General features: G+C 66.5%; 29 protein-coding genes and 1 pseudogene (1 of these 30 only partly in view). 20 read left to right on the plus strand and 10 right to left on the minus strand.

Annotated features, from left to right (window positions below; all coding sequences use genetic code 11):
- The 6 genes from CR917_RS20840 to CR917_RS20865 form a co-directional block, all read left to right on the plus strand.
- Window positions 1-2,802: condensation domain-containing protein (locus tag CR917_RS20840; RefSeq protein WP_173925064.1), on the plus strand; the 2,802-nt coding region annotated here is incomplete at its 5' end.
- Window positions 2,799-5,954: a non-ribosomal peptide synthetase gene (locus CR917_RS20845; RefSeq protein WP_104572895.1), complete on the plus strand. Its 3,156-nt coding sequence runs from the start codon at window positions 2,799-2,801 to the stop codon at window positions 5,952-5,954. The genes CR917_RS20840 and CR917_RS20845, both read left to right, overlap by 4 nt.
- A gap of 306 nt (window positions 5,955-6,260) precedes the next feature.
- Window positions 6,261-8,792, plus strand: coding sequence for a TonB-dependent receptor (locus tag CR917_RS20850; RefSeq protein WP_104572896.1), 2,532 nt, complete (start codon window positions 6,261-6,263; stop codon window positions 8,790-8,792).
- Window positions 8,793-8,977: 185 nt separating this feature from the next.
- On the plus strand, window positions 8,978-9,487 hold the full coding sequence (locus CR917_RS20855) for an RNA polymerase sigma factor (protein WP_104572897.1): 510 nt from the start codon (window positions 8,978-8,980) through the stop codon (window positions 9,485-9,487).
- Window positions 9,488-10,441, plus strand: coding sequence for a FecR family protein (locus CR917_RS20860; RefSeq protein WP_104572898.1), 954 nt, complete (start codon window positions 9,488-9,490; stop codon window positions 10,439-10,441).
- A gap of 106 nt (window positions 10,442-10,547) precedes the next feature.
- On the plus strand, window positions 10,548-13,061 hold the full coding sequence (locus tag CR917_RS20865; protein ID WP_104572899.1) for a TonB-dependent siderophore receptor: 2,514 nt from the start codon (window positions 10,548-10,550) through the stop codon (window positions 13,059-13,061).
- A 63-nt stretch (window positions 13,062-13,124) separates the two neighbouring features.
- Here the strand turns inward: CR917_RS20865 and CR917_RS20870 are convergent, their stop codons facing one another.
- From CR917_RS20870 to CR917_RS20880, 3 genes and pseudogenes are all read right to left on the minus strand, one after another.
- Complete coding sequence (locus CR917_RS20870; RefSeq protein WP_104572900.1) at window positions 13,125-14,081, minus strand: alpha/beta hydrolase; 957 nt, start codon at window positions 14,079-14,081, stop codon at window positions 13,125-13,127.
- Window positions 14,082-14,142: 61 nt separating this feature from the next.
- Window positions 14,143-19,923 (minus strand): annotated as a pseudogene (locus tag CR917_RS20875) (amino acid adenylation domain-containing protein); the annotation flags it as partial.
- Complete coding sequence (locus tag CR917_RS20880) at window positions 19,892-24,844, minus strand: non-ribosomal peptide synthetase (protein ID WP_104572902.1); 4,953 nt, start codon at window positions 24,842-24,844, stop codon at window positions 19,892-19,894. The gene CR917_RS20880 and the pseudogene CR917_RS20875, both read right to left, overlap by 32 nt.
- Before the next feature lie 172 nt (window positions 24,845-25,016).
- Here CR917_RS20880 and CR917_RS20885 point away from each other — a divergent pair, with 172 nt between their 5' ends.
- The 9 genes from CR917_RS20885 (at window position 25,017) to CR917_RS20925 (ending at window position 32,350) form a co-directional block, all read left to right on the plus strand.
- Window positions 25,017-25,979: a siderophore-interacting protein gene (locus tag CR917_RS20885; protein ID WP_104572903.1), complete on the plus strand. Its 963-nt coding sequence runs from the start codon at window positions 25,017-25,019 to the stop codon at window positions 25,977-25,979.
- Window positions 25,980-26,177: 198 nt separating this feature from the next.
- Complete coding sequence (locus tag CR917_RS20890) at window positions 26,178-27,377, plus strand: PepSY domain-containing protein (RefSeq protein WP_058542014.1); 1,200 nt, start codon at window positions 26,178-26,180, stop codon at window positions 27,375-27,377.
- Window positions 27,374-27,913 (plus strand): thiamine pyrophosphate-binding protein, encoded by a 540-nt coding sequence (locus tag CR917_RS20895; protein WP_078480229.1) that lies wholly within the window; start codon window positions 27,374-27,376, stop codon window positions 27,911-27,913. Before CR917_RS20890 ends, CR917_RS20895 begins: the two co-directional genes overlap by 4 nt.
- Entirely contained in the window at window positions 27,913-28,251 is a 339-nt protein-coding gene (locus CR917_RS20900; RefSeq protein ID WP_043862411.1) for a hypothetical protein, read from the plus strand. Before CR917_RS20895 ends, CR917_RS20900 begins: the two co-directional genes overlap by 1 nt.
- The gene (locus tag CR917_RS20905; protein ID WP_104572905.1) at window positions 28,248-28,826 is read left to right on the plus strand and encodes a DUF6162 family protein; all 579 of its coding nucleotides are present in this window, start codon (window positions 28,248-28,250) and stop codon (window positions 28,824-28,826) included. The genes CR917_RS20900 and CR917_RS20905 overlap by 4 nt, the downstream gene beginning before the upstream one ends.
- A gap of 35 nt (window positions 28,827-28,861) precedes the next feature.
- Entirely contained in the window at window positions 28,862-29,788 is a 927-nt protein-coding gene (locus tag CR917_RS20910; protein ID WP_043862409.1) for a metal ABC transporter substrate-binding protein, read from the plus strand.
- Window positions 29,785-30,546 carry a metal ABC transporter ATP-binding protein gene (locus tag CR917_RS20915; protein WP_104572906.1) on the plus strand — a complete coding sequence of 254 codons (762 nt, stop codon included), beginning with the start codon at window positions 29,785-29,787 and terminating at the stop codon, window positions 30,544-30,546. Before CR917_RS20910 ends, CR917_RS20915 begins: the two co-directional genes overlap by 4 nt.
- A complete protein-coding gene (locus CR917_RS20920; protein WP_043862407.1) occupies window positions 30,546-31,445 on the plus strand; it encodes a metal ABC transporter permease in 900 nt (299 codons plus the stop codon). Before CR917_RS20915 ends, CR917_RS20920 begins: the two co-directional genes overlap by 1 nt.
- Window positions 31,442-32,350 carry a metal ABC transporter solute-binding protein, Zn/Mn family gene (locus CR917_RS20925; protein WP_043862406.1) on the plus strand — a complete coding sequence of 303 codons (909 nt, stop codon included), beginning with the start codon at window positions 31,442-31,444 and terminating at the stop codon, window positions 32,348-32,350. Before CR917_RS20920 ends, CR917_RS20925 begins: the two co-directional genes overlap by 4 nt.
- 74 nt (window positions 32,351-32,424) lie before the next feature.
- On the opposite strand, the gene CR917_RS20930 is transcribed toward CR917_RS20925, so the two are convergent.
- A complete protein-coding gene (locus CR917_RS20930) occupies window positions 32,425-33,951 on the minus strand; it encodes an MFS transporter (protein WP_054915568.1) in 1,527 nt (508 codons plus the stop codon).
- A gap of 214 nt (window positions 33,952-34,165) precedes the next feature.
- Here CR917_RS20930 and CR917_RS20935 point away from each other — a divergent pair, with 214 nt between their 5' ends.
- Complete coding sequence (locus CR917_RS20935; RefSeq protein ID WP_104572907.1) at window positions 34,166-35,038, plus strand: LysR family transcriptional regulator; 873 nt, start codon at window positions 34,166-34,168, stop codon at window positions 35,036-35,038.
- A 15-nt stretch (window positions 35,039-35,053) separates the two neighbouring features.
- Here CR917_RS20935 and CR917_RS20940 read toward each other — a convergent pair whose 3' ends face one another.
- From CR917_RS20940 to CR917_RS20955, 4 genes are all read right to left on the minus strand, one after another.
- A complete protein-coding gene (locus tag CR917_RS20940) occupies window positions 35,054-36,466 on the minus strand; it encodes an aspartate aminotransferase family protein (protein WP_054915569.1) in 1,413 nt (470 codons plus the stop codon).
- Between the two features lie 125 nt (window positions 36,467-36,591).
- Complete coding sequence (locus tag CR917_RS20945; RefSeq protein WP_043862402.1) at window positions 36,592-37,065, minus strand: GNAT family N-acetyltransferase; 474 nt, start codon at window positions 37,063-37,065, stop codon at window positions 36,592-36,594.
- Window positions 37,066-37,133: 68 nt separating this feature from the next.
- Window positions 37,134-38,465: an ATP-binding protein gene (locus CR917_RS20950; RefSeq protein ID WP_104572908.1), complete on the minus strand. Its 1,332-nt coding sequence runs from the start codon at window positions 38,463-38,465 to the stop codon at window positions 37,134-37,136.
- The gene (locus CR917_RS20955) at window positions 38,462-39,145 is read right to left on the minus strand and encodes a response regulator (protein WP_043862400.1); all 684 of its coding nucleotides are present in this window, start codon (window positions 39,143-39,145) and stop codon (window positions 38,462-38,464) included. Before CR917_RS20955 ends, CR917_RS20950 begins: the two co-directional genes overlap by 4 nt.
- A 175-nt stretch (window positions 39,146-39,320) precedes the next feature.
- Here CR917_RS20955 and dsbD point away from each other — a divergent pair, with 175 nt between their 5' ends.
- Genes dsbD through dsbG form a run of 3 tightly spaced genes read left to right on the plus strand, consistent with a single transcriptional unit; the run spans window position 39,321 to window position 42,636 of the window.
- Window positions 39,321-41,039 (plus strand): protein-disulfide reductase DsbD, encoded by a 1,719-nt coding sequence (dsbD, locus tag CR917_RS20960; RefSeq protein ID WP_104572909.1) that lies wholly within the window; start codon window positions 39,321-39,323, stop codon window positions 41,037-41,039.
- On the plus strand, window positions 41,039-41,884 hold the full coding sequence (locus tag CR917_RS20965) for a TlpA disulfide reductase family protein (protein WP_043862398.1): 846 nt from the start codon (window positions 41,039-41,041) through the stop codon (window positions 41,882-41,884). The genes dsbD and CR917_RS20965 overlap by 1 nt, the downstream gene beginning before the upstream one ends.
- On the plus strand, window positions 41,881-42,636 hold the full coding sequence (dsbG, locus tag CR917_RS20970) for a thiol:disulfide interchange protein DsbG (RefSeq protein ID WP_043862397.1): 756 nt from the start codon (window positions 41,881-41,883) through the stop codon (window positions 42,634-42,636). The genes CR917_RS20965 and dsbG overlap by 4 nt, the downstream gene beginning before the upstream one ends.
- A gap of 153 nt (window positions 42,637-42,789) precedes the next feature.
- On the opposite strand, the gene CR917_RS20975 is transcribed toward dsbG, so the two are convergent.
- A complete protein-coding gene (locus CR917_RS20975) occupies window positions 42,790-44,163 on the minus strand; it encodes a sodium:proton antiporter (RefSeq protein WP_256589738.1) in 1,374 nt (457 codons plus the stop codon).
- Between the two features lie 160 nt (window positions 44,164-44,323).
- Complete coding sequence (locus tag CR917_RS20980; RefSeq protein WP_104572910.1) at window positions 44,324-57,274, minus strand: non-ribosomal peptide synthetase; 12,951 nt, start codon at window positions 57,272-57,274, stop codon at window positions 44,324-44,326.
- A 328-nt stretch (window positions 57,275-57,602) separates the two neighbouring features.
- Here CR917_RS20980 and CR917_RS20985 point away from each other — a divergent pair, with 328 nt between their 5' ends.
- Window positions 57,603-57,671: the beginning of an RNA polymerase factor sigma-70 gene (locus CR917_RS20985; RefSeq protein ID WP_043862395.1), read on the plus strand. It continues 471 nt past the right edge of the window; the window shows 69 of its 540 coding nt (coding positions 1-69); the start codon lies at window positions 57,603-57,605; its stop codon lies beyond the right edge, outside the window.

Raw genomic sequence — 57,671 nt, forward strand, 5'->3', positions numbered from 1 at the left:
CTGACGGCCAACGGCAAGCTCGACCGCCGCGCCCTGCCGGCCCCGGATGCGAGCCTGTTGCAGGCCGAGTACGTGGCGCCGCAAGGTGATCTGGAGCAGAGGATTGCCCAGGTCTGGCAGCAGGTGCTGGAGCTGTCGCGGATTGGTCGCGACGACAACTTCTTCGAGCTGGGTGGCCATTCGTTGCTGGCTACCCAGGTGGTGGCGCGGCTGCGTCAGGTACTGAGTGTCGATGTGGGTTTGCGTGACCTGTTCGGCACGCCGACCCTCGGTGCCTTCGCCGCCTTGCTGGCTCAGCGCGATGGCCGGTCGCGCGCGGCGCTGCCGAGCCTGCAGGCCTACGGCGAGCGTGCCACGGCGCCGCTGTCGCTGGCCCAGCGTCGGCTGTGGGTAGTCGAGCAGTTCGCAGCGCCCAGCGGCGCTTATGGCATGCCCCTGACGCTGCGCCTGGAAGGCGAACTGTCGGTGCCGCTGCTCGACGCCAGCCTGGCGCAGTTGATCAGGCGCCATGAAGTACTGCGTACCGCGTATGTGGCCGATGACGACGGTGATCCACTGGCGGTGGTCAGCACAGATGTGCCGCTGCCTCTGCCGCTGCTGGATCTGTCGATGCTGCCAGCAGGGGAGCAGGAGGCGAGGGTGGCCGAGGCGATCGAGCACAATGCCCGCCAGCCCATCAGCCTGGTGCAGGCACCGCTGTTGCGTGGCCAGGTGATACGCCTGGGTCAGGAGCGCCACGTGCTGCTGTTCTGCATGCACCACATCATCTCCGATGGCTGGTCGCTGGCGCTGCTGAGCAACGAAGTGGTCGAGGTCTACGCCCGCCTCAAGGCCGGGATCCAGACGCCGTTGCCGCCCTTGCCCTTGCAGTATTCCGATTATGCCCAGTGGCAGCAGGCCCTGGAGCAGGCGGGAGTGATGCGCGAACAGGCTGCCTTCTGGCAGCGCACCCTGGCCGGTCACGACGGGCTGCTGGTGTTGCCGGCCGACCACCCGCGCAAGCCCCAGGCCAGCCATGCCGGTCGCGACCTGCACTTCAGCCTGCCGACGGCCCTGTACGAGCAGCTCAAGGGCCTGTCACGTACCGCCGGGGTCACCCTTTACAGCACCTTGCTGGCGGCATTCCAGGTGATGTTGCACCGGCTCAGTGGCAGCCACGACGTGCTGGTCGGGGCGGACGTGGCGGGGCGTTCGCAGCCTGAACTGGAAGGCCTGATCGGCTTCTTCATCAACGTGCTGCCGCTGCGTTCACGCTGGCAGGAGCAGCTGTCGGTGCGCGAGTACCTGGCCCAGGTCCAGGACACCGCACTGAGTGCGTTCGAACACCAGGAGTTGCCATTCGACCAGATCGTCGAGGCTGCCGCGACGCCTCGGCACAAGGGCGCCAACCCGCTGGTGCAGGTGCTGTTCGTGATGAACAACCTGCCGGTGCGCCAGGCGGCGATGGACGCGGTGCGGGTCGAGGCACTGCCGATGGGCGGTGGCTACTCCAAGTTCGACATGGCCCTGTTCATCGACCAGGAGGCCGACCAGTTGCATGGCACCTGGCAGTATGCCAGCGACTTATTCCAACAAGAACGTATCGAGCTCTGCGTGAAAGGCTGGATGACCATTCTCGAGCAGATGGTGCGTGATCCAGATAAACGTCTAGGGGAAATCAACATGCCTACCCATACCGCGGCCCCTGTGGCTGCGCCTGCAACACCCGCTGCACCGAGCAAGGCCGACAAACTGGGCAAGTTTCTGAAGAAGGCCCAGGGGCCGGCAGCGCGCCCTGCGGTAGCCGCCATGCGCGAGAGCCTGATGGTGCCGGGCCAGGCGTTCCCGCTGCTGTGGGAACCGACCGACCCGGGGCTGGACCTGATCCAGTGGATCGAGCACAACCGCCCACTGGTGGAGCACAAGCTTGCCCAGCATGCCGGCATCCTGTTCCGTGGTTTCGCCCTGCGCGATATCCACGCCTTCGAAGCCTTTGCCGAAGCCGTGCAGCCTGGCCTGTATGGCCAGTACGGTGACCTGCCGAAGAAGGAAGGCGGCAAGAACACCTACCGTTCGACGCCGTATCCGGAGAAGAAGATGATTCTTTTCCACAACGAAAGCGCGCATCAGGATCGCTGGCCGCGCAAGCAGCTGTTCTTCTGTGAGCAGCCTTCACCCGTGGGGGGCGCCACCCCGGTGGTGGACTGCCGTCTGATGTACCAGAAGCTGCCGACCGAGCTGCGTGAGCGCTTCGAGAGCAAGGGCCTGCTGTACGTGCGCACCTTTGCCGACAAGCTCGATGTGTCGTGGCAGCACTTCTTCAAGACCGAGGTGCGTGCCGAGGTCGAGGCGCGCTGCAGTGCGGCGGGCATCCAGTGGACCTGGCTGGACAACGACGAACTGCAGATCCGCACGCCGTGCCCGGCGATCATCAGCCACCCGGTCACGGGCGAGAAGAGCTTCTTCAACCAGGTGCAGTTGCACCACATCTACTGCCTGGACCCGGATGTGCGCGAAGACCTGCTGGCACTGTTCGGCGAGCAGCGCATGCCCCGCCACGTTTACTACGGCGACGGTTCGCCGATCGAGGACGAGGTCATGCAGCAGATCGGCGACCTGTACGAAGAATGCGCGGTGCGTTTCGAGTGGCGCAAGGGTGATGTGATTCTGCTCGACAACATGCTTGCCGCCCATGCTCGCGACCCCTTCGAGGGGCCGCGCAAGATTGTCGTGGCGATGGGCGAGATGATCGAACGCAGTGCCCTGGAGGCGCTGCCTGACACACAACAGCGGACGATGGCAAAGGACGAGGCGGGCGCATGAGCACGGCACAGCTGGAAACACTGGACACAGGCCTGGCCCTGCTTCCCGAGCAGGAAACCTGGGTCGCGGCATTGAATGCCGGTGCACGGCGCGAGGCCATCGCGCATTGCCTGCGCGTCGATATCCACGGCGAGCCGGATGTGCCGCGCCTGCAGCAGGCACTGGACAGCCTGCTGGCGCGACACGCCGCCCTGGCCATGCGCCTGGGCAGCGTGGCCGGCTATCACGGCCAGCGCCAGTTCATGCCCGAGGCATCGGCGCAGGCGTTCGACCTGCAGGTGCAGCCAGATGTGGCGCCCGAGGCGTGGCTCGCCGAACCCTGGCCTGCGGCAGGCCCGCACGTGCAGGCCTTGCTGTCGCGTGTGACGCAGGGGCGGTGGGTGCTGGTGCTGGCGCTGGCCCGCTTTGTCGGTGATGCCGGCAGCCTCAAGGTAATGTTCGACGCGCTGGTACAGGCCTACCTGCACGCTGCTGCGGTCGACGACGAGGAACCGGGGCAGTTTGCGCAGTACCTGGAGTGGCGCAGCGAAGTGCTGTTCGACGAAGATGCCGACACCGCCAAGGCGTACTGGCAGGCGCACCTGCCGGCCAGCGAAGCGTGCGTTGCGCCCTGTTTGCCATACCGCCGTGCCACGGCCCAGCCCGCAGCCGCGCTCAAGCTTGAGGCTACGCTGGAGGCGCCGTTGCAGGCGCAGCTGGCTGGCCTGGCGCAACGCCTGGGGGTAACGCTGGACACCGTGCTGCAGGCAGCCTGGTGGACGCTGCTGGCACGCATCAGCGGGCGCCATCGGTTTGTCGGCGGCTGGCGCCACGACGGGCGCAAGGATTACGCGTTCTTCGAGAACAGCATCGGGGTGTTCGAGAAAACCCTGCCGCTGGTAGTGCATGTGGATCAGGAGCAACCCTTCGAAGCGTGGGTTACCGACCTGGCGGCGCAGCTCGAGCAGCATGCGACCTGGCAGGAATATGCCGCAGGCAACCTGCCGGTGGCGTATGAAAACCCACTTTACGGCTTTGCCGCGCGCGCTGCCTTGCTGGAGCAGGTTGTCGGCACTGCGCAGTGGCAGGCGACCCGCCTGGCCGAAGCACAGCCCCGGTTCGAGTTGCTGCTGAGCGTCAGCGACACGGCCTTGCGTCTTGACGCCGAAGCGGGGCGCTACAGCCAGGTCGGTCTTGAAGTGCTGCTCGGACAGTACCAGGCGCTGCTGCACAGCATCGCCGCGCACAGTCGACAGGCCCTGGGCCGGCTCAACCTCTCGGGGGCTGCGGACAACGCCGCGCTGCTTGCCCTCAACCCCGCAGTGCGTGCGCTGGAAGACCGGGTGCTGTTACCCGAACGCATCGCCCAGTGGGCCGCCATCACCCCGGACGCTCCGGCGCTGGTCAGTGCCGGCGTGACCCTGAGCTACGCCGAACTTGAACAGCGCGTGGCACGCCTGGCGTTCGACCTGGTGACACTCGGCGTGGGCCAGGGTGGGCGGGTGGGGCTGGCCTTGCCACGTTCGACGCAATGGGTGGTGGCCATGCTGGCCTGTTGGCGGGTGGGCGCCGCGTACTTGCCGCTGGACCCGCAATGGCCGGTTGCACGGCAGTTGCAGATGCTGGAACAGGCACAGCCAGGCCTGGTGCTGACCGAGCAGGCGCAACTGGCCCAACTGGCCGGGCAGGGTGTGGTCGTGCAGGACATCGCGCTGCTGGGCCACGTCGACGGCGATGTGGCCAGCCCTGCGCTCAGTGCGACCGATGTCGCCTATGTGCTGTTCACCTCCGGCTCCAGCGGCACGCCCAAAGGCGTGGTGGTGGAGCATCAGCAGTTGCTCAACTACGTCGCCGGGGTGTGCCAGCAACTGCAACTCGATGCATGCCGTCACTTCGCCCTGAGTTCCACGGTGGCTGCCGACCTTGGCAACACCGCGCTGCTGGGCGCGCTGTACCTGGGTGCAGCGCTGCATGTAGCCGACGACGACAGCATCCAGTCGCCCGAGGCGTTCGCGCACTTCATGCGTGAGCAGGCCATCGACTGCCTGAAGATCGTGCCCTCGCACCTGGCCGCGTTGCTCGAAGCCCAGGCGCCGCACCTGCCGGCGACCCTGGTGCTGGGCGGTGAAGCGATCGGCGTCTCGCTGTTGCAGCGCATTGCCGAGATTCGTCCGGACTGTCGCGTGTTCAACCACTATGGGCCTACCGAAACCACCGTGGGTGTGTTGGTGCATCGGGTGACAGCGGCGGATATGGACGCAGGGAGTGTGCCCTTGACCGAGGTGCTGCCCAACAATCAGGTGCTGGTGCTGGATGAGCACCTTCAGGCGGTGGCCATTGGCGAACTGGGCGAGCTGTACATCGGTGGACGACAACTGGCGCGTGGCTACCTGAATGCGCCCGAGCAGACGGCACAGGTGTTCATCGAGCATCCGCTGCAGCCGGGTGAGCGGCTGTACCGCAGCGGCGACCTGGCACGCTACCGTCCCGAGGGCGGTGTACAGCTGTATGGCCGGCGCGACCAGCAGGTCAAGGTGCGAGGGTTTCGTATCGAACTGGCGGAAATCGAAGTGCAGCTGGCCAGCCTGGCGCAGGTCAGCGAGGCGGTTGCGGTGCTGGTCGACGCCGAGCCGGTGGCCTTCTTGGTGCTGCGTGAGGGCGCAGGTCAGGAGGCGGCTTCCGCAGTGACGGCGCAACTGGCCCTGAGGCTGCCGGCGCCGATGCTGCCACGCCATGTACAGGTGCTGGCGCAGATGCCGCGCCTTGCCAATGGCAAGGTCGATCGACAAACATTGCAGCAGCGTCCGTTGGCCACTGCCGAGGTGGCCTGTGTGGCGCCGCGCGATGCCGTCGAGGAACTGCTGGCCAGCCGCATGGCGCAACTGCTGGGGCTGGAGCGCCTGAGCGTGGAGCAGGACTTCTTCGCTGCCGGTGGGCACTCGTTGCTGGTGATCAAGCTGGTGGCGGGCATTCGCAAGTTGCTGCAGTGCGATGTGCACCCCGGCGTGGTGTTCGACAACCCCAGCGTGGCAGCGTTGGCGCAGGCGTTGCGCTCGCAGGAGGCCGCCCCCGGGCAACTGGAAAAACTGGCGGCGGCACGGTTACGTCTGGACAGCATGACCCCCGAGCAGCGTGCACAGTTGCTGGCCAAGGCGCAGAACGCCAGCGCCTGAGGCGCGTCCGTGTTGCCGGAGCCCATCGACGTCGATGGGTTCCGTTCGCTGTGACGTTTCAGCTGCCGTGCAAGACGGTGCGCTATCTTTTTTCAGTATGTCTGTACTGAAAATGTGAACGATTCCTAAATTTTTCATTTTTAATTCGTCTTCCATTGGGTTCCACGAAGAATCCGATGGAAGTCCGGCCTGCGTGCCCCTTAGGCATTGGCGCGGAAGTGGCAGCAAGGAATGCCCATTGACTGATCAGTGGCCCTGAAGAGGCGACGATCTTCCGACGAATGATATCTGGGGTGATCCAACACTATGAAGGTTGAGCAAAAAAGGCGTGCACCACGTGTGCTGAAAAATTCACTGGCCACCTGGCGTACTTCGGCTTCCATCATCGTGTTGGGGTTGGCACTGGGTGCCAGCGGCGGTGTGTATGCACAGAGTGTGGCGGTCAATATCCCCGCCCAATCCCTGGAGAAGGCCCTGATCGATCTGGGCAACCAGACCGGTTTGCAGATTCTCTACGGGCCTGACCTGGTCACTGGCAAGAAGGCCCCGGCCGTGGTGGGCACCATGGAGCCGCAGCAGGCGCTGGAGCAACTGCTGCGCAATGCCGGGCTGAGGTATCGCATCGAAGACAACACGGTGTTGCTGACCAATGAAGCCGCTTCAAACTCTGCGCTGGAACTGGATACCACCACCATCCAGGGTCAGGGCATGGGGCAGATGACCGAGAATACCGGTTCCTATACGCCCAGCCTGACCAGTGTCGGCTCCAAGACCCCGACCAGCCTGCGCCAGACCCCGCAGTCGGTTTCGGTCATTACCCATCAGGTGATTCAGGACAAGGGCATGGTCGATCTGACCGATGCCATGAAGATGACGCCGGGTATCACTGTGCGCAACTCGAACGAGCGCATCAACGACTTCTACTCCCGCGGCTTTGCCATCGAGAACATCCAGATCGATGGTGCAGCCCCCATGGCGCTGGGCACTACAGCGGGCAGCTTCTATTCAAGCAAGGTCTACAACCTGGCCGAGTTCGATCACGTTGAAGTACTGCGTGGTGCTTCAGGCCTTTTTGGTGGTACGGGCGACCCCGGTGGCATCATCAACCTGGTGCGCAAGCGCCCATTGGACACCTATCAATTGAAGTTCGAGGCGTCTGCGGGTTCATGGGACAACTACCGTAGCCAGGTCGACATCACGGGGCCGATGGGCTTCGACGGCAAGCTGAGGGGGCGACTAGTAGCGGCCTATACCGACAGGCAGTACTTCATGGATGAGCGCAGTTCGCAGAGCCCTACGCTTTACGGCATTCTGGAGGCGGACGTGTTGCCCAGCACACGCCTGACCATCGGTGGACGTTCCGAGCGTATCAATGAGAACGGTGCCAGCGCCGGCCTGCCTCGCTACAGCGACGGCAAGGATCTTGGTTTGCCGCGCCATACCAACCTGAGCGAGAGCTGGGCGTTCCAGGACGGTCGGTCGGATGAGGTGTTTGCCAAGGTCGACCACGAGCTGTCGGATGACTGGAAGCTCAACGTCAGTTACACCCAGACTCAGGACTCCGGGTTGCAGAAGCGCGCGTTCAACGTGGGCAGTGTCAACCCGGTGACGGGCACCGGGGCAACGCGCTTCGGCAGTGTGGCGCGCTACCGCAGCGATCAGCAATTGGCGGACGTTAACCTGGCGGGTAAATTCAACCTGTTCGATCGCCAGCATGAGTTTTTGATGGGGGCAGATCATCAGCGAATCACCAGTCAATGGAGGGGCACCGGGCAACTGGCAGGCGCCTTCGAGCCAATCAACGTGTTCGATCCCGGTTCCACTCCGTGGCCAAACCCACCCACCACCAAGGATTGGCTGGCTGATTACAACCCCAATACCCAGATCCAGTACGGTCTCTACTCGACCCTGCGGCTGCAACTGGCCGAACCTCTGCACCTGATCGTTGGTGCTCGTGCGCAACGGTACAAGTTCTATCAGACGTATCAGGAAAGGGGCGTTGCACCGGCTTATCTTTCTACCCGAGAGCCCACCAAGGTGGTTCCATATGGTGGCGTGGTATATGACCTGAATGATGAGTGGTCGGCGTATGCCAGCTATTCGGAAATCTTCAAGCCACAGCAGAACAAACTTGAAGGCCCAACGCCTGCACCGGGTACCGAATCCAGCAATTCGATCGAACCCATGACCGGCAAGACCTACGAAACCGGTATCAAGGGGGAGCTGTGGGGCGGTGCCGTCAACACCTCTTTCGCTCTGTATTACACCAAGCGTGAGCACGAGGCTGTTCTGGACCCTGCTTATCCGGTAACGACCGTTCCGTTTGGTGGCAGCTGCTGTTATGTGACGCAGGGCGAAGTGGTCAGCAAGGGTGTGGACATGGAGGTCAGCGGTGAGCTGCTTCCCGACTGGAGCCTGATGGCGGGTTACACCTATAACCACAACCAGAATCGTAACGACGACACGGTGTTCAGCAGCCTGACCCCCAAACACCTGTTCAAGCTATGGTCCACATATCGTCTGCCAGGCGAATTCAATGACTTGAAAATCGGCGGCGGGGTGAACCTGCAGAGTGCCAACTATGTCAGTGGAACCGCAGCGGTGCTGGACAACACAGGTGCGGTCATTCGCAACGAAAGCTATGAATATCGCCAGGCAGGCTACGCCGTGTGGAACGCCATGGCCGAGTATCGTCTCGATGATCATTGGAGCCTCACCTACAACCTCAACAACGTGTTCGACAAGACCTATTATTCGACAGTAGGCTCTTCGGTTGCCGCCAACTGGTACGGTGAGCCGCGTAACCACATGCTGACGTTGCGTGGTACGTTCTGGTAATCCGCACTCTTTTCGAAAAGCCCGTTCTGATGCGGGCTTTTTTGTGGGCGGTGGCGGCTTAAACGGAGGTCGTCCGCTTCCTGCATGACGCCAATGTTTTTTGATATTGCGAACGATTCTCAAAATTCGTACCCTAGCGCTCCCGCCACCTGTGCTCCTGCACATGGATCGCTCTGGAGTGTGCATTGGATAATCTGGATCGGTTGTTTCGCCTCTATCACCGCGAACTGCAGCAGATTGCCTACCGCCGCCTGGGCGATCGGGAAATGGCGGCAGACCTCACTCAGGACGCCTTCGTGCGTTACGTCGGCCTTGACCGTCAACAGCGTACGCATTCGATTGTCAATCCGCGCTTTTTCCTGATCCGCGTGCTGCGCAACCTGATCATCGACCTGGGGCGCAGCCGCACGCGGCGTGGGCCGGTCGGCTCGCTGGACGAGGTCGAGCATGAACTGCTCGATCCATGTCCGGGACCCGCCGCGCTGTTCGAGTTGCGCCAGCAACTGATGCTGTTGCAGCAGGCCCTGGACGAATTGCCCGTCAACTGCCGCCAGGCCCTGCTGCTCAATCGCCTCGAAGGGCTGGGCCATGCGGCCATCGCCGAGCGGCTCGGGGTCTCGGTGAGCATGGTCAGCAAGTACATCATGAGCGCCTTGCTGCACTGTGCTCGACGCCTCGAAATGATGGATGACTGAATGAAGCGCGAGAGCAGCGGTTTTTGTTCAGGCAAGGCATCCACAGTGCTGACCGAGCAGGCCTTGCAGTGGTTGGTCGACCTGCATTCGGGCGACGCCGAGGCGCCTGCCTGGGACGCCTATCTGCAGTGGTGCGAAACATCACCGCAACACCAGCATGCCGCCCACGCGGCGGAGCGCCTTTGGGAGCGGCTGGGCAGTGCATTGGAGCGGCCGCCTGCATCGTCGCGCAGGGTGCCGTTGTTGGGTTTGACAATAGCCTTGAGCCTTGCGGGGGGGCTCTACTGGCAGGCTCAAACCCAAGGTTGGGTAGCCGACCAGATGACCGCTCTGGGCGAGCACCGCACGTTGAACCTGGCCGATGGCTCGCGCCTGGAGCTGGCGCCGCACACGCGTGTGGATATAGATCTGGAAGGCGATCGCCGGGTGTTGCGTTTGTACGCCGGGGAGCTCTTCGTGCAGGTCGCAGCCGATGCACAGCGTCCGTTCGAGGTACTGGCTGGCAACGGGCGCATGCGCGCGCTGGGTACCGGCTTCGATGTGCGACGCGAGGGCGAGCAGGTGCGGATGGTGGTGACCGAGCATTCGGTGCGGGTGACGCTCGAGGGGGATGCGCAGGCTGTTGACGTTGACGCCGGCCAGGCGGTGCAGTTCGGTCCGCACGGCCTGGAGGATGCGCAAGCGGTGGATATCGCATCGGCAACCGCGTGGCGTCGCGACCGCCTGGTGTTCAACCAGCAGCCGCTGGGTGAGGTGCTGGAGCAGATCGGCCACTACCACCGCGGCCTGATCTGGGTGCGCGACAACGACCTGCGCCGCTTGCCGGTCACCGGTGTCGTTGCAACCGATGACACTCACGCCCAGTTGCAATTGCTGCAGCGCACCTTGCCGCTACGCGTGCGGCAGTTCCCATGGTTGACCGTGATCGAGCGAGACGACGCACGGCAAAAGTAGGGCCTGTGCAGAAATAATTGATTGTTGCCACTGTCGGGTTTCAGAGGGCTGACGTCTTTCCTTTCGAGATTGATTTTTATTTCGCTGATTTCAGCAGGGGAGCGTTATGCCGTATCTGATCAGACAAACCGCCTTGAGCCTGGCGATCGTGACAGCGAGCTGCGTGGGTGTCAGCCTACCGGCCAGGGCGGTGGATCACCAACACGCCGTTGAGCAGATCTTCGATGTTGCGCCAGGCCCGCTTGACCAGGCACTGACGCGGTTTGCCGATCAGGCGGGGTTGCGCCTGATGGTTGCCAGTGAAGTAGTGACCCGCCAGCATTCGCAAGGGCTGCACGGGCGTTACGCGGTACAGCAGGGGCTTGATCGATTATTGTTGGGCAGTGGCTTGAGCGCCAGGCTCAGCGGCGATGTGATCCTGGTCGAAAGAACTCCTGCGCTGGGGGTGGCGCTGGAACTCGGTACCACCACCATCCAGGGCCAGGGTATGGGGCAGATGACCGAGAATACCGGTTCCTATACGCCCAGCCTGACCAGTGTCGGCTCCAAGACCCCGACCAGCCTGCGCCAGACCCCGCAGTCGGTTTCGGTCATTACCCATCAGGTGATTCAGGACAAGGGCATGGTCGATCTGACCGATGCCATGAAGATTGCACCAGGCATTACCGTGCAGAATTCCACCGACCGGCTGTCGACCTACTTTTCTCGAGGTTTTGCCATCGAGAACATCCAGATCGATGGAGCGGCGCCCATGGCCCTGGGTACCACGGCAGGCAGCTTCTACTCGAACAAGAACTACAACCTGGTAGAGTTCGATCACGTCGAAGTCCTGCGTGGGGCCTCGGGTCTTTTCGGCGGCACTGGCGATCCGGGCGGCATCATCAACCTTGTGCGCAAGCGCCCATTGGACACCTATCAATTGAAGGTCGAGGCATCGGCCGGTTCCTGGGACAACTACCGTACGCAACTGGATGTAACCGGCCCTATGGCCTTCGACGGAAAACTGCGCGGACGATTGGTCACCGCCTACACGGACCGGCAGTATTTTCTCGACGAACGAAGCACCGAGCTGCCCACGATCTACGGTGTGCTCGAGGCCGACGTGCTGCCCGGCACTCGCCTTACCGTGGGCGGGCGTTACGAGCGTATTCATGAAAACGGTTCGGGAACCGGGCTTCCGCGTTTCAGCACCGGCGGTGATCTGGGCCTGCCACGCCATACCAACCTGAGCCAGAGCTGGGCTTATCAGGATGGCCGCTCGCAGGAACTGTTCGCCAAGATCGACCATGAATTGTCTGACCGCTGGAAAGTGAACCTGAGCTATACCCAGACGCAAGATGTGGGTATGAAAAAAGGCTCCTTTTCCGTGGGCGCGCTCAACCCGGTCACCGGGCTCGGCCCGATGTGGCTCGGTTCGAACTCTCGCTATCGGAGCGACCAGCAACTGTGGGACGTGAACGTTGCCGGAAAATTCGACCTGCTGGGCCGTGAGCATGAATTCCTCATGGGCGCCGACCATCAGCGCATCACCAGCCGCTGGCAGGGTACGCCACAATTGGCCGGTGCCTTTGGCGCCATCGATGTCTACGACCCGAAGTCGACCCCCTGGATCGAACCACCTATCCGCAAGGACTGGGTCAGCGACTATGACCCCAACTCGCAAGTGCAGTACGGGCTCTACTCCACGTTGCGGATGCACGTTGCCGATCCGCTGCACCTGATCGTCGGCGCCCGGGTGCAACGCTACAAGTTCGACCAGGTCTACCGCGAGTTCGATGGCAGCACCGGGGCGTGGTCAGTGGCCTCGGACGTGTCGGTCCGTGAACCGACGAAGGTCGTGCCCTATGGCGGTGTTGTGTATGACCTGAATGAGGAGTGGTCGGCATACGCCAGCTACTCGGAAATCTTCAAGCCGCAGCAAAGCAACCTTCAAGGACCGCTGCCGGGAAGCCCGGTCGAGGCCATGACCGGTGAAACCTATGAAACCGGTATCAAGGGCGAGTTGTTCGGCGGTGCGTTGAACACCTCGATCGCGCTGTACTACACCAAGCGCGAAAACCAGGCCGTCGAAGACCCTGCCTACCCGTTGACCTCGGTGCTGTTCGGAGGCAACTGCTGCTACCTGACCCAGGGCAAGGTGGTCAGCAAGGGCATCGACCTTGAGGTCAGTGGTGAGGTGTTGCCGGACTGGAGCGTCATTGCCGGCTATACCTACAACAACAACCGTAACCGCAACAACGGTGATGTGTTCAGCGGGGTCACGCCCAAACACCTGTTCAAACTGTGGTCGACCTACCGTCTGCCGGGCGACTTCAATGACCTGAAGATAGGCGGTGGGGTCAATCTCCAGAGCGCGAACTATGTCAACGGTTCGGCATCGGTACTGGACCCTGCCACCGGCGCAGTGGTGGGCAACGAGCGCTACGAATACCGCCAGGCCGGCTATGCGGTGTGGAATGCCATGGCGGAGTACCGGCTTGATGATCACTGGTCGGTGCTTTACAACCTCAACAACGCGTTTGACAAGAAGTACTACTCCACTGTCGGCTCCTCGGCACTGGGCAACTGGTACGGCGATCCGCGCAATCACATGCTGACGTTGCGGGGTACGTTCTGGTAATCGCCAACGCCACAAAAAAGCCCGCAACGCTGCGGGCTTTTTCATGGGCGCCACCTGCCTCGACTACAGCGAGGCCAACCAGCGGTCCACCGCCGTATAGATCGCCTCGACATCCGCCACAATCCCGCCCATGCGCAGAAAATCGTGGGTCAGCCCCTGTTGCACCTTCAACGTCACCGAAGTACCGCTGGCCTCCAGCAGGCGGGCGTACTCCAGCCCTTCGTCAAACAGCGGGTCGTATTCGGCCAGGCTCACATACGCCGGGGCCAGTTCGCCCAGCCCGCTGGCCAGCAACGGCGAGACGCGCCAGTCCAGGTGCTGCGCCGGGTCGGCACTGTAATGGTGGTAGAACCATTCCAGCGTGGCGGTCTCGAGCAGGTAGTCCTGGGCATAGCGGCGATGCGAGTCGCGCTGGCGCGAGGTATCGGTGACCGGATAGAACAGTAGCTGCGCCCTGGGCTTGAGCTGCAACGCCTGTGGCTGCTTGACCGCCGTGATCGCCAGCACGGTGGCCAGGGTGGCGCCGACGCTGTCGCCCGCGAGCGTCACCCGCTGGTTGTCCAGGTGCAGCGCCGTGGCCTGTTCAGCCAGCCAGTTGGCGGCATCCAGCGCATCATGCACGGCGGTCGGGAACGGGTATTGCGGGGCCAGCCGGTAAGCCGGCGCCAGCACCGCCTGGCGCCCGCTTGCTGCCAGGCGGCGGCAGATGGAGTCATGGGAGTCCAGGCTGCCGACCACATAACCGCCACCATGAAAGAACAGCAGCGTTGGCAGCAACGCCGTGTCGCTGGCATCGGCGCGGTAAAGACGCGCCGCGATGGACTGGCCGTCGCGGGTTGGAATGCTCAGGGTAGTGACGTTGATGGCGCCTGGCGGGCAGGGGTCGAGCACTTGCGAGGTGGTTTCGAACTGCGTGCGCGCCAGTGCCAGATCAAGTTCGTGCAGCGCGCTGCTCTTGCCACTCAGGCGGCCCATCTGGGCCAGTTCCAGGAAGCCTTCGAGGTCGGGATCCAGAGGCATGTAGAGGTTCCTTGCAAAGCTATCGGTAAGCGCCGCCCCGGCTGACGGGGCGGCGGTGGTATCAACAGGTGACGCTGTGGCTTTCCTGCAACTGCTCCAGCACGCGGCGCAGCAGCTCGGGATGCTTGAGCATGTCGTAATGGCCGGCGGCCACCGGTTCGTTGAGTTGCGCCTGCACCAGGCGCAGCTGGGTCTGGCCTGCGTCGGCCCTGGCCCACCAGCACTGCGCTGGCACCTGCGTTGCGGGGAGCCCCTCGATGGCCTCGGACAATGCCTTGAGTTTCATGGCTACACGGAAGGTATGGGCCAGTTCTTCAGCGCCGATGGAGGCGAACGCCGAGGCGCTGATGACCTGGGCCTGCACCTGGGCAATCGCCGTTTCGAGGTGGTTGGCAGGGCTGCTGGCGCGCACCTGCAACACCGGCAGCGCGTCACTTGGCACGCCCATGATGACACCCAGGAAGCTGCCAAGGTCTTCGCTCCAGTCCTCATCGGCTGCAGGCTGCGCAAGCGCAGATGACGGCAGAAAGCTGTCCACCAGGCCGAGGAAACCCACCCGCTGGCCCTGTTTCTCAAGCTCTTGCGCGACCAGCACCGCCAGGGTGCCGCCCAGTGACCAACCCAGCAGGTGGTAAGGACCGCTGGCCTGTTTCTGGCGGATGTACTGGGCATAGTCGATGGCCATGGCCTCGAGGGATTCATCTTCCCAGCTACGCTCCAGCAGCATTCGACATTGCAGGCCATACACGCTGCGCTGGCCTTCCAGGCGGCGAGCCAGCGGCTCGTAGTCGAATACCGTGCCGAAGCCTGCGTGCAGGCAGAACAGCGGCCGCGCCTGTTCGACCGGGCTGTTGAGCAACAGCAACGGGTCGAGGGAAGGCACCTGGGCCTCGTAGCCCGACAGCTCGGCGATGGTCGGCTTGCCGATCAGGTCGCGCAGTTTCAGTTCGATGCCCAGCTCCGGCTGGCTACGTACCCTGGACAGCACCTTGAGCACACGCAGCGAGTCGCCCCCCAGTTCGAAGAAGTTGTCGGTAACGCCGACCTGTTCGACCTCCAGCACCTGTTGCCAGATGGCCGCCAGGCCCTGCTCCAGCGTGTTGCGCGGGGCGATGAAGGCACGCGCCTTGAAGTCCGGGTCGGGCAGCGCCTTGCGGTCGAGCTTGCCGTTGGGGTTGAGCGGGAAGGCGGCCAGCGCGAGGATCTGCGCCGGTACCATGTAGTCGGGCAGCTCGACCTGCAGTGCACCGCGCAGGCGTTCGCCCAGGTCACCGGCGTCGTCCGCCACCACGTAGCCGATCAGTTGCTTGCCGGCGCCGGTTTCACGTGCAACCACCACCGCGTCGGTCACCCCGGGTTGCTGGCGCAGGCGCGATTCGATTTCGCCCAGCTCAATGCGGAAACCGCGCACCTTGACCTGATTGTCCAGTCGGCCGAGGTAGTCGAACACGCCGTCGGCGCGCTGGCGCACCAGGTCACCGGTGCGGTACAGGCGGCTGCCATCGCCCGCGAACGGGTCGGCAACGAAGCGTTCGGCGCTGAGCCCGGGACGCTGGTGATAGCCGCGCGCCACGCCTTCGCCACCGAGGTACAGCTCGCCGGCCACGCCGTCGGGCACCGGGTTGAGCTGGTCGTCGAGTACGTACAGGGTACGTCGACCCACGCGGGTGCCGATGGGCGCATACACCGCACCGCACTGCTGGCTGGCGTCGACTTTCCACAGCAACGGCGTGACCACGGTTTCGGTGGGGCCGTAGCCGTTGGTGAGATAGGCCGGCTTGAGTGCACGCTTGACCAGCTCGAAGTTGGCCTCGGCCACCGCGTCACCACCAAAGCAGTACACCCGCACCGCCGGTGGCGGCGCTTCGACGCTGGCGGCGTATTCGGCCAGTTGCTGCAGGTAGGCGGGCGGGAAGCAGGCGATATCGATGCTGTGCGCGTGCAGGGCCTGCCAGGTTTCCTCGGCAGTCCACAGGCGGTTGTCGCGCAGCACCAGCTGGCCGCCGCCGAGCAGGGTCGACTGCCAGCGTTCCTGGGCACCGTCGAAGGCGAACGACATGAACAGCAGCTCGCGGGTGCTGGCGTCCATCGCGTAGCGCTCGGCAATCGCCAGGCAGTGCATGCGGATCTGCCCGTGGCTGACGGCCACTCCTTTGGGCTTGCCGGTGGAGCCGGAGGTGTAGATCAGGTAGGCGAGGTTGTCCGCGTCGGCGCGAGGCGCCGGGCAACTGGCGGGGTAGGTGTCCAGGGCCAGATGGTCAAGTGTGATCAGGGTGCCGGCACCGGCATCGGCAAACCGGTGCTGGAGTGAGCGTTGCGTCAGCAGCACCGGCATGCGCGAGTCTTCGACGATCCACTTGACGCGCTCCTGCGGGTAGTCGATGTCGAGCGGAACGTAGGCTGCGCCGGTCTTCATCACGGCATAGAACGCCACGATCACGTCGACCGAACGCTCCAGGGCAATGCCGACGCACACTTCAGGGCCGATGCCCTGTGCAATCAGGTGGTGGGCCAGCCGGTTGGCGCGGGTTTCCAGTTCGCCGTAGCTCAACTGCACATCGGCGCAGGTGACCGCGATACGCTGCGGCTGCCGTTCGGCATGGCTGCGGATGCACTCGGCCAGCAGCGCCGGGTCGTGGCTCGGCGGCGCCAGTTGATTGTGTTGTGCAAGTGCCTGCTGTTCGTCGGCACTGAGCATCGACAGGCTGCCCAGGGTTGCTTGAGGGTTGTCGAGCAGGGCATCGAGCAAGGTTTCGAAGCTGGTGCGGATCTGCGCCGTGGCAGCCTCGGTGAAGCGGTTGCGCAGGTAGAGGAACTCGATCTTGAGGGTGCGGCCCAGGTTGATCGCCAGGTCCATGGCGAAGTTGGTGACGTCACGACTGTTCACCTCGCCAAAGCTCAACTGATTCTGCTCGGCTTCCTGCAGACGGTCGTCCACCGGGTAGTTTTCGAACACGATGATGCTGTCGAACAGTGCCTGGCCGTTCTGCCCCGACCAGCGCTGCACGTCGGCCAGCGAGGCATGCTCCTGGTCACGAACCTCCAGGTTGTAGGTTTGCAGTGCTTGCAGCCACTGCGCCAGCGGCATGTGCGGCTGCGGGGTCTGAATGATCGGCAGGGTATTGATGAACAGCCCGAGCATTTCTTCGGCACCGGGCAGGCTGGCCGGGCGACCGGCCACGGTGGCGCCGAAGCACACGGTGGGCTGGCCGGTGTAGCGTTGCAACAGCAGCAGCCATACGGCCTGGATCAGTGTGTTGGGCGTGATACGCAGGCGCTGGGTCTGTTCGCGCAGGCGCTGGGTGCGTGCTTCGTCCCAGTGCAGGTACAGCGCTGCATGCCCTTGCAGGTCGCCGGCCGGACGCGGTGCAATGCTGCCGGCCAGCAGGGTCGGTCCTTCAAGGTCGTGCAGCTTGTGTTTCCAGAACTGCTCCAGGCTGGCCTGGGACTGATTCTGCAGCCATTGGATATGGTCGCGATATTGCCCGCGCTTTGCCGGTGGCGTGCGCCCGTGGTACAGCTCCAGCACTTCGCCGAGCAGGCGCGAGCTGGACCAGCCGTCCATCAGGATGTGGTGGCTGGTCCAGATCAGGTGGTGCTTGTGCTCGCCCAGGTCGATCAGCGTCAGGCGCGTCAACGGCGCCTGCAGCAGATCGAAGCCTTCGGCGCAGTCCGCTTCAAGGATACGTTGCAGGGCCTTTTCATCGAACGTCGTGGCTTGCCTGGCCAGGCGACGCACCGGCAGGGTGGCGTGCTTGTACACCACTTGCAGCGGCTCATTCAGCTCGTTGGCCGACCAGAACCCGGTGCGCAGGATTTCATGGCGGGCAATCGCGGTGTTCCAGGCCGCGATGAACCGTTCGGGGTCCAACCCGATAACCGGTACGCTCATCTGGTTGATGTAGAGGCTGGCCTCGTTGGACTCCAGCGTGTGAAACAGCATGCCTTGCTGCATGGGCGAGAGTGGGTAGAGGTCCTGCACGTCGCTGCACGGTACTGGCAAACGGTCCAGTTGCGGCTGGCTAAGACGCGCCAGCGCGAAGTCCGATGGCGTCAGCCCCCTGTGCTGCGGGTCGCGACAATGCGCAATGACAGCGGCCAGTTCCAGGCAGAAGGCATCGGCCAGTTGCTGAACCGTCGCCTCCTCGAACATTTCGCTGCTGAAGCTCCAGTTCATGCTCAGCTCGCCGCCATACACCTGGCCGTTGAGCGACAGCCAGTTGCCCAGCGTTGCGTGGGCACTCTGGTTGGCGCCGGTGCTTTCAGCGGCCGGTGCGAACAGCGCGCCCTCATTGCTGTCGAAGCTGGCGTCGAACTGGCCCAGGTAGTTGAAGGTGATGCGTGGGACGGGCAGTTCGCCCAGGGCCTGACGCGCGCTCCCATCGCCAAGAAAGCGCAGTGCGCCGTAGCCGATGCCCTTGTTGGGAATGGCGCGCAGCTGTTCCTTGATTGCCTTGATCGACTCGCCCATACCGCTGGCGGGGGTGAGCTTGACCGGGAACACGCTGGTGAACCAACCCACGGTACGGGTCAGGTCGATCGTGTCGAACAGGTCTTCGCGGCCATGGCCTTCCAGCTCGATCAGGCTGCTTGGCGAGCCGCTCCAACGGCCGATCACGCGTGCCAGTGCGGTCAGCAACAAATCGTTGATCTGTGTGCGATAGGCCGCCGGTGCCTCCTGCAGCAGTTGGCGGGTGAGCTGCGTGTCGAGGCGGCTTTGCACGCTGCGTGCGTGGCGGTTCAGCAAGCTGCCGTGTGGGCGCTCGCAGGGCAGTGTGGTGGGTACATCCTGCAGTTGCGCCTGCCAGTACTGCAGTTCCTTTTGCAGGGCCTCGCTGCGTGCATAGCCTTGCAACTGCTCGGCCCAGGCCTTGACCGAGCTGGTTTTGCCCGGCAGTTTCGTCGGCTGGTTTACCAGCCGTTGCTGGTAGGCCAGTTGCAGGTCTTCGAAGAGGATGCGCCACGACACGCCATCCACCGCCAGGTGGTGAATGACCAACAGCAGGCGCTGCTGGCCATCGGGCAGGGTCGCCAGCAGGGCCCGCAGCAGCGGGCCTTGCTGGATGTTCAGGCTGGCCTGGGCGCGATTGGCCCATTCGTTGAGCGCAGGCTCGTCAGCGACTTCGGCCTGCCACAGCAATTTGTAGGTCGGGTCCACTGGCAGGTAGCGAGCCCCTGGATGTTCGCCGTCGAGGGAGAACACCAGGCGCAAGGCATCGTGGTGTTCCAGCAGCGCGTGCAAGGCATGGTCCAGTACGGCTGCATCCAGCGGCCTGGATGGTTCGAGCATCACCGATTGATTGAAGTGATGCGGTTCGGGGGTATCGCTGAGCAAGAACAGTTGCTGGATCGGCAGCAGGGGCGTGGTGCCGAGCACGGGGCCCTGATCGATCTGCTGCGTGGTGTCGGCGACCTGCGCGACACTGGCCAGGCTCTTGATGGTCTGGTGCTGGAACAGGTCTTTGGCGCTGAAGCGGAACCCGCTCTGGCGGGCACGGCTGACCACCTGGATCGAGATGATCGAGTCGCCACCGAGCTCGAAGAAGTTGTCGTCCAGACCAATGCGCGGCAGCTTGAGCACGTCTTGCCACAAGGTGGCGATGCGTTTTTCCATTTCGGTCTGCGGTGCCACGTATTCACGCTGCAGCAAGCTCGCATCCGGCGCCGGCAAGGCGCGGCGGTCGAGCTTGCCGTTGGCCGTCAGTGGCCATTGCTCCAGGAACAGCAGGTGCGTGGGCACCATGTAGTCCGGCAGTTCGGCCTTGAGCCGGGTTTTCAGGTCTTCCCGCAGGGCCGTGGGGTCGGCGGCGTTATCGTGGGGCAGTACATAACCCACCAGTTGCCAGGCCCACCAGCACCTCAGGCCCGATGCCCTGGGCAATCAACGCATGGGCCATCTGGTTGGCACGCTCGTTGAGTTCGCGGTAGCTGAGCTGGGCGTCACCCAGGGTCAGCGCGATGGAGCCCGGCGCACGCGCAGCCTGGGCTTCGATCAGTTCATGGAGGCAGCGCTGGCTGGCGAACTGCGCAGGCGCCGGGTTCCATTGCTGGAGGTTGGCCTGTTGCTCGCGGGCGTCGAGCAACGGCAGTTCGCCGACGCGCTGTTGCGGGTCAGCGACAATCGCCTGCAGCAGGTTCTGCCAGTGCCGGGCCAGACGCTCGATGGTCGCGGCGTCGAACAGGTCGGTGGCGTAGACCAGAATCGCCGAAAGGCCATCGGCCGTTTCCGTGGTGTCCAGCGTCAGGTCGAACTGTGCAGTGTGGTTGTCCCAGTCCAGACGCTCCACCTCCAGGCCCGGCAGTCGCTCGATGGCGCGCAGTTCACCGGCATCTTCGCTGTGGTGGTTGAACAGCACCTGGAACAGCGGGCTGTGTGACAGGCTGCGGCCCGGTTCCAGGGCTTCCACCAGTTGCTCGAACGGCAGGTCCTGGTGGGCCTGGGCCTGCAGGGTGGTCTGGCGCACCTGCTGCAGCAGTTCGGCGAACGACAGATCGGCACCAATCCTCGCCTCCAGCACCAGCGTATTGACGAAGAAGCCGATCAGGCGCTCGGTTTCAAGACGGTTGCGGCTGGCCACCGGCACCCCGACCCGCACCTGCGCCTGGCCGCTGTAGCGGTGCAGCAGGGTCTGGAACGAAGCGAGCAACAGCATGAACGGGGTCACCCCTTCGCGCTGGGAAAGCGCGCGCAGGCTACGGGTCAGTGCGGCATCGAGCACGATGTTCAGCTTCGCGCCCTTGAAGCTGCGCGTGGCCGGCCGCGGTCGATCGCTCGGCAGCTCCAGCACCGGCTGCTCGCCGCCCAGTTGCCGGCACCAGTAATCGAGCTGGCGCTCGCGCTCGCCGGCCTCCATCCACTGGCGCTGCCACTGGGCAAAGTCGGCGTACTGGATCGGCAGGGCCGGCAACTGAACTTCGCGCCCCTGGCTGTAGCCCGCATACAAGGCGATCAGCTCGTCGACCATCACCTGCATCGACCAGCCATCGGAAACGATATGGTGCTGAACCAGTACCAACACATGGTCTTGCGCCGCCAGCCGCAGCAGCCTGACCCGCAGCAGCGGCCCCTGGTCCAGGGCAAACAGGCGGCCGTTCTGGGCCTCGATACAAGCCTGGATCTGCGCCGCCGGATCGTCCCCTGCATACAGCACCTGGAGGTCGATATCGACACGGGCCTGCTCGCCAATCAGCTGACGCGGCTCGCCCTGCACCTCGACGAATGTGGTGCGCAGGCTTTCGTGCCGCGCCAGCAGGCTGTCGAAACTGCGCTGCAGCGCCGCAACGTCCAGCGCCCCGCGCAGGCGCAGGGCGGCCGGCAGGTGATAGGCACTGCTCTGCGGGTCCAGCTGCCAGAGGAACCACTGGCGCTCCTGGGCATACGACAGCGGCAATGGCCGGCCGCGCTCGACACAGGTGAACGGGGGCTCGCCGGCGGCCTGCCGCCCCCCCAGCGCTGCCACGAAGTCGCCCAGCCGGCTGCGCTCGAACAGGGTACGCAAGGCAACCTCCAGCCCCAGCACCTGACGCACCCGCGACACCACCTGGGTGGCCAGCAACGAGTGCCCGCCGATCTCGAAGAACGCATCGTCAAGCCCAACCCGCTCCAGCTTGAGCACGTCCTGCCAGATCGCCGCCACCTGTTGTTCCAACGCGCTTTGCGGCGCCACGTAGGTGTGCTGGGCCTGGCTGGCATCGACCGGTGGCAGGGCCTTGCGGTCCAGCTTGCCGTTGGGGCTCAGCGGCAAACGTTCAAGAAACAGCAGGTACGCCGGCACCATGTAGGCGGGCAGCACCGCGCGCAAGTGTGCGCCGATCGCTTCGCGCAACGCCGCCTGGGCCTGCGCCTCCAGTGCCTGGCGGCTGTCGCCGGGCACCACATAGGCAACCAGCTGCAGGCCGTCGGCAGCGGGCTGGGCCAACACCACCGCCTCGCGAATGACCGGTTGTTCGAGCAGGCGCGCCTCGACTTCGCCCAACTCGATGCGAAACCCGCGAATCTTGACCTGATGATCGATACGCCCGGCGTACTCGAGCACCCCTTCGGCATTGAAGCGGGCCAGGTCGCCACTGCGGTACAGGCGCCCACCCGGCTGCGCGGCGAACGGGTCGGGGATGAAACGCTCGGCCGTCAGGCCCGGGCGGTTGAAGTAGCCACGGGCGAGCAACTCGCCGCCGATCACCAGCTCCCCCACCACCCCTACCGGCGTCGGTGCGCCGCTTGCATCCAGCACATGGAGGCTGCGCCCGCCGAGCACCCGACCGATCGGCATGCTCAACGGGGTGCTGCGCACACCGCTGACATAATCATCGCATTCGAGGGTGGTGACACAGACCGTGGCCTCGGTGGGGCCATAGGTGTTGAGCAGCGCCACCTGCGACAATCCGGCCTGGCGCCAGGCTGCCACCCCTTCAGGTGGCATTGCCTCGCCGCCGATGTGCACGCGCCTGAGCTTGCCGTAATCGCGTGGGCCAGCGGCGGCAAAGTCCTTGGCCAGCAGGTTCCAGTAGGCGGTGGACAGGTCGGAAACGCTGACCTGCTTGTCGATGACCTCGTGGTAGTAGCGTTCGCTGTCCCAGAGTTCCTGGCCGCGCAGCACCACGGCAGCACCGCAGATCAGCGCAGGGTAGAACTGCTCGACGAAGGCATCGAAGTTGAAGGTGGCAAACTGCAGGATCCGGTCGTCCGGCCCGAGCCTGGAGAACTCACGCGCGACCTGCGCATGCCCGGCCAGCGCCAGGTGGCTGATGCCCACCCCCTTGGGGCGCCCGGTGGAGCCGGAGGTGAACATCACATACGCCAGGTTGTGCGCATGGGCGGTATTGGCCAGGTCGCTGGCGTCGAGCTGGCGCCAGGCCGCATCCTGGTCCAGGCACAGGCTGCGCACCCCGCACGGCAGGCCCAGGCGCGCCAGCAACGGGGTCTGGGTCAGCACCAGCGGCGTGGCGCTGTCCTCGATCATGCACAGCAGGCGGTCCTGCGGGTACTGCGGGTCCAGCGGCACATAGGCGCCACCGGCCTTGAGCACCGCCAGCAGCCCGACGATCATGTCGATGCCGCGCTCCACCGCGATGCCGACCGGCACCTCCGGCCCTACCCCGCACGCCACCAGGTGGCGCGCCAGGCGGTTGGCACGCTGGTTGAGCTCGGCATAGCTCAGTTGCGTCGACTCGAAGATCAGCGCCAAGGCCTGCGGGCGCTGCGCCACCTGCGCCTCGAAACGCTGGTGCACGCGCAGGTCGGGACATGTCAGCGGTGCACGCCCCCATTGCTCGAGCAGACACTCGCGCTCCTCGCTCGAGAGCAACGCCAGTTCGTCGAGGCGACACGTCGGGGTGGCGACCACGGCCTGCAGCAGGGCCACCCAGTGGCGTGCCATGCGCTCGATGGTCGCGGCCTTGAACAGGTCGCTGGCATAGGTCCAGGCCACCTGCAACTGGCCGCCCTGCTCGTAGGTGTCCAGGCTCAGGTCGAACTCGGTGGTACGGCTGCGCCAGTCGAGCATCGACAGTTGCAGGCCCCCGGCCAGCTTGAGCGCGGACACATCGGCCACGTGCGGCTGGTGGTTGAACATCACCTGGAACAACGGCGAATGGCTCAGGCTGCGCTCCAGTTGCAACCCTTCGACCAGGCGCTCGAATGGCAGGTCCTGGTGCGACTGCGCGCCGCTCACTGTGTCGCGGGTAGCCTGCAGCAACTCGAGAAAACTCATGTGCCCTGCCAGCGGGGTGCGCAACACCTGGGTGTTGACGAAGAAGCCGACCAGGCCTTCCAGCTCGCTGCGATTGCGGTTGGCCACGGGGCTGCCGAAGCGCACGTCGGTCTGCCCGGTGTAGCGATAGAGCAGCACGTTGAAGACCGCCAGCAGCACCATGAACAACGACACGTTGTGTTGCCGGGCAAAGCCACGCACCTGCTCGGCCAGCCCTGCGTCCAGCGTCAGGCAATGGCGCTCGCCGTCGAAGCTGGGCGACGAGGGGCGCGGGCAATCGAGCGGCAGTTCCAGCACCGGATGCTCGTCGCCGAGTTTTTCACGCCAGTACGCCAGTTGCCGCGCCTGCTCGCCGGCCTCCAGCCAGCGACGCTGCCACAGGCCGTAGTCGGCGTACTGGATCGGCAGCGCCTCGAACTGCGGCGCAAGGCCTTGGGCACAGGCGTCATAGCTGCGCGCGAACTCGTCGATCAGGACATTCATCGACCAGCCATCGGCGACGATGTGATGCAAGGTCAGCAACAGCACGTGCGCCTGTTCATCCAGCTTGAGCAGGCGCAGGCGCAGCAGCGGGCCCTGTGCCAGATCGAATGCACGCAGCGACTCCTGCTGCGCCTCGTGCTGCACCCGCGCTTCACGCGCAGCGGCCGGCACCGCGCTCAGGTCCAGTTGCTCCAGGCGCACCGCATGCTCCAACGGCACCTGCTGCACGCTGCCATCGGGCTGCGAGCGGAACACCGTGCGCAGCACCTCGTGACGCGCCACCAGCAGGCTGAACGCACGCTCCAGGGCCGCCACATCCAGCACGCCGTTCAGGCGTACCGCACCCGGCAGGTTGTAGGCGCCGCTGTGCGGGTCCAGCTGCCACAGAAACCACATGCGCTGCTGCGCATAGGACAACGCCTGGCGGTCCGGCACCTGGACCCCGGCAGGAATCGGGAACTGCGAAAAGTCCAGGCCTTCCTTGCTCAGGGCCTGCAGAAACAGGCTGCGCTTTTCCGGCGCCAGCTCGATGAAACGACAGGCCAGTTGGAGGGACTTCTCAGCATTCATCGAATGGTTTCCGTGCAGGGTGGATAGCGGGCAGCGCCCCGGTTATCCCTACGAAACGGATACACCCCAGGAAAAATTAAACACCGCCACGGCCCCCGTTCATTGCTCGCGGCTAAATCAGCCGTGCCGCTAGCCGTCTATCTAGGGAACCCGTAGCAAGAAGGTGCATGCCATGACTTCCGCCTCCTCCCTGACCCGCGCCGTCGGGCGCGGCCTGCGCAAGCTGGCCGGCGCACAGCCCGAGCGCGCCTACCGCCTGTTCGATGTCACCCTCAAGCAACGCATCCAACTGAGCCCGTCGCTGAGCCGCCTGGTGTTCACCGGCCCGGACGTGGCCCGGATGCACACCCTGGCTGCCGATCAACGGGTCAAGCTGTTCTTCCCCGCCGCCGACGGCAGCCCGCCCGAACTGCCCAACGACCTGCACTGGAACGAAGCCCGCCGCGCCCTGGCCGAGGCCAGCCGCCCGCCCATGCGCACCTACACCATCCGTGCCCTGCGCCGCGAACAGGCCGAGGTGGATATCGATTTCGTACTGCACGGGGTCAACGGCCCCGCCTCGGCCTGGGCCACCCACGCCCGCACAGGCGACCGTCTGCAGATCCTGGCACCCAACCTGGCCTTCGCCGGCGACCCCGGGGGCTACGAATGGAACCCGCCCGCTGGGGTGCGCAACATTCTGCTGGTGGGCGATGAAACCGCCTTGCCAGCCATTGCCGGCATTCTCGAAACCCTCGCCGGGCAAGATGACCCGCCCCAGGTCGAAGCCTATGTAGAGGTGCCGCTGCAACAGGACTGCCTGGCCCTGCGCTGCAATGCCAGCACCACCTTGCACTGGCTGCCACGCGACCAGCAACAGCGTATCCAGGGCCAGGCCATGGTGCATGCCGTGACCCAGCTGGCCACCCTGCCCGCCAGACGCCCGCCCGCCGACACGCGCCTCGAGGAGGTGGACATCGACCAGCAGATCCTCTGGGAACGTGCCAGCGCCAGCCACCAGAGCTTCTACGCCTGGGTGGCCGGGGAATCGGCTGCGGTGATGCAGATCCGGCGCTTTCTGATCAACGAACAGGGCCTGGACCGCAACGCGCTGACCCTGATGGGCTATTGGCGCGCCGGCCGCACGTTCGAGTAGGACCGCAGGCGTTTTCCAGGGCTCCGGGCGGCAGGCCGGGAGCCTTGGAAACATTTGCTTGCATTTTTTAGTGCAGGATTTCTGCTTCTCATTCGTCCTAACAATTACCACTGCACCCTTTCGAGCGAGCCTGAGCCCAGACACCCCGTGCTCCGGAACCTCATGCTCACCACACTCCGAATCGAAGTTGCCTGCCCAATGTCGAAAAAGTCACGTTCAAAACTCTGGTTTCTGGTCCACAGCTGGCTAGCCCTGCCGATCTGGTTCTTCGTGCTGATCGTCTGCTTCACCGGGACGCTGGCCGTGGTCAGCCAGGAAATCGTCTGGCTGGCGCAGCCCGAGGTCCGCGCCTCCAAACCCGACGGCGACCCGCCGATGCTGGGCTTCGACCAGGTGCGCGCCGCCGTCGAGGCCGCGCAGCCGGGGGTGTATGTCAGCACCATCGTGCGCCCGGACGAATCGCATTTCGCCCTGACCGTCAGCGTCACCTACCCCGACTCGCGCTCCACCACGCTCTACGTCAACCCGTACACCGGGGTGGTCCAGGGCGAGGCGGCGCAGTTCAACTTCCAGGCCTTTACCCGCGCCCTGCACGGCTGGTGGCTGGTGCCGTTCACCAATGGCTACAGCTGGGGCTGGTACCTGGTGTCGCTGCTGGGGCTGCCGATGCTGGCCTCGCTGGTCACCGGGCTGGTGGTGTACAAGCGCTTCTGGAAGGGCTTTCTCAAGCCGACCCTGCGCCTGAAGCACGGTGCGCGGATTTTCTGGGGCGACTTCCACCGCCTGAGCGGGATCTGGTCGATCTGGTTCATCGCGGTCATCTCGATCACCGGTACCTGGTTCCTGATCCAGGCGATTCTGTTCGACAACCAGATCTCGATTTCCAGCAACCAGGTGCTGCCGGTGATCGCCCGCGAGAACGTGCCCACCGCGCCCGCCGGCCAGCCGGCCCCGGTGCTGAGCCTGGATGCCATCGAAAAGATCGCCATCGACAAGATCCCGGGGCTGGACGTGAGCTTCATCAGCCTGCCGAGCAACGCCTACAGCCACACCGAAGTGGGTGGGCGCAGCTGGTACCCGCTGATGTTCCAGACCGCATCGGTCAACCCCTACAGTGGCGTGGTCGAGGCCCATGAGCTGCTGTCCGACCGCAGCAAGCTCGAATTCGTCACCGAGTCGATGCGCCCGTTGCATACCGGCGATTTCGGCGGTATCTGGATCAAGCTGATCTGGTTCGTGTTCGGCCTGCTGCTGAGCATGATGGTGCTCAGCGGCCTGCTGATCTGGACCAAGCGCACCGCCATCGCCACGGCCACCGCCCTCAAGCGCAGCGAAAAACCGGCACGCGCCAAGCGCGCCGCCGCTGCCACCCCTACCCCTTCGGAGAGCCAGGCATGAGCAAGGCAATCGCTGCACAACCGCCTTCGCGCCTGCGCCAGTTCTGGCTGAAATGGCGTTTTCACATCAACATACTGCTGTTGCTGGTACCGCTGGGTTTCATGCCCAAGTACTTTGCCGATGCGGCGCTGTTTCGCGGCGACGTGGGCCTGGGCGAGCGCGAGATCGGCGAGGTCCAGGTCGGCCCCTGGAGCCTGAAGCTGGCCGAGCTGCGCAACGAGGCGCCGCGCCAGGACGGGCCGGCCGGCTACATGAAGAGCTTCAACGCCAGCCTGTGCGAAGCCTGTATCCCACAGGTCAAGGCCACCTACCTGCGTATCGGCAAGCCGCGCAGCCTGCGCGCCGCCGGCGGAATCTTCTTCGGTTCCCCTTACCGCATGGGCGCCACGGTGCCGGTGCCGCTCAAGACCAGCCCCGACGCCGAACTGTGGGTGACCATGGAAGGCTGGGACGGCAGCATGCACCAGGGTTCGGTCCCGCTCAGCAAGGCCTCGCCAAGCACTGTCGCCTGGCTTCAAAAACAAGGAGGCAAATGATGCCTGTTTCTGACCTGCTGCGTCGCCTGGGTGGCGCGGCACTGCTCACTTCGCTCGCCACCTTCAGCAACCTGGCGCTGGCCCACAACCCGATCTGCGAATGCAAGCAGATCGAAGGCGGCCAGATCCAGTGCACCGGCGGCTTTTCCGACGGCAGCGGCGCCCCCGGCGTAACCCTCGACGTGATCGGCTACGACGAAAGCATCCTGGTGCCCGGCAAGCTGGGCGAAGACTCCAAGCTCACCTTCAAGCGCCCCGATGCCGAGTTCTACGTGCTGTTCGACGCAGGCCCCGGTCATGTGGTGGAAATCGACCAGGCCGACATCGAGGCACCATGAGCACCCCGACCACGACCCAGACCATCCGCCCGGCCGGTGCCGGCCATGAAACGCTGTATGTGCTGCTGTTCTGCGCCCTGGTGGTGCTGGTGGCCGGCGCGGTGGTCAGCTGGCGCGGCGAAACCACCGAAACCAGCGAAGTGGCGGCCCATCAGTTCGATGCGCGCCGCGACCTCACGGCCGGCGAGCAAGGGGTGTACGCCGACCTGCGGGTTACCCTGGAGGAGATCCAGCTGCGTCAGCAGGAAGAACAGCGCCTGCCCACCCCGGCCGAGCTGGATGCCGAGGGCTACGCCCCGTTCGCCCGCGACGCCAGCGCCGTGAGCCGTGGCGGCCACACCTGGCAGTTGCTCGAAGGCGGCGCCTACCTGGGGCTCAGCCAGGCCAGCGAAGTGGCCGGCTCGTTCCTGATGCGCCTGGGCGCACAGCCCGACAGCCCGGCCGATATCTGGCTCAACCGCAGCACCGACCTCACCGCCCCCCACGACCTCAGCGACGCCGCCTTGAGCGCTGCGGGCTGGCAACAGATCGTCGCGCAATTCGATGCCGGGGTCACTCGCCAGCATCGGCACTGAACCCACGGATACACCTGAGAGAAGACCGCCTGCCCATGTCTATTTCATCATTTCTGGTCAACCGCCGACGCATCCTGGCCGGCGTGCTCGCCCTGTGCCTGGCGCCCCTGGCGCACGCCGAAGAGGCCAAGCGCCTGCGTATCGGCATCACCCTGCACCCCTACTACAGCTACGTGGCCAACATCGTCGGCGACAAGGCCGAGGTGGTGCCGCTGATTCCGGCAGGCTTCAACCCGCACGCCTACGAGCCACGCGCCGAGGACATCAAGCGCATCGGCACGCTGGACGTGGTGGTGCTCAACGGCGTGGGGCATGACGATTTTGCCGACCGCATGATCGAGGCCAGCGAAAAGCCTGGCGTGGCCACCATCGAGGCCAACGCCAACGTGCCGCTGCTGGCGGCCACCGGCATCGCCGCACGCGGCGCGGGCAAGGTGGTCAACCCGCACACCTTCCTGTCGATCAGCGCCTCGATCGCCCAGGTCAACAACATCGCCCGCGAGCTGGGCAAGCTCGACCCGGCCAACGCCAAGGCCTACACCGCCAATGCCCGCGCCTATGGCAAGCGCCTGCGCCAGCTGCGTGCCGAGGCCCTGGCCAAGCTCACCAGCGCGCCCAATGCCGACCTGCGCGTGGCCACCGTGCACGCGGCCTACGACTACCTGCTGCGTGAATTCGGCCTGGAAGTCACCGCCGTGGTCGAGCCCGCCCATGGCATCGAACCGAGCCCCAGCCAGTTGAAGAAGACCATCAACCAGCTGCGCGACCTGGACGTGAAGGTGATCTTCTCGGAGCTCGACTTCCCGTCCACCTATGTGGACACCATCCAGCGTGAGTCCGGCGTGCGCCTGTACCCGCTGTCGCACATCTCCTACGGCGACTACAGCGCCGAAAAGTACGAAAAGGAGATGACCAGCAACCTCGATACCGTGGTGCGCGCGATCCAGGAGGCCGGGGCATGAGCGCCATCGAGCCGATCACCCTTGCCAGCCAGGGCCCCGGCGTGGAGTTCGACGCCGTTGGCCTGACCCTGGGCCGCACCACCATCCTCGACCAGGTGAGCTTCAAGGTGCGCCCTGGCAGCGTGCATGCGCTGGTGGGGCCCAACGGCGGCGGCAAGAGTTCGCTGATCAAGACCCTGCTCGGCCAGATGCCCCACCACGGCCGCCTGAACCTGCACTGGGCCGGCGCCCCCGGTTGCATCGGCTACGTGCCGCAGGCCCTGGAATTCGACCGTGGCCTGCCGATGACCGTGGACGACTTCATGGCCGCCATGTGCCAGCGCCGCCCGGCGTTCCTGGGGCTGTCGCGCCACTACGCGGCGAGCATCGCCCAGGCGCTGGAGCGCGTGGGCATGCAGGACAAGCGCAAGCGGCGCATGGGCGCCCTCTCCGGCGGCGAGCGTCAGCGCGTGCTGCTGGCCCAGGGGCTGATTCCGGCGCCGCAACTGCTGGTGCTGGACGAACCGATGTCGGCGCTGGATGAAGCCGGCATCCGCATCTTCGAACAACTGCTGCTGGACTGGCGCGCCAGCGGCACCACCGTGCTGTGGATCGAACACGACCTGGAGGCGGTGAAACGCCTGGCCGATCACGTCACCGGCCTCAACCGGCGCATCCTGTTCGACGCGCCGCCCGAGCAGGCCCTGCGCCCGGAGGCGCTGCTGCAACTGTTTTCCACCCACCCGCGCAGCGCTGCGGTGACCGGGAGCCACGCCTGATGAACTATGAAGAATTTCGCCTGATGATCCAGGGCCTGGCGTCCTCGGGCTACCTGCCCGAAGCCCTGGCCTATGGCTTCGTGGTCAACGCGCTGCTCGCCGGCCTGCTGATCGGGCCGGTGCTGGGCGGGCTGGGCACGCTGGTGGTGGTCAAGCGCTTTGCGTTCTTCTCCGAGGCGGTGGGCCACGCGGCCCTGACCGGGGTGGCCATCGGCATCCTGCTCGGCGAACCCTATACCGGCCCCTACGGCAGCCTGTTCGGCTACTGCCTGCTGTTCGGCGTGCTGCTCAACTACCTGCGCAACCGCACCGGGCTGGCCCCGGACACCCTGATCGGGGTGTTCCTGTCGGTGTCGCTGGCGCTGGGCGCAAGCCTGCTGCTGATACTGGCGGGCAAGATCAACGTGCACATCCTGGAAAACGTGCTGTTCGGCTCGGTGCTGACGGTCAACGGCAACGACCTGCTGGTGCTGGCCATCGTCGGCGCGCTGGTGCTGGGCCTGAGCCTGCCGCTGTACAACCGCATCATGCTGGCCAGCTTCAACCCGCAGCTGGCGGCAGTGCGCGGGGTGGCAGTGAAGACCCTGGACTACCTGTTCGTGGTGCTGGTGACGCTGATCACCGTGGCCGCGGTGAAGGTCATCGGCGCGATCCTGGTGGGCGCACTGCTGGTGATCCCGGCCGCTGCCGCCCGCCTGCTGAGCCAGTCGCTCAAGGGGTTTTTCTGGACCTCGGTGGTGATCGCCACCCTCAGCACCCTGAGCGGCATCCTGCTGCCGATCGTGTTCGACCTGCCGCTGCCCTCGGGCGCCGCGATCATCCTGGTCGCCGGCATGGCCTTCGCCCTGGCCGCCATCGCCCGTGGCACCCTGCCCAGCCTGAAAGGAAACATCGGATGAAGCCGACATTTCGCCAACTGACCCTGGTACTGGCCCTGAGCGGCGCCTTCAGTGTTGCCGCACAGGCCGCCGAAGCCGCGCGCCCGGTGCAGGTACTGGCGTCCCTGCCCATCACCTACGGCCTTGGCCAGTTGCTGCTCGACGGCAGCGAGGTGAAGCTGCAACGCGCCGCCGCGGCCAACCTGCCCGGCTCGCGCCAGACCGCCTACTTCAGCGGGCGTGGGGCGCCGGCCCTGCAGAAGCTGGCCGTGAACGCCGATGCGGTGATCGGCCTGCGCTCGGTATGGGCGGACGACCCGCTGTACCCGATGGCGCGGCGCAGCAATATCCGCATCGTCGAAGTGGATGCCGCACGCCCGGTGGATGGCAGCCTGCCCGGCATTGCGGTGCAGCCGGGGGCGCCAAAGGACGGCCTGAACAGCCAGCCGTGGCTGTCGAGCAACAACCTGGGGCGCATGGCCGACGTGACCGCCGCCGACCTGGTGCGCCTGGCGCCGGCCGCCAAGCCGAAAATCGAGGCCAACCTGGCCACGCTCAAGCAGCAGTTGCTCAAGCTCAGTGCCGACAGCGAAGCGCGCCTGGGCGAAGTCGACAACCTCAGCGTGGTAAGCCTGTCGGAGCGCTTCGGTTACCTGATCGGCGGGCTGAACCTGGAGCAGGTGGCCTACAGCGTACCCGCCGAAGACCAGTGGACCCCCGAGGCACTGCAGCAGCTGACCGCCCTGCTCAAGGACAACGACGTGGCGCTGGTACTCGACCACCGCCAGCCGAGCGAGGCGGTAGCTGCGGCAGTCGCCAAGGCCGGCAGCCGCCTGCTGGTGCTGGAGGGCGGCGGCGAAAACCCGGTGAGCGAACTGCAGGGCAGTATCGATGAAGTGATCAAGGCACTCGCCGCGAAGGCCTAAGGTCGGCAAAAACAAAGCCCCAGTGCGCAACGCCTGGGGCTTTTCAGTTGCGCCGAACGCCAGCGTGCGCGCGATCAGCGCGCCGGCAGCGGTTGCGGCACCGGCAGCGGCCTGCCAAGCAGCACACCGACCACCACGGCGAACACCAGCGCCGCCACCCCGGCGCTTTGCAGCACCGTCTCGAAGCCGCCGATGAAGGCGTGCTGCGCCAGCGGCGCGAGGGTTTCGCGCAGTGCCGGGTCGACCATAGCCAGCGCTGCCGGCAGGTCACCGGCGGCAACCCGGGTGGCCATGTCGCCGACCTTGTCCAGTTGCCCAGGCGCCACCCCTGCCACCGCCTCGCGCAGCAACTGCCCGCTGCGCGCCGCCAGGATACCGCCCAGAATGCCGATGGCCAGCACGATGGCACCAAAGCGCGTGGTAGTGCTCAGGCCCGAGGCCATGCCGGTGCGTTCTCGCGGCACGCAGGCCATGATGTTCTTCTGCGTGTCGCCGTTGAGCAGCCCGGCCCCGGCGCCCAGCACGATGCTGGCCAGGGCGAAGCTCAGGTAGCCGCCATAGCTGGCCGCCGCGCCGCACAGCAGGTTGCCCGCGCCCACCAGCAGCAGGCCCAGGGCGAACACCTGGGCGCTGCTCAGCCGCGCCGACAGGCGCATGCCCAGGCGCGGGGTCAGCAGCATCGCCAGGGCAAACGGCAGCATGCCCGCGCCGGCGGCCAAGGCCGACAGTTGCAGGCCGTTCTGCAGGTACAGCGGCAGCAGGGTCATCATCACCTGGGCACAGGCGGCGTAGGCGAACATGCCCAGCAATGCACCGATGAAGCGTGCGCTGCGCATCAGTTGCAGGTCGATCATCGGCCGCGCCTGATTGCGCTCCACCAGAATGAACAGGCCGAACAGGAACGCTGCGATCACCAGGCGCCCCAGGGTCTGGGCACTGCCCCAGCCGACCTGGTTGGCATCGATCAGCGCCCAGATCAGGTAGCCCAGGCTGCCGGCGAAGGTCAGGCTGCCAAACGGGTCCAGCCGCGCGGCGGCGCTATCGCGGGACTCCTCGACACTGCGCCGCACCATCACCGCCAGCACCGCCACCAGTGGCAGGTTGATGTAGAAGATCCAGCGCCAGCCCAGGGTGCTGGCGATCAGCCCGCCCAGCAGCGGCGCGAAGGTGATGGTCGCGCCCATGCACGCGCCCCAGAACGCCCAGGCCCGCATGCGCGCCTCGGGCTCGTGGAAGCGGTGGCCGATGGCAGCCAGTGCCGAGGTCAGCAGCAACGCCGCGCCCACGCCCTTGGCGGCCCGTGCGATGTCGAGGAACACCAGGGTGGGCGCCGCGCCGCAGGCCAGCGAGGCGAGGCCGAACAGGCCCAGGCCCAGTTGCAGCATGCGCCGGCGCCCGAAGCGGTCGGCCAGGCTGCCGGCAGGCAGCAGCAGCGCGGCGAAGGCCAGCAGGTAGGCGCTGACCACCCATTCGATGTCGGCGAACGAGCCGGACAGGTCGCGGGCGATGCTCGGCAGGCTGACGGCGACGATATTGGTGTCGAGGATGATCAGGGCGCACACGGCCGAAGCCGTGAACAGGGTGAAACGGGCGGAGGACATTGCAAGGCTCCCGTGCAAGGCGATCTGGGGCCAGTGTCGCGGTGTCCGAGCAGGCTGCCGCGACAGGGCCGGTGTAGCCACCGGATGCTCATCGGCGCAGCGGCTTTGCCGCCACGTCACGCATCTTGTAGTGTTACTACACATTACCGCCGCAACGGCCTGGCCTTGTTAGCCAGGATCGCCTGCGTCATTAGCCTGCAGCTAACGAGACCCCATGGAAATCCGCCATTTCCGCTATTTTCTCAGCGTCGCCCGCCTCGGCCACTTCACCCGCGCCGCCGAGCAACTGGGCATCGCCCCGCCGACCCTGAGCCGGCAGATCCAGGACATGGAAAGGCAGCTGGGTGTGCGCCTGTTCGAGCGCAGCCAGCGCGAGGTGTGCCTGACCGCCGCCGGCGAGGCGCTGCTGCCCGAGGCCGAACAGGCGGTGCGCCAGTTCGATGCCGCGCAGCTGGGCGCACAACGGGCCGGGCGCGGTGACGTGGGGCGTATCGAGTTGGGGTATGTGGCCTCGGCAGCCTTTTCGGGGCTGCTCCAGCAGCAGGTGACGCGCTTCAGCCAGTCGCACCCGGGGGTGGTGCTGAACATCCGCGAGCAACCCATGGCCGAGTCCCCCGCGCTGGTGCGTGACGGTGTGCTGGATATCGCCTACGTGCGCACGCCGATGGACCTGCCCAACGAACTGGTCGCGATGGACCTGCACGAAGAAGGCTTTGTCCTGGCCCTGCCGCCCAGCTCGCGGTTGAACGAGCTGCCGCAGATCATGGCCGCACGCCTGGCCACCGAAACCTTCATCTTGCCCGAGCAGATCTCCGGCACCCTGGCCGTCGCCGCCCAGGGTGGCTTCGTGCCGCGCCTGGGGCCGCAGCCGGGTAGCCTGGTGGCGGTCATCACCCTGGTTTCGCTGGGCCAGGGCGTGGCGCTGGTGCCCGAGTCGGTGCTGCAACACATCACCCTGCCGCAGGTCAGCTACCGGCGCATCGCCGACAGCCAACCCACCTCGTGCCTCACCGTGCTGCATCGGCGTTTCGAGAAGGCGCCCGCGGTGATGCGCTACATCGAGGCCCTGCGCAGCGGCCAGGGCTGATCGCACCCGCGCGCCTTACAGACGCTGCAGGGCCGCCGGCAAGGCGCGGGCGAAGCGCTCGGCCACGTCGTCCACCTGCGCGGCGGTAATGATCAGCGGCGGCAGAAAGCGCACCACGCAACCGTTGCGCCCACCCAGTTCGATGATCAGCCCGCGCTTGAGGCATTCGTTCTGGATCAGCGAGGCCAGCTTGCCGAACCCCGGCGCATGCCCCAGCGCATCGGCGGCCCCTTGCGGGTCCACCACCTCGACGCCGAGCATCAGCCCGCGACCGCGAATGTCGCCCAGGTGCGGGAAGTCGCGCTGCAGCACCGCCAGGTGCTCGCACAGCCGTGCGCCCATGGCCTCGGCGTGGGCAGCCACGTCGTGTTCCTTGAGATAACGCATCACCGCCGAGCCTGCAGCCATGGCCATCTGGTTGCCACGGAAGGTGCCGGCGTGGGCACCCGGCAGCCAGGTGTCTAGCCAGTCGCGGTACACCACCACTGCCAGCGGCAGGCTGCCGCCGATGGCCTTGGACAGCACCACCACGTCCGGCACGATGCCGGCGTGCTCGAAGGCGAACATCCTGCCGGTACGGGCAAAGCCGCTCTGGATCTCGTCGACGATCAGCGCCACGCCCGCCTGCTCGGTGATGCGCCGCACGCCGCGCAGCCAGTCGAGGTCGGCCGGGATCATGCCGCCCTCGCCCTGCACCACCTCGACGATCACCGCCGCCGGCAACTGCACGCCGCCTTCGGGGTCGCTCAGCAGGTTTTCCAGGTAGCGCAGGTTGACCTGCACGCCCTGCTCGCCGCCCAGCCCGAACGGGCAGCGGTAGTCGTAGGGGTATGGCAGGAACTGAACGCCGTTGCCCAGCAGTGCGCCCATCGGTTTCTTAGGCCCCAGGCTGCCCATCAGGCTCAGCGCGCCCAGGCTCATGCCGTGGTAGCCGCCCTGGAACGACAGCACCGTGCTGCGTCCGGTGGCAGTGCGTACCAGCTTGAGCGCGGCCTCCACCGCATCGGTGCCGGTCGGCCCGCAGAACTGGATCCGGGCCTGGGCGCTGAAGGCCGGTGGCAGCAGGCCGAACAGGTCCTGCACGAACTGGTCCTTGACCGGCGTGGTCAGGTCCAGGGTATGCAGCGGCAGGCCGTCGGCCAGCACCTGCTGGATCGCCTCGATCACCACCGGGTGGTTGTGGCCCAGGGCCAGGGTGCCGGCGCCGGCCAGGCAGTCGATGAACTGGCGGCCCTCGACGTCTTCGACGTAAAGCCCCTGGGCACGCTTGAGCGCCAGCGGAATGCGCCGCGGGTAACTGCGTGCATTGGACTCCTGCTGCTTCTGTCGCGTCAGCAGCGGCGAATCTTCGAAGTGATAAAGCGTTTCGCCAGGCTCGTCGGCTGAAGAAGCCGGCTGTGCCTGGGCAAGGCAGGTAGCGACTGACATCGGAAGTAACCCTCGCAAGCAAGCGGATGGTCCCACCACGCGCCGATGGCCAGCGTTGTGTCGGGATGTGTACTCGCTTGAAAGACGCACCAACGCCCTGAGGATTTAGCGCGCGGGGCGGTCTTCTAGAAGGTTTTGTGCATCAGTTGCAGGTGCAGGCCATGAAATCCCAGCGCCTCACCGCTGGGCGAATAACCCAGGCGTGCGAAAAAATCCTGGGCCGAGGCGGTGCTGTACAGCGATGCATGGGTACAGCCCCAGCGGCGCAAGGCGTGTTCCAGGTCCAGCACCAGTGCCCGACCGATGCCATGCCCGGTGTAGTCGCGCTGCACGAAGCACTGGCAGATCTCGCCGCTGCGCAAGGCCAGCGCGGTAGCCACCGGGCGACCCTGCCAGCGCCCCAGGTTCAGGTACAGGGCCGGGTCGCCCAGCCAGTCGGTGATCTGCGCACGCTGCTTGCTGCGCGACCAGGCGTCGATCACCTGCAGGTCGCCGTGATGGTCCTGGTCGGCTGCGGTGGCGATGCTCTGCTGCATCAGCCGCTCGATCAGGGCGGCCTCGGCCGGCCGGGCCCTGGCAATGCGAATCCGTTCGTCCATGAGTGCTCCCTGGTGCTGTGCGGTCCACACCTTACGGGGGCGACCGGCGCCTGACGAGGCCGGCGGGGTTACATTTGATGTGCACGCAACGGCATCTGCAGCAACACGCGCAAGCCGTCGGCGTGGCTGTCGAACGTCAGCGAGCAGGCGCAGCGCTGCACGATCGCCTGCACGATCGCCAGGCCCAGGCCACAGCCTTCGCTGTGGCCATTGCGCCAGAAACGCTGGGTCACATGCTGCAGGTTCTGTGCATCGATGCCCGGCCCATGGTCGCGTACCAGAAAGCCCACGGTGTTCGCCTCGACCTGAACATGCAGCTCCACCGGCGCATCGGCGGCGCTGTGGCGCAGGGCGTTGTCCAGCAGGTTGCGCAAGGCCGCCACCGCCAGCGCCGCGGGCATGTCGGGAAACACCTGGCCCGCCGGCGCCGCAGCCTGCAGCACGATGCGCCGGTTGTCGCCCAGGCCCGCATCCTGGATGGCCTGGCGGGCGATCTGCTCGGCGCTGTACTGCACGCCATCATCGAACGACAGACTGCCCTCCACCCGCGCCAGCAACAGCAGCTGCTCCAGGGTACGGTGCAGGCGATCGGCGCCCTGCTCGGCATGCTCCAGGGCCTGCTCGCGCACCTTGCCATCGGTCATGCGGGCCACTTGCAGGTGGGTCTTGATCGCCGTCAGCGGGCTGCGCAGTTCATGCGCGGCATCGCCGGTCAGGCGCCGTTCGCGCTCGATGGTCTGGCCGATGCGCTGGAACAGCTGGTTCTGGGTTTCGAGCAAAGGCTGCAATTCGCTGGGCAGGGCACGCACCTGCAACGGCTCCAGCGAGTCGGGGCTGCGCCTGCGCAGCGCGTCGCGCATGCGGTTGAGCGGCGCCAGGCCCTTGCCCACCCCCAGCCACAGCAGCCCGAGGCTACCCAGCAACGCCACCAGCACAGGGGCCGAGGCCGCCAGCAGGATCGAGCGGTTCAGCGCCTCGCGCTCCAGGTGCCGGTCGGCAGTGGTGATGCGCACATCGCCGCGTGCATAGGTGAAGCTGCGCCACAGTGCGCCATCGATCATCTGGTCGTGAAAGCCGCTGCGCTGGTCGTCGAGGGTCTGGTCGGCATGGTTGTGGCTGCGCGCCAGGATCTCGCCGCGCAGCGAGCTGACCTGGCAGGCCATGCCATCGGGGATGCTGAACTGGTCGGTGCTCAGGCGCGTGCCCTCGCCCTTGCTGGTCAGCGGCTGCGGCAACTGGTCGATCAGCCCGGCGACCATGCGCGCCGACGCCACCAGGCGCTGGTCGAGGGAGAACATCATCTGCTGACGCAGGTCGCACAGCATCCACGTCGCGGCCAGGGCCCAGATCAGGATGAAGGCAGTGCCCAGAATCAGGCTCAGGCGCAGGCGCAGGCTCATCGTTGCAACGCCTGCGGCACCTGGGCCGGCCCCAGGCGATAACCCAGGCCACGCACGGTCTCGACGATGCCGTTGCCCAGCTTGCGGCGCAGGTGATGGATGTGCACGTTCAGGGCATTGCTTTCGACCTCGTCGCCAAAGCCGTAGACGCTGTCCTTGAGCTGCTCGCTGGACAACACCCGGCCGCGGTTCTGCAGCAGGGCCTGGAGCAGCGCCTGTTCGCGGCGCGACAGGTCCACCGGCTGACCGGCCAGGTGCGCTTCGCAGCTGGAGGGGTCGAAGCTCAGCGGGCCGTGTTCGATGACGTTGACACAGCGCCCGGCCACGCGGCGCAGCAGGGTGTGCAGGCGCGCGGCCAGCTCGCGCAGATCGAAGGGTTTGAGCAGGTAGTCGTCGGCGCCGGCCTGCAGCCCGTCGACCCGGTCGGTGACCGCATCGCGCGCGGTCAGGATCAGCACCGGCAGGCTGTGGCCCTGCTGGCGCAGGCGTTGCAGCAGCTTGAGGCCGTCTTCGTCGGGCAGCCCCAGGTCCAGCACCATCACGTCGAAATGCGCGGCCTGCAGCATCGCCCGCGCCGCACTGGCGCTGGCCACGCGGTCGACGGTCAGGCCCTGGGCACTCAGGCCGGCAATGATGCCGCTGGCGATCAGGTCATCGTCTTCACAGAGCAGTACGTGCATGGGGCGGGCTCGGTCGTTGGCAGAAAGGCCCAGTGGGCCACAGGCGGATTAACCGGGGATTATGCCGCGCCCAGGCGCTCACGTCGCCTGCGAGGCGACGGCTGCCCATCGGTTAACCCTGGGTTAATCCATGCCGGTCAGTCTTGCGGGCTTATCGCACTGCCAAGGCGTCGACATGCGCGTATTTCTGCTAGCCCTGCTGTGGCTGTTCAGTTCGCTGAGCCAGGCCCAGCCCTTCAACAACCCTTTTGCCCAGAGCGAATTCCTGCCCGTGGAAAAGGCCTTCGTGTTCAGCAGCGAGCGCCTGCCCTCGGGGCAGATGCGCCTGCACTGGCAGATCAGCGACGGCTACTACCTGTACCAGAAGCGTCTGAAGTTCGATGGCCTCGCCCCCGAGGCGGTACCACCATTGCCGCCGGCCCTGCCCCACAGCGACGAGTACTTCGGCGAAACCCAGGTGTACCGCGGCGAACTCGAGCTGCTGATACCGGCCAACGCCACCGGCCAGTTGCGCATGGGCTGGCAGGGCTGTGCCGACGCGGGGCTGTGCTACCCGCCCCAAACCAGCCCGGTCGACCTGGGCGGGCAGGCCGCAGGCGCCGAGCAGGCCAGCGACCAGGCCCTGGCCGGCAGCCTCGGCGAACACCCGCTGGCCTGGAGCCTGCTGGCCTTCTTCGGCCTGGGACTGCTGCTGGCCTTTACCCCCTGTTCGTTGCCGATGCTGCCGATCCTGGCCGGGCTGGTGATGGGCAACGGCGCCAGCACCCGCCGCGGGCTGGTGCTGGCAGGCGCCTACGTACTGAGCATGGCGCTGGTGTATGCCGCCCTGGGCGTGGTTGCCGCACAGCTTGGCGCCAGCCTGCAGGCATGGCTGCAGCAGCCTTGGCTGCTGGGCAGCCTGGCCGCGCTGTTCGTGCTGCTGGCCCTGCCGATGTTCGGCGCCTTCGAGCTGCAGCTGCCCACCTTCGTGCGCGACCGCCTGGAGCGCGCAGGCCGCAACACCCGTGGCGGCAATCTGTATGGCGCGGTACTGCTGGGGGCCTTGTCGGGCCTGCTGATGGGGCCGTGCATGACCGCCCCGCTGGCCGGCGCGCTGCTGTACATCGCGCAGAGCGGCAATGCCGTGCATGGGGCGCTGGTGCTGTTCAGCCTGGGGCTGGGCATGGGCCTGCCGCTGTTGCTGCTGGTGACCGTGGGCAACCGCTACCTGCCACGTCCGGGGGCCTGGATGAACCGGGTCAAGGCGGTGTTCGGCTTCGTGTTCCTGGGCATGGCGTTGTACACCCTGCGCGCGGTGCTCGACCCTGCGCTGTGGCTGGGCCTGTGCGGGGCCTGGCTGATCGCGCTGGCCTGGGGCGCCTGGCCCGCGGTCCACACCCTGCGCGCCCTGCAACCGGCCGTGCTGCTGGCGGGCCTGTGGGGCGCCTTGCTGGTGGTGGGCGCGGCCGGTGGCGCGAGCAACCTGCTGCAGCCCCTGCAACCCTATGCCGGTGGCACCGGCAATGCCGTGGCTGCGCCCCACGCCGACGCCTTCACCACGGTGCGCACCCCGGCCGAGCTGCAGGCGCAGCTGGACGCCGCCAAGGCCCAGGGGCAGTGGGTGTTCCTGGATTACTACGCCGACTGGTGCGTGTCGTGCAAAGTCATGGAAAAACAGGTGTTCGCCCGCCCCGACGTGCTCGCCGCGCTGGAAGGCGTGCGCCTGGTACGCCTGGACGTGACCGCCGATGCCCCGGCCAGCCAGCAGCTGCTGCAGCGCTACCAGGTGCCCGGCCCGCCGAGCATGCTGTGGATCGGCCCCGAGGGCGACGAGCGCCGGGCCAGGCGCATCACCGGTGAAGTCAACGCCGCCACCTTCCTGCAACACTGGACCGCCACCCGGAGCCAAGGCTGATGCTGACCGTTAACCTGGGTCCCCTGACCATCGCCCTCGACCACCTGCTGCTGCTCTGCGCCCTGGGCCTGGCCACGCTGGTGGGCTGGCGGGTGGCCAGGCGCGGCGGCGACAACCCCGAGGCCGCACTGTTTCGCCTGTTCCTGCTCGGCCTGCTGTGCGCCCGGCTGGGGTTCGTGGCGCGCTACTGGTCGATGTATGCCGAAGACCCGGTGCAGATCATCGACATCCGCGATGGCGGCTTTTTGCCCTGGGCCGGCCTGGTGGCGGTGCTGCTGGGGGCGGCCTGGTACGCCTGGCGCCAGGCGAGCCTGCGCCGGCCACTGGGCTGGGGCCTGTTCAGCGGCGCGCTGTTCTGGTTGCTGGCCAGCTGGGCCAGCCACCTCTACGAACAGGGCACGCAACTGCCGGACCTGGCCCTGCGCGATGCCCAGGGCCATTCGGTGGCGCTGCACAGCCACCGCGGCCGGCCGTTGGTGATCAACCTGTGGGCCACCTGGTGCCCGCCGTGCCGGCGCGAGATGCCGGTGCTGCAACAGGCCCAGCATGATTATCCGGACGTGACCTTCCTGTTCGTCAACCAGGGCGAAACCCCGCAGATCGTCACCAACTTCCTGGCCACCACCGGCCTGAACCTGTCCCATGTACTGTTCGATACCGGTGGCCAGCTGGCCCAGCAGGTCGGCTCCATGGCGCTGCCCACCACCCTGTTCTACGACGCCGAGGGGCGCCTGGTGGGCAGCCACCTGGGGGAGCTGTCCCGTGCCAGCCTGCGCCATGCCCTCGAATCCTTCGACCGCGATACCGCGCTCGCTCCCACCGTTCCAGCAAGGACGACACCATGAAAGTTTCCGCCATTACCCTCGCCCTGGGCATGTTCGCCACCCAACTGGCCGTCGCCGAAGAATTGCCCAAGGCCGTGCAGCAGATCGAGGCCAAGGGCGCCAAGGTCACCGGCAGCTTCGATGCGCCCAATGGCCTGAAAGGCTATGCCGCGCAGTTCCAGAACCGTGGCGTGGCCCTGTACCTGACCCCGGACGGCAAGCACGTGCTGGTTGGCAGCCTGTTCGACGAACAGGGCCAGGACCTGAGCGAGGCGCCGCTGGAGAAGCTGGTGTATGCACCCATGGCCAAGCAGGTGTGGGCCAAGCTCGACAAGACCGCGTGGATTGCCGATGGCAAGGCCGATGCACCGCGGGTGGTGTACCTGTTCAGCGACCCCAACTGCCCGTACTGCAACATGTTCTGGCAGCAGGCACGGCCGTGGGTGGACTCGGGCAAGGTGCAATTGCGCCACATCATGGTCGGCATCATCCGCGCCGACAGCCCGGCCAAGTCGGCCGCGTTGCTGGCCAGCGCCGACCCGCAGAAGGCCTTGCAGGCCCATGAAAGCGCGGGCAAGGCCAGCACCCTCAAGCCGCTGGCGAAGATTCCGGCGCAGGTGCAGGCCAAGCTGGATGCGAACCTGGCGCTGATGGAGGAGCTGGGATTGTCGGCTACGCCGGCGATCTTCTACCTGGATGACAAGGGGCAGTTGCAGACCCAGCAGGGTGCGCCGCGGCCAGAGATGTTGGGGAAGATACTGGGCAAGCGTTGAGACTCACCACGCCAACAGATATCTGAAGCCGGGCACCAGGGCTGGCGATGCAAATCCCACAGGCCATGGCCTGCAGGATCGGTGTTGTCAGCCTTGTTTGTTCGGCCGAAGATCGCAGTAGGGCCATCATGGCCTTTGGGGGTTGGGGTGGCTTTACAGCATCACCAGCGTCAACACCACCAGCAACGGCAACAGCACCGCACACGACCACGCCATGTACCCGAAGAAGCTCGGCATCTTCACCCCGCGCTGCTCGGCTATCGCCTTGACCATGAAGTTCGGCGCGTTGCCAATGTAGGTCATCGCCCCCATGAACACCGAACCCATGGAGATCGCCAGCAAGGTCTGCGGCATGCGCTCCATCAACACCTGCGCATCCCCAGCCGACATGTTGAAGAACAACAAATAGGTCGGCGCATTGTCCAGGAAGCTCGACAAGGTCCCGCTCAACCAGAAGTACATGCTGTCGATCGGCTCGCCCTGCGCACCACTCACGCTCGCCACCAACCACGCCAACTGACCGTCACTGCCGGCCCGCAATATCGCAATCACCGGGGCAATGGTGAGAAAGATGCCCGCGAACAACTTGGCCACCTCGACGATCGGCCCCCAGTCGAACTCGTTGGCAACCCGCAGGCCGCGCGGGGTGAACCACAACGACAGCAAGGCCAGTACCACCAGCAGGCCGTCTCGCAACAGGTTCTGCACCTCGACCCGAGTGCCCATCAGCTCGACGCCAATCCCGGGTTTCCAGAGGCCCGACATCAATACCGCCAGCACCACGCCCGCCAACAGCAGGAAGTTGCGCTTGCCCAGCAGGCGCAACGGCGCATCCGGCGTCGGGTCTTCGGCCAGCATCTCGTTTTCGCGGCGATAGTAGTAGCGGTCGATCAGGTAGAACACGCCCAGCAACGGCACCGCCAGCAGCACCACCGGCAAGGCCATGTGCTGCAGGGTCCAGGCAAAGCTCACACCCTTGAGAAAACCCAGGAACAACGGCGGGTCGCCCAACGGGGTCAGACCGCCGCCGACGTTGGCCACCAGAAAGATGAAGAACACCACCACGTGCGCGGTGTGCTTGCGGTTGTCGTTGGCACGCAGCAACGGGCGGATCAGCAGCATCGCCGCCCCCGTGGTGCCCATCACCGAGGCCAGCACCGCCCCCAGCGCCAGCAACCGCGTGTTGAGCCACGGCGAGCCATGCAGGTTGCCCTCCACCACGATCCCGCCCGAAATGGTGAACAGCGCAAACAGCAGGATGATGAACGGCAGGTACTCGGCCAGCAGTACGTGCACGCCCAGCCCCAGGCTGGCGTGCCAGCCGAAGGCAAAGCAGAACGGCAGCGCGAACAGCAGCGTCCAGCCCAGGGTGATCTTGCCGAAATGGTGATGCCACAGCGGTGCGGCCACGATGGGCAGCAAGGCGATGCTCAGCAGGATGCCGGCAAACGGCACGCCCCACAGCAGGCCCATGCGCGCGCCATCGACCTCGGCGGCGCTGGCGGTGCCCGGCAGGCACAGCAACAAGAGGGCCGCCAGCAGCGACAGACAGGAACAACCACGAAACAAAGCAGGGAAAAGGCGCATCGATACCGACCGTGTGCAGATGAACAGCAGCGCGCCAGCCCGAAGGCTGGCGCGCATGAGCGAAGCATGGATGCTAAACCAAAATGCCCCGCTCGGCTGCCTACAACGCCTCCAGCGAAGCCATCAGGTCACTCAGCCGGTCGACCTTGTCGTCGCTCAGCACGGTGGCCTCGAGGCCCTCCACATAGATCGCCAGTTCCTCCACGCTGCTGCATTCGAACATGGCCCGCAGCGGCACGTTCAGTTGCAGCACCTTCTGCACCCGCGAAGCAATCTGGGTGGCCAGCAGCGAATGCCCGCCCAACTCGAAGAAGTTGTCGCGCACCCCCACCCGCTCGACCTTGAGCACATCGGCCCAGATGTCAGCCAGTTGCTGCTCCAGTTCGCTGCGCGGCGCCAGGTAGGCCTGGCTGTGCTGCTGGCCGAACTCGATGGCCGGCAGCGCCTTGCGGTCGAGCTTGCCATTGGCGTTGCGCGGCAACTCGGCCAGCCACGCCCAGTGCAGCGGCACCATGTACTCCGGCAGTTCGGCGCGCAGGCGCTGGCGAACCTGTTCCAGCAATGGCGCCGTGTCGGCACGGCTGTCGGCCGCCACCAGGTAGCCGACCAGGTGCTTGCCGTTTGCACCCTCCTGCACGCCCACCGCCGCGTCACGCACCTGGACCTGTTCATGCAGGCGTGCCTCGATTTCGCCCAGTTCGATGCGGTAGCCGCGAATCTTTACCTGGTGATCGATGCGCCCCACGTACTCCAGCACCCCGTCGGCACGCCGGCGTGCCAGGTCGCCGGTGCGGTACAGGCGCTCGCCCGGGGCGCCGAACGGGTGCGGGATGAACGCCTGGGCCGTGCGCAGCGGGTCGCCCACGTAGCCGCGCCCTACCCCGGTGCCGGCCACGCACAGCTCGCCCACCGCGCCCAGCGGCACCAGCTCGTGATCTTCACCGAACAGGTACAGGCGGTTGTTGTCGGTCGGCGTGCCGATCGGCAGGTAGCTGCCCTGGGTGGAGGCCGCATCGACGCGGAAGAACGCCACGTCATCGGAGCACTCGGCCGGGCCGTAGGCATTCACCAGGCCGATCTGCGGGTAGCGCTCCAGCCACTGCCAGGCCAGTTCCGGCGGCATCGCCTCGCCGGTGGGCAGCATCCAGCGCAGGCCGCTCAGGTGCTGGCGCTCGTTGCCCAGCATGCCCTGGATCAGCGACGGCACGCTTTCGAGCACCGTGATGCCGGCGGCCTGCACATGCTCCAGCAGCCCTTGCGGATCGTGCGCGATGGCATTGGGCACGATCGCCACCTGCGCGCCGAACAGCGGCGCGGCAAGGAACTGCCACACCGAGATATCGAAGCTCTGCGAGGCGGTCTGCGCGATCACGTCCGCCTCGCCCAGTTGCAGGTACGGCACCTTGCTCAGCTGATTGTTGAGCATGCCGCGCTGCTCGACCATCACGCCCTTGGGCAGGCCGGTGGAGCCGGAGGTGTAGATCACGTAGGCGAGGTTGTCCGGCGCGCTGTAGATGCCCGGGTTGGCTTCGCTGCCGTCGCCGGCCTGAATGTCCTCCCACACCAGCAGGCGCGGCCGCCCGGCACACCCCAGTTCGTCGAGCAGGGCCTGTGCCTGGGCCAGGCAGGCCCGGGTGCAGACGATCACCGGGGTGCGGCTGAGCTCGACGATGCGTTGCAGACGCGCGCCGGGCAGGCCCGGGTCCAGCGGCAGGTAGCCGGCGCCGGCCTTGAAGCTGCCGACGATCATGCCCAGCAGCGCCAGCCCGCGCTCGGCCAGCAGTGCCACCGGCTGGTCGACCTGCACCCCGGCCGCCACCAGGGCATGCCCGAGGCGGTTGGCCTGGCAGTTCAGCTCGGCGTAGCTGCACTGCTGTTCGAGGCAGCGTGCGACCACCCGATCGGGATGCGCCGCCACCCTCGCCTCGAACAACGCCGCGTAGCTCTGCTGCAGCGGATAGGCATGCTCGCTGCGGTTGCAGTCCTGCAGCAGGAAGCGCTGTTCCTGCTCGCCCAGCAGTGCCAGCTGCGCCACATCGCCGTGCAAGCCCTCCATCAGCGCCAGCAGCAGGCGCTTGAATTCTCCCAGCAGGCGTTCGACGGTGGCGCGGTCGAAGTAGCGCTGGTCGAACGACAAGTGCAGGCCCAGGTCGTCGCCGGGGTAGCACACCGCCGTGAGCGGGAAGTTGGTGTGGGTGCGGCCCGAGTCGGAGGTTGCATTCAGGCTCTGGGCGCGGTCCAGCACCGCCACTTCGACCGGGGCGTTCTCGAACACGAACAGGCTGTCGAACAGCGGCTGGCCTTTGGGCAGTTCGCTGCATTCCTGGATGTTGACCAGCGGCAGGTACTCGTACTCGCGCACCTCCATGTTGCGTTCCAGCAGGCCCTGCAGCCACTGGCGCACCGAACACCGCTCGCCGGGGGCCGGCAGGGTGACACGCAGTGCGATGCTGTTGATGAACAGGCCCACGGTGTGCTGCATCTGCGGCAGGCTGACCGGGCGCCCGGCCACGGTCACGCCGAACACCACGTCACGCTCGCCGCTGAAGCGGCTGAGCACCAGCGCCCAGGCCGCCTGGGCGAAGGTGTTGACGGTCAGCTGATGGGCCTGGGCCAGCTCGCGCAGGCGTACCCCGTCCTCCACCGCCAGGCGCGTGTAGCAGTCGCCCACCTGCATGCCGCCGTGATCGCTCGCGTGCTCGCGCAGCAGCGGGCGGTCGCTTGGAAGGTAGGTGGTGCGCTCGAAGCCCTGCAGGTTCTGCCGCCACCACTGGCGCGCCTCGTCCAGGCTCTGGTGCTGCAGCCAGCCGATGTAGTCGCGGTAGCGCGGCGGCGTCGCCAGCTGCGCCTCACGGCCCTCGCCCAGGGCCAGGTAGAGCTCGAAGAAGTCGTTCATCAGCAGCGAGCGGCACCAGGCATCGATGAGGATGTGGTGGTTGCTCATCATGAACCAGTACTGCGCCTGGCCCACGCGGATCAGGCGCAGGTGGAACGGCGCCTGCTGCAACAGCTCGAAACCGGCCTCGCGCTCCTGCTTGTGCAGGGCCTGCAGGCGTGCTTCGTGATCGGCCTGCGGGTCGGCGCTCCAGTCCTGATAGTCGATAGGCGTGGTGCCGGGCTTGTGAATGATCTGCAGCATGCCTTCGCCGGCATTCCAGCAGAACGAGGCGCGCAGGGCTTCGTGCCGCGCCACCACCGCCTGCCAGGCCTGGGCGAAGCGCTGCGGGTCGATCTCGCTGTTGATGCGGTAGCGGTCCTGCATGTAGTAGATGCCGGTGCCCGGTTCGAGCAGGGTGTGCAGCAGCATGCCCTCCTGCATCGGGGTCAGCGGGTACACGTCCTCGATCTGCGCGGCGGGCACCGGCAGGCTGTCGATCTGTGCCTGGGTCAGGCGCGCCAGCGGGAAGTCCGACGGCGTGAAGCTGCCGTTGGCGTCATCCAGGCAATGGACGATCAGGCTCGCCAGCTCGCCGAGGTAGGCGCGGGCCAGCTCTTCGATGGTCTGGGTGTCGAAGCGCTCGCGGCTGAAGGTCCAGCGCAGCTGCAACTGGCCGCCGTACACCTGGCCGTCGACGCTCAGCCAGTTGGGCAGCGGTGCGTCGAGGTCGTGGGCCAGGCCCGCGGGTTCGTCCACCGGCTGATACAGCGCCGCACTGCCGAACTGCTGGTCGAACTGGCCCAGGTAGTTGAAGGTGATGCGCGCCTGGGGCAGCGCGGCCATGGCTTCGCGGGTGGCGTCATCGGCCAGGTAGCGCAGTACCCCATACCCCAGGCCCTTGTGCGGCACGCTGCGCAGTTGCTCCTTGATCGCCTTGATCGAGGCCGCCTGCCCGGCGGCCTCCTCGATGTTCAGCGGGCTCAGGCGCAGCGGGTAGGCGCTGGTGAACCAGCCGACGCTGCGGCTCAGGTCGATCTCGTCGAACAGGGTCTCGCGGCCATGCCCTTCGAGCTGCACCAGCACCGAGGTATCGCCGCTCCAGCGGCACAGCACCCGGGCCAGCGCGGTCAGCAACAGGTCGTTGACCTGGGTGCGGTAGGCCGCGGGGGCCTGCTGCAGCAACTGGCGCGTCTGCCCCCGGCTCAGTTGCACGCTGACGGTGTGCGCCTGGCGGTGCAGGTTGGCACCCTGGGGGTGGTCGCACGGCAGCTCGCGGGTGGCGGCACTGAGCTGCGCCTGCCACCAGTGCTGCTCGTCACGCAGCGAGTCGCTGCCGGCATAGGTGGCCAGGCGTGCGGCCCAGTGGCTCATCGCGCTGGTCTTGGCTGCCAGCGGCTGGCCACGGTACAGCGCCTGCAGGTCTTCGAGCAGCACGCGCCACGACACGCCATCCACCACCAGGTGATGGATCGCCAGCAGCAGGCGCTGGGCGCCCTGCCCGTCCTCCACCAGCAGCGCACGCAGCAGCGGGCCGTCGGCGAGGTCGAGGCTGCGCTGCACATCGCAGTACAGGGCCTGGCAATCCTGCAGATCGGCCACCGAGGCCTGCCACAGCAGTGCGCGCGTATCGGCCGGGGCGTAGCTGGCGCGGCCCTCGCAAAAGCGCAGGCGCAGTGCATCGTGATGCGCCACCAGCGCCTGCAGGGCCTGTTCCAGCGCGGCGCCGGCCAGGCGTTCTGCAGGCGCCAGCAGCACGGCCTGGTTCCAGTGCTGCGGTTGCACCACGTCGCTGTCGAAGAACCAGTGCTGGATCGGCGTGAGCGCTGCGGCGCCGCTGAGCGGGCCCTGTTCGATCAACGTGGCCTGGCTGCGGCTGACCACCGTGGCCAGGGTCTGCACGGTCTGCTGCTGGAACAGGTCGCGGGCGCTGAAGTGCAGGCCCAGCTGGCGGGCGCGGCTGACCACCTGGATCGACAGGATCGAGTCGCCGCCCAGTTCGAAGAAGTTGTCCTGCAGGCCCACGCGCTCGACGTTGAGCACATCGCGCCAGATCGCGGCCAGTTGCTGCTCCACCTCGCTGCGTGGCGCCTCGTAGTGCTCGCGGCCCTGCTCCCTGTCCGGCAGCGGCAACGCGTGACGGTCGAGCTTGCCGTTGCCGGTCAGCGGCATCTGATCCAGCAGCACCAGGTGGGCGGGCACCATGTAGTCGGGCAGGTTCACCCGCAGTTGCGCCTTGAGGCTGTCGCGCAGCGCCGCCTGCTGTTCGGCGCCGGCCTGTGCCTGCTCGCACACCAGGTAGGCAGCCAGTTGCTTGCCGCCGGGCATGTCCAGCGCCAGCACCACGGCCTCGCGCACGTCGGCATTTTCCAGCAGGCGGCTTTCGATCTCACCCAGTTCGATACGGAAGCCGCGGATCTTCACCTGATGGTCGATACGCCCCATGTACTCCACCAGCCCGTCGGCGCGCTGGCGCACCAGGTCGCCGGTGCGGTACAGGCGCCCGCCCCGCTGGCTGAACGGGTCGGCGACGAAGCGTTCGGCGCTCAGCCCAGGTCGATCATGGTAGCCCTGGGCCAGGCCTGCGCCACCGATGTACAGCTCGCCAATGGCGCCCTGCGGCAGCAGCGCCAGGTCGGCATCGAGGATGTACGCCACGCGGGCGCCGATCACCCGGCCGATCGGCACACTGCCGACGCCCGCTTCAAGGGCCGGTGGTGCCAGGCAGGCCAGCGGCATCACCACGGTTTCGGTGGGGCCGTAGGCATTGAAGAACTGCGCCGGCTTGAACGCCTCGCGAATGCGTTGCAGGTGCTCGCCGGTCAGTGCTTCGCCGCCGGTGATGCACAGGCGCACCGGCAGCTGTTCGTCGCGGCTGGCCAGCCATTGCGCCAACTGGCTGCCGTAGCTCGGCGTGAAGCCCAGCACGCTGACCTGCTGCTGGCGGATCAGCGTGCAGATTTCCTCGGCGCCCCACTGCCCCTGGGCGCGCAGCACCACCCGTGCGCCGCTGAGCAATGGCACCAGCAGGCGCTCGGTGGCCGCGTCGAAGTTGATCGAATAGAAGTGCAGCTCGCAGTCGTCGCTGCGCATGCCGAACGCCTCGATCACCGCCAGGCAGTGCATGGCGATCTCGCCATGGCTGACCACCACGCCCTTGGGCTTGCCGGTGGAGCCGGAGGTGTAGATCAGGTAGGCCTGATGGCCCGGCAGGCTGAGTGACGGCAAGGCCTCTGCGCTGTAGCCGTGCAGCGCCGCCGCGTCGTCGTCCAGGCACCAGCGGGCCATGCCGGGCGGCAGCTCGCCCAGCCTGTCGAACAGCGCGCGCTGGCCCAGCAGCAGGCCGATGCCGCTGTCCTGGATCATGTACTGCAGGCGTTCGAGGGGGTATTCCGGGTCCAGCGGCACGTAGGCACCGCCGGCCTTGAGAATCGCCAGCAGGCCGATCACCAACTGCGCCGAACGCTCCAGCGCCAGGCCCACCCGCACCTGCGGGCCCACGCCACGTTCGCGCAGCACCCGCGCCAGGCGGTTGGCCCGGGCATCGAGCTGGGCGTAGCTCAGGTGTTCGCCGGCAAAGGTCAGTGCCAGTGCCTCCGGGGTGCGCTGGGCCTGTGCACTGAACAGGTCATGCACGGTGCGGTTCAGGCCCGGCGCTGCGGGGTCGCCGGCCAGGTTGTCGAACAGGGCCTGGCGCTCGCCCTCGCCCAGCAGCGGCAGTTCGCACAGGCGTTGCTGCGGGTCGGCCAGCAAGGCGTCGAGCAATCGCTGCCAGTGCGCCGCCATGCGCGCGATGCGCGGCGCGTCGAACAGGTCGCAACTGTAGGTCAGGCAGCAGCCCAGGCGACGGTCGAGGTCGGTGACTTCCAGGTTGAGGTCGAACTTGGTCGCCCGGGCGTCGTTGACCAGGTACTCCACCTGCATGCCGGCCAGTTGGCGGCTCTGCTGGAATTCCCAGCGCTGCACGTTGCACATCACCTGGAACAGCGGGTTGTAGGCGGCGCTGCGCGGTGGCTGCAAGGCTTCGACCAGGTGGTCGAACGGCAGGTCCTGGTGCGACTGGCCGTCGATCACGGTCTGGCGCACCTGCTCGATCAGGTCGGCCACGCGCATCTGCCCGTCCAGCTGGCAACGCAGCACCTGGGTGTTGAGGAAGGCGCCGATCAACCCCTCGCTTTCCGGGCGGATGCGGTTGGCCACCGGTGCGCCGATGCGCAGGTCGGTCTGCCCGCTGTAGCGGTACAGCAGCAGCGCCAGGGTGGCGGTCATGGTCATGAACAGGGTCAGGCCATGCTCGGCATTGAAGGCGCGCACCCTGGCGGCCAGCTCATCGCTCAGGTCGAAGCGGTACAGCTCGCCGCGGTGGCTCTGCACCGCCGGGCGCGGACGATCGGCGGGCAATTCCAGCACCGGGTGTTCATCGCCCAGCTGTGCGCGCCAGTAGTCCAGCTGGCGCTGGCGCTCGCCGGCCTCCAGCCACTGGCGCTGCCACACGCTGTAGTCCAGGTACTGCACCGGCAGCGGTTCGAGCGGCGAATCGCGGTCGTCGAGAAACGCTTCGTACAGCTCGCCCAGCTCGCGGGCAAAGATGTCCATGGCCCAGCCTTCGGTGACGATGTGGTGCAGGGTGAGCACGAAGTAGTGCTCCTGCTCGCCGGCCTTGACCAGGCAGGCACGCAGCAGCGGCCCGGTCTCCAGGTCGAACGGCTGGTGCGCCTGCTCGTCGGCCAGAGCCTGCAGGCGATGCTGGCGCTGCGCCTGGTCGTGGGCCGAAAAGTCCAGCCAGTTCATCACCAGCCCGGTGTCGGGCGAAACGGCCTGGTACGGTACGCCATCGATGCTCGGGAAGGTGGTGCGCAAGGTCTCGTGGCGCACGATCAGCGCCTGCAGGGCCTGTTCGAAGCGGCTGACGTCCAGCACCCCGCGCAGGCGTGCCATGCCGCCGACGTTGTAGGCCGGGCTGTCCGGCTCCATCTGCCAGAGGAACCACATGCGCTGCTGCGAGTACGACAGCGGCACCGGCTGGCTGCGGTCGATGCGCGTTATTTCGCCTTGCAGGTTGTGCTGCCCGGCCAGTTGCAGGGCCTCGATGCGCGCGGCGAAGGCGCCCAGCGCGCTGGCTTCGAACAGGGTGCGCAGTGGCAGTTCGACGTCGCAGGCCTGGCGCGTGCGGGCGATGATCTGGGTGGCCAGCAGCGAGTGCCCGCCGAGGGCGAAGAAGTCATCGTCCAGGCCGACCCGCGCCAGGCCCAGCACATCGCACCAGATGGCGGCGATCTGCTGTTGCAGCGGCGTGACCGGGGCAACATGCACGCGCTGCTGCCAGCTCGGCTCGGGCAGCGCCTTGCGGTCGAGCTTGCCGCTGGGGCCCAGCGGCATCTGCGCCAGGTGCACCAGTTGCGCGGGCACCATGTAGGGCGGCAATTGCGCCGCCAGTGCGCTCAGCAATGCTTCGCCGCAGTCGTGCGCGTGGGTGTAGTAGCCGACCAGTTGCGGGCCGGCCGCCGTGTCGCGTACCAGCACCACGGCCTGCTCCACGCCCGGCTGGGCCAGCAGGCAGGCCTGCACCTCTTCGGGCTCTACACGAAAACCGCGCAGTTTGACCTGCTGGTCGATGCGGCCCAGGTATTCCAGTGCCCCCAGGTCGGCCAGCCAACGCGCACGGTCGCCGCTGCGGTACAGGCGCTGGCCGTCGGCGCCGGGCACGAAGCGTTCGGCGGTGAGGCCCGGCCGGCCCAGGTAGCCACGGGCCAGGCCCGCACCGCCCAGGCACAGCTCACCGGGCACCCCCACAGGCGAAAGCGCCAGCTCCTCATCGAGCACCTGGCACTGCACGTTGGCCAGGGGCCGGCCGATGGGCGAGCGCAGGCCGTCTTCACGGCGGCAGTGCCAGTGGGTGACATTGATCGCGGTTTCGGTCGGCCCATAGCGGTTGTGCAGTGCCACGTGCGGCAGTACCTGCAGCACACGGTCGCGCAGCGCCGCCGGCAACGCCTCGCCGCCGGAGAACACCCGGCGCAGGCTGGTACAGGCGGCCGCCAGGGGCTCCTGCACGAACACCTGCAACAGCGGCGGCACGAAGTGCAGCGTGGTCACGCCATGCTGCTGCACCAGTTCGGCGATGCGCTGCGGGTCGCGGTGCTCGCCGGGGCCGGCCAGCACCAGCGTGCAGCCCTGGGCCAGCGGCCAGAAGCATTCCCACACCGACACGTCGAAGCTGATCGGGGCTTTTTGCAGCAGCACGTCGTGTTCGTCCAGCGCATAGGTGGCCTGCATCCAGTGCAGGCGCTCGGCCAGGGCCGCATGGGTGTTGCCCACGCCCTTGGGCTGGCCGGTGGAGCCGGAGGTGTAGATCACGTAGGCCAGGTTGTCACCGTGCAGATGCAGGCCCGGCGCCTGGCTGGGCCAGTTGTCCAGGTGCAGGGTGTCCATGGCGATGGTACTCACGCCCTCGACCTGGGGCAGGCGTTCGAGCACCTCGCTGTGGCTGAGCAGCAGGCTTGCGCCGCAGTCGGCGAGCATGTAGGCCAGGCGCTCGGCCGGGTAGTCGACGTCCAGCGGCACGTAGGCACCACCGGCCTTGAGAATCGCCAGCAGGCCCACCAGCAGCTGCGGCGAACGCTCGGCGGCAATCGCCACGCACACGTCCGGGCCCACGCCCTTGTCGCGCAGGTAATGGGCCAGGCGGTTGGCCTGGGTGTGCAGGCTCGCGTAGTCCAGGCTGCCGCCGGCCCATACCAGCGCGGTGCGCTGCGGGGTGCTGCGCGCCTGTTCGTTGAGTTGCTCCACCAGCCACTGGCCGGGGGCCGCTGCCGGGGCCTGGCCCCAGTCGAGCAGTTGGGCGCGGCCCGGGGCGTCGAGCAGGTTCAGCTCGGCCAGCGGCAGCTGCGGCGCGCTGCTCACCTGCTGCAGCAGGCTGACCAGTTGCGCGGCCAGGCGCTCGATGCTGGCAGCGTCGAACAGCTCGTCGGCATAGTCGAAGGAAAGGCTGATGCGGCCCTGGTGGTCTTCTTCGCTGTGCAGTTGCAGGTCGAACTTGGCCTCGCGGCTGTGCCACGCCAGTTCGTCGGCCAACAGCCCCGGCAGGCGGCGCAAGGCGCCGAGGTCGCGCTGCTGGTGGTTGAACATGACCTGGAACAGGCCCTGCTCGCGGGCCTCGGGGAAGGCTTCGACCAACTGCTCGAACGGCAGGTCCTGGTTGGCCTGGGCTTCAAGGGTGCGCTGGCGCACCTGGGCCAGCAAGGCACTGAAGGGCTGGCGCGGGTCAAGCTCGGCACGCAGCACCTGGGGGTTGATGAAGAAGCCGACCAGGCCCTGGGTTTCCAGGCGCGGGCGGTTGGCATTGGGCACGCCGACACGGATGTCGCGCTGGCCGCTGTAGCGGTGCAGAAGGGTTTGCCAAGCCGCCAGCAACAGCATGAACAGGCTGGCATCGTGGGCCTGGGCCACCTGGCGCAGTGCAGTGCCCAGCGCCGGCTCAAGACGCAGGCTCAGGCGCGTGGCGCTGTTGCGCTGCTGCACCGAGCGCGGGTGATCGGTGGGCAGGTCGAGCACCGGCTGCGCATCGCCGAGCAAGGCCTTCCAGTAGGCGAGCTGGCGGGTACTTTCCCCCTGGACCAGCCACTGGCGCTGCCAGCTGGCATAGTCGGCGTAATGCACCGGCAACGTATTCAGTCGCGCCTGCTGGCCCTGGCAGGCGGCGGCATACAGGCGCGCGAATTCGCCCAGCAGAATGTTCATCGACCAGCCGTCGGCGATGATGTGGTGCAGGGTCACCCACAGCTGATGGGTTTCGTTGTCCTGGCGTACCAGGGTGACCCGCAGCAGCGGCCCGCGCTCCAGGTCGAAGGGTTGGCGCGCCTCGTCTTCGCGCAACTGCTGAACGCGGGCCGGGGTTTCGTGCCCCAGGTCCAGGCTGTGCACCTGCAACGCCAGGTTCGCCAGCACGCGCTGCACCGGTTGCCCGTGGTGGTCGGCAAACACCGTGCGCAGCGCTTCATGGCGGGCCACCAGCGCCTGGAAGCTGCTGCGCAGCGCAGCCTCGTCCAGTTCGCCGCGCAGGCGCAGGCCCCCCGGGATGTTGTAGGCCGCACTGCCAGGCTCCAGTTGCCACAGCAGCCACAGCCGGGCCTGGGCCAGCGATTGCGGCAGCGCCTGTTCCCGGGGCAATTGCGCGATGGCGCCCTGGGCCACCCCGCCGTCGATGTGCAGGCGGGCCACCTGGGCAGTGAAGCCTGCCAGGGTCGGCGCTTCGAACAGCAGGCTCAGGCTCAGTTCCAGCCCCAGTTCGTCACGCAGGCGCGCCGTGAGCTGGGTGGCGGCGATGGAGTTGCCGCCGAGCAGGAAGAAGTGATCGTCGTCGCCCACCTCGGCCACGTTCAGTTGCTCGCACCACAGCCGCGCGATCAGCGCCTGCAACCCGTCGCCGCTCGGCGCCGCGTGGCGTGCGGCAGGCGCCTGAGCCTCCGGGAAGCGGGCGTAGCAGTCCAGGCTGCCATCGTGCAGGCGCAGGCGGCAGGCCGAACGCTGCAACTTGCCGCTGGAGGTCTTGGGCAACGCACCGGGGTTGAGCAGCAGCACCACCGCCGGTGCCTGCTGGCAGGCATCGGCGATGACCTGGCGCAGGGTGCGGATCAGGTTCGCCGGCTCGATGACCTTCTGCACGTTGCGGCTGATCTCCACCGCGATGCCGATACCCTCCTCGCCCTGGTCGTCGACGGCGAACACCGCCACGCGGCCCTTGCGCAGCACGTCGACCTCGCGCTCCAGGGTCTTTTCCAGGTCCTGCGGGTAGAGGTTGTGCCCGCGCACGATGAGCATGTCCTTCAGGCGCCCGGTGACGAACAGTTCGCCGTCACGCATGAAGCCCAGGTCGCCGGTGCGCAGCCAGGTGCGCCCGCCGTGCTCGACGAAGGTCTTTGCGCTGGCCTCGGGGTTGCGCCAGTAACCGTGGGCGATGCTCGGGCCGGCGGCCCAGATCTCGCCCACCTGGTTGTCGCCCAGCACAGCCAGGGTGTGCGGTTCGACGACCTGCACCGCGTGCAGCGGCTGGCTGAAGCCGCAGCTCATCTGCACGCTGCCCTCGCCTGCTTCGGCGCGGTTGTGCGCCAGTGCCGCGCTGTCCAGCGCCAGCGCGGGGATACCGCCGCCGCGCACGCTGCCACTGACGAACAGGGTGGCTTCGGCCAGGCCGTAGCTGGCGAAGAAACTCGAGGGCACGAAACCGCACGCGGCGAATTTGTCGGCAAAGCTGTCGAGGCTGTCCTGGCGGATCGGCTCGGAGCCCGAATAGGCCACGCGCCAGCAGCTCAGGTCGAGGCTGGCCAGCGCCGCACTGCTGACGCGCTCGTTGCACAGGCGGTAGGCGAAGTCCGGCCCGCCGCTGATGGTGCCGCGGTAATCGCTGATCGCCTGCAGCCAGCGCTGCGGCCGCGCCAGGAAGTAGGCCGGGGCCATCAGCACGCAGGGCACGCCGCTGAAGATCGGTTGCAGCAGGCCGCCGATCAGGCCCATGTCGTGGTACAGCGGCAGCCAGCTGACGATCACGTCGTCGGGGTTCACGTCGATGCCGAAGCCGTGGCGGATCAGCACTTCGTTGGCCACCAGGTTGCCGTGGCTGACCTGCACGCCCTTGGGCAGCGCGGTGGAGCCGGAGGTGTACTGCAGAAAGGCGATGTCGTCCGGCTTGAGCGACGGGGCCTGCCACTGCTCGCCCAGGCCGGCGTCGAGGTGATCGACGCTGAGCAGCTGCGGCGCATCCTCGCCCTTGAGTGCATCCAGGGCCAGCAGGCTGTTGTGCAGGTTGTCGACGGTCAGCAGCAGGCGCGGCTGGGCGTCCTCGATGATCGACAGCAGGCGGGCCTGGTGGTGGGTGCGCGAGGATTCCGGCGGATAGGCCGGCACGGCGATCACCCCGGCATACAGGCAGCCGAAGAACGCGGCGACGTAGTCCGGGCCACTGGGGAACAGCAGGATCGCGCGATCGCCCGGCACCGCACGCGCCTGCAATGCGGCGGCGATGCTGCATGCACGCAGGTGCAGGTCACGGTAGCTGAGCACGGCCTGGTCGCGGGCGTCTTCGGCGAGAAAGCGCAAGGCCACCCGCTCAGGGGTCAGCGCAGCACGCTGGGTGAGGGCCTGGACCAGCGTAACCGGGAGTTCGAAGGCGTCCGTCATGGAAAGTTCCTGCCAGTGTCTGTACGTGAAAATCGGCATCGCGGGGCGCAGGGAGCCGGGTGTTCGGGCACCGGCACACGCCCTTCAGGGGCCGAGGATGTACACAGGGGAACGGATGAACGGGTGAAATAATTAGGCGCCACTGTGGCGCGGCGACAGTGATTTTCGAAGCGGATCACGGGGTGGTGCTTAGAACCAAAAAACAGTTTGAAGTATTACTTTTCGCATTTGACAATAATTATCATTAAGAATAGCTTGTCGCACGTCGTAGGAAGCATCTCCTCGCGGAGTGCTTCGCTTCCCTCTTCGAGAACAAGGTGAAATTTCCATGGCGGAACAACTGTCCACAAGTAAGTGCGATTCACCGTTACTCCAAGCGTTCGTCGACAATCGCAGC

It is taken from the genome of Pseudomonas sp. BRM28, assembly GCF_002939405.1.
Classification (GTDB): Bacteria; Pseudomonadota; Gammaproteobacteria; order Pseudomonadales; family Pseudomonadaceae; genus Aquipseudomonas; species Aquipseudomonas palmensis.

Bases quoted from the DNA above. Each gene is read 5' to 3' on its own strand.
- CR917_RS20845 (WP_104572895.1), top strand. From the start codon at position 2,799: ATGAGCACGGCACAGCTGGAAACACTGGACACAGGCCTGGCCCTGCTT.
- CR917_RS20850 (WP_104572896.1), top strand. From the start codon at position 6,261: ATGAAGGTTGAGCAAAAAAGGCGTGCACCACGTGTGCTGAAAAATTCA.
- CR917_RS20860 (WP_104572898.1), top strand. From the start codon at position 9,488: ATGAAGCGCGAGAGCAGCGGTTTTTGTTCAGGCAAGGCATCCACAGTG.
- CR917_RS20865 (WP_104572899.1), top strand. From the start codon at position 10,548: ATGCCGTATCTGATCAGACAAACCGCCTTGAGCCTGGCGATCGTGACA.
- CR917_RS20870 (WP_104572900.1), bottom strand. From the start codon at position 14,081: ATGCCTCTGGATCCCGACCTCGAAGGCTTCCTGGAACTGGCCCAGATG.
- CR917_RS20880 (WP_104572902.1), bottom strand. From the start codon at position 24,844: ATGAATGCTGAGAAGTCCCTCCAACTGGCCTGTCGTTTCATCGAGCTG.
- CR917_RS20885 (WP_104572903.1), top strand. From the start codon at position 25,017: ATGACTTCCGCCTCCTCCCTGACCCGCGCCGTCGGGCGCGGCCTGCGC.
- CR917_RS20890 (WP_058542014.1), top strand. From the start codon at position 26,178: ATGTCGAAAAAGTCACGTTCAAAACTCTGGTTTCTGGTCCACAGCTGG.
- CR917_RS20895 (WP_078480229.1), top strand. From the start codon at position 27,374: ATGAGCAAGGCAATCGCTGCACAACCGCCTTCGCGCCTGCGCCAGTTC.
- CR917_RS20900 (WP_043862411.1), top strand. From the start codon at position 27,913: ATGCCTGTTTCTGACCTGCTGCGTCGCCTGGGTGGCGCGGCACTGCTC.
- CR917_RS20905 (WP_104572905.1), top strand. From the start codon at position 28,248: ATGAGCACCCCGACCACGACCCAGACCATCCGCCCGGCCGGTGCCGGC.
- CR917_RS20910 (WP_043862409.1), top strand. From the start codon at position 28,862: ATGTCTATTTCATCATTTCTGGTCAACCGCCGACGCATCCTGGCCGGC.
- CR917_RS20915 (WP_104572906.1), top strand. From the start codon at position 29,785: ATGAGCGCCATCGAGCCGATCACCCTTGCCAGCCAGGGCCCCGGCGTG.
- CR917_RS20920 (WP_043862407.1), top strand. From the start codon at position 30,546: ATGAACTATGAAGAATTTCGCCTGATGATCCAGGGCCTGGCGTCCTCG.
- CR917_RS20925 (WP_043862406.1), top strand. From the start codon at position 31,442: ATGAAGCCGACATTTCGCCAACTGACCCTGGTACTGGCCCTGAGCGGC.
- CR917_RS20930 (WP_054915568.1), bottom strand. From the start codon at position 33,951: ATGTCCTCCGCCCGTTTCACCCTGTTCACGGCTTCGGCCGTGTGCGCC.
- CR917_RS20935 (WP_104572907.1), top strand. From the start codon at position 34,166: ATGGAAATCCGCCATTTCCGCTATTTTCTCAGCGTCGCCCGCCTCGGC.
- CR917_RS20940 (WP_054915569.1), bottom strand. From the start codon at position 36,466: ATGTCAGTCGCTACCTGCCTTGCCCAGGCACAGCCGGCTTCTTCAGCC.
- CR917_RS20945 (WP_043862402.1), bottom strand. From the start codon at position 37,065: ATGGACGAACGGATTCGCATTGCCAGGGCCCGGCCGGCCGAGGCCGCC.
- CR917_RS20950 (WP_104572908.1), bottom strand. From the start codon at position 38,465: ATGAGCCTGCGCCTGCGCCTGAGCCTGATTCTGGGCACTGCCTTCATC.
- CR917_RS20955 (WP_043862400.1), bottom strand. From the start codon at position 39,145: ATGCACGTACTGCTCTGTGAAGACGATGACCTGATCGCCAGCGGCATC.
- dsbD (WP_104572909.1), top strand. From the start codon at position 39,321: ATGCGCGTATTTCTGCTAGCCCTGCTGTGGCTGTTCAGTTCGCTGAGC.
- CR917_RS20965 (WP_043862398.1), top strand. From the start codon at position 41,039: ATGCTGACCGTTAACCTGGGTCCCCTGACCATCGCCCTCGACCACCTG.
- dsbG (WP_043862397.1), top strand. From the start codon at position 41,881: ATGAAAGTTTCCGCCATTACCCTCGCCCTGGGCATGTTCGCCACCCAA.
- CR917_RS20980 (WP_104572910.1), bottom strand. From the start codon at position 57,274: ATGACGGACGCCTTCGAACTCCCGGTTACGCTGGTCCAGGCCCTCACC.